This is a genomic window from Pseudomonas sp. PB103 (assembly GCF_009764635.1).
Lineage (GTDB): Bacteria > Pseudomonadota > Gammaproteobacteria > Pseudomonadales > Pseudomonadaceae > Aquipseudomonas.
Map to the genome: position 1 here is coordinate 1 of NZ_RWIL01000139.1, position 44,238 is coordinate 44,238.

At 59.4% G+C, this 44,238-nt stretch carries 34 protein-coding genes; 10 read left to right on the forward strand and 24 right to left on the reverse strand.

Annotation, left to right across the window (positions count from 1 at the left end; all coding sequences use genetic code 11):
• Positions 1-242: 242 nt before the first annotated feature.
• The 6 genes from EJA70_RS25295 to EJA70_RS25320 form a co-directional block, all read right to left on the reverse strand.
• Complete coding sequence (locus tag EJA70_RS25295) at positions 243-623, reverse strand: DUF6124 family protein (protein ID WP_158834359.1); 381 nt, start codon at positions 621-623, stop codon at positions 243-245.
• Between the two features lie 465 nt (positions 624-1,088).
• Positions 1,089-1,421, reverse strand: coding sequence for a DUF2790 domain-containing protein (locus EJA70_RS25300; protein ID WP_158834361.1), 333 nt, complete (start codon positions 1,419-1,421; stop codon positions 1,089-1,091).
• Positions 1,422-1,501: 80 nt separating this feature from the next.
• Positions 1,502-1,705 (reverse strand): co-regulatory protein PtrA N-terminal domain-containing protein, encoded by a 204-nt coding sequence (locus EJA70_RS25305; protein WP_158834363.1) that lies wholly within the window; start codon positions 1,703-1,705, stop codon positions 1,502-1,504.
• Between the two features lie 250 nt (positions 1,706-1,955).
• Entirely contained in the window at positions 1,956-5,108 is a 3,153-nt protein-coding gene (locus EJA70_RS25310; protein WP_158834365.1) for a CusA/CzcA family heavy metal efflux RND transporter, read from the reverse strand.
• Between the two features lie 15 nt (positions 5,109-5,123).
• Positions 5,124-6,317 carry an efflux RND transporter periplasmic adaptor subunit gene (locus EJA70_RS25315; RefSeq protein ID WP_158834367.1) on the reverse strand — a complete coding sequence of 398 codons (1,194 nt, stop codon included), beginning with the start codon at positions 6,315-6,317 and terminating at the stop codon, positions 5,124-5,126.
• Between the two features lie 49 nt (positions 6,318-6,366).
• Complete coding sequence (locus EJA70_RS25320; RefSeq protein WP_158834369.1) at positions 6,367-7,614, reverse strand: TolC family protein; 1,248 nt, start codon at positions 7,612-7,614, stop codon at positions 6,367-6,369.
• Between the two features lie 535 nt (positions 7,615-8,149).
• Between EJA70_RS25320 and EJA70_RS25325 the strand changes: the two genes are divergently transcribed.
• From EJA70_RS25325 to EJA70_RS25340, 4 genes are all read left to right on the forward strand, one after another.
• A complete protein-coding gene (locus EJA70_RS25325; protein WP_038362657.1) occupies positions 8,150-8,824 on the forward strand; it encodes a heavy metal response regulator transcription factor in 675 nt (224 codons plus the stop codon).
• Positions 8,821-10,227: a heavy metal sensor histidine kinase gene (locus EJA70_RS25330; RefSeq protein WP_158834371.1), complete on the forward strand. Its 1,407-nt coding sequence runs from the start codon at positions 8,821-8,823 to the stop codon at positions 10,225-10,227. The genes EJA70_RS25325 and EJA70_RS25330 overlap by 4 nt, the downstream gene beginning before the upstream one ends.
• Before the next feature lie 257 nt (positions 10,228-10,484).
• The gene (locus EJA70_RS25335) at positions 10,485-10,823 is read left to right on the forward strand and encodes a type II toxin-antitoxin system Phd/YefM family antitoxin (protein WP_008083736.1); all 339 of its coding nucleotides are present in this window, start codon (positions 10,485-10,487) and stop codon (positions 10,821-10,823) included.
• Positions 10,820-11,197: a type II toxin-antitoxin system VapC family toxin gene (locus EJA70_RS25340; protein WP_158834373.1), complete on the forward strand. Its 378-nt coding sequence runs from the start codon at positions 10,820-10,822 to the stop codon at positions 11,195-11,197. Before EJA70_RS25335 ends, EJA70_RS25340 begins: the two co-directional genes overlap by 4 nt.
• Before the next feature lie 338 nt (positions 11,198-11,535).
• Here EJA70_RS25340 and EJA70_RS25345 read toward each other — a convergent pair whose 3' ends face one another.
• The 6 genes from EJA70_RS25345 to EJA70_RS25370 are packed head-to-tail and all read right to left on the reverse strand — an operon-like array spanning position 11,536 to position 17,486.
• A complete protein-coding gene (locus EJA70_RS25345; RefSeq protein WP_158834375.1) occupies positions 11,536-13,278 on the reverse strand; it encodes an ABC transporter substrate-binding protein in 1,743 nt (580 codons plus the stop codon).
• A gap of 48 nt (positions 13,279-13,326) precedes the next feature.
• Positions 13,327-13,599 (reverse strand): DUF2160 domain-containing protein, encoded by a 273-nt coding sequence (locus tag EJA70_RS25350; protein WP_007912485.1) that lies wholly within the window; start codon positions 13,597-13,599, stop codon positions 13,327-13,329.
• Positions 13,600-13,609: 10 nt separating this feature from the next.
• Positions 13,610-14,410, reverse strand: coding sequence for a carbohydrate ABC transporter permease (locus EJA70_RS25355; RefSeq protein ID WP_008083745.1), 801 nt, complete (start codon positions 14,408-14,410; stop codon positions 13,610-13,612).
• A 9-nt stretch (positions 14,411-14,419) separates the two neighbouring features.
• On the reverse strand, positions 14,420-15,286 hold the full coding sequence (locus tag EJA70_RS25360) for a carbohydrate ABC transporter permease (protein WP_007912484.1): 867 nt from the start codon (positions 15,284-15,286) through the stop codon (positions 14,420-14,422).
• Positions 15,283-16,392, reverse strand: a complete 1,110-nt coding sequence (locus tag EJA70_RS25365; protein WP_158834377.1) for an ABC transporter ATP-binding protein — start codon at positions 16,390-16,392, stop codon at positions 15,283-15,285. Before EJA70_RS25365 ends, EJA70_RS25360 begins: the two co-directional genes overlap by 4 nt.
• Positions 16,392-17,486: an ABC transporter ATP-binding protein gene (locus EJA70_RS25370; protein ID WP_158834379.1), complete on the reverse strand. Its 1,095-nt coding sequence runs from the start codon at positions 17,484-17,486 to the stop codon at positions 16,392-16,394. The genes EJA70_RS25365 and EJA70_RS25370 overlap by 1 nt, the downstream gene beginning before the upstream one ends.
• 341 nt (positions 17,487-17,827) lie before the next feature.
• Between EJA70_RS25370 and EJA70_RS25375 the strand changes: the two genes are divergently transcribed.
• Positions 17,828-19,666, forward strand: coding sequence for a sigma-54-dependent Fis family transcriptional regulator (locus EJA70_RS25375; RefSeq protein WP_158834381.1), 1,839 nt, complete (start codon positions 17,828-17,830; stop codon positions 19,664-19,666).
• Between the two features lie 84 nt (positions 19,667-19,750).
• Here the strand turns inward: EJA70_RS25375 and EJA70_RS25380 are convergent, their stop codons facing one another.
• From EJA70_RS25380 to EJA70_RS25390, 3 genes are all read right to left on the reverse strand, one after another.
• Complete coding sequence (locus EJA70_RS25380; protein WP_158834383.1) at positions 19,751-20,956, reverse strand: MFS transporter; 1,206 nt, start codon at positions 20,954-20,956, stop codon at positions 19,751-19,753.
• A 363-nt stretch (positions 20,957-21,319) separates the two neighbouring features.
• A complete protein-coding gene (gene cysS, locus EJA70_RS25385; protein ID WP_158834385.1) occupies positions 21,320-22,702 on the reverse strand; it encodes a cysteine--tRNA ligase in 1,383 nt (460 codons plus the stop codon).
• A gap of 22 nt (positions 22,703-22,724) precedes the next feature.
• A complete protein-coding gene (locus EJA70_RS25390) occupies positions 22,725-24,422 on the reverse strand; it encodes a glutamine--tRNA ligase/YqeY domain fusion protein (RefSeq protein WP_158834387.1) in 1,698 nt (565 codons plus the stop codon).
• A 248-nt stretch (positions 24,423-24,670) separates the two neighbouring features.
• Here EJA70_RS25390 and EJA70_RS25395 point away from each other — a divergent pair, with 248 nt between their 5' ends.
• The gene (locus EJA70_RS25395; RefSeq protein ID WP_158834389.1) at positions 24,671-25,177 is read left to right on the forward strand and encodes a peptidylprolyl isomerase; all 507 of its coding nucleotides are present in this window, start codon (positions 24,671-24,673) and stop codon (positions 25,175-25,177) included.
• Positions 25,174-25,917: a UDP-2,3-diacylglucosamine diphosphatase gene (lpxH, locus tag EJA70_RS25400; protein WP_158834391.1), complete on the forward strand. Its 744-nt coding sequence runs from the start codon at positions 25,174-25,176 to the stop codon at positions 25,915-25,917. Before EJA70_RS25395 ends, lpxH begins: the two co-directional genes overlap by 4 nt.
• A gap of 120 nt (positions 25,918-26,037) precedes the next feature.
• Here the strand turns inward: lpxH and EJA70_RS25405 are convergent, their stop codons facing one another.
• The 8 genes from EJA70_RS25405 to EJA70_RS25440 form a co-directional block, all read right to left on the reverse strand.
• Positions 26,038-27,567: a DHA2 family efflux MFS transporter permease subunit gene (locus tag EJA70_RS25405; RefSeq protein ID WP_158834393.1), complete on the reverse strand. Its 1,530-nt coding sequence runs from the start codon at positions 27,565-27,567 to the stop codon at positions 26,038-26,040.
• A 370-nt stretch (positions 27,568-27,937) separates the two neighbouring features.
• Entirely contained in the window at positions 27,938-29,140 is a 1,203-nt protein-coding gene (locus EJA70_RS25410) for an efflux RND transporter periplasmic adaptor subunit (RefSeq protein WP_008082123.1), read from the reverse strand.
• Between the two features lie 15 nt (positions 29,141-29,155).
• Positions 29,156-30,625 carry an efflux transporter outer membrane subunit gene (locus EJA70_RS25415; RefSeq protein WP_158834395.1) on the reverse strand — a complete coding sequence of 490 codons (1,470 nt, stop codon included), beginning with the start codon at positions 30,623-30,625 and terminating at the stop codon, positions 29,156-29,158.
• Positions 30,615-31,097: a MarR family winged helix-turn-helix transcriptional regulator gene (locus EJA70_RS25420; protein WP_008082119.1), complete on the reverse strand. Its 483-nt coding sequence runs from the start codon at positions 31,095-31,097 to the stop codon at positions 30,615-30,617. The genes EJA70_RS25415 and EJA70_RS25420 overlap by 11 nt, the downstream gene beginning before the upstream one ends.
• 253 nt (positions 31,098-31,350) lie before the next feature.
• The gene (locus tag EJA70_RS25425; protein WP_158834397.1) at positions 31,351-32,670 is read right to left on the reverse strand and encodes a DUF308 domain-containing protein; all 1,320 of its coding nucleotides are present in this window, start codon (positions 32,668-32,670) and stop codon (positions 31,351-31,353) included.
• Positions 32,671-32,789: 119 nt separating this feature from the next.
• Positions 32,790-36,464 (reverse strand): translocation/assembly module TamB domain-containing protein, encoded by a 3,675-nt coding sequence (locus tag EJA70_RS25430; protein ID WP_158834399.1) that lies wholly within the window; start codon positions 36,462-36,464, stop codon positions 32,790-32,792.
• Positions 36,461-38,188: an autotransporter assembly complex family protein gene (locus EJA70_RS25435; protein ID WP_045123153.1), complete on the reverse strand. Its 1,728-nt coding sequence runs from the start codon at positions 38,186-38,188 to the stop codon at positions 36,461-36,463. Before EJA70_RS25435 ends, EJA70_RS25430 begins: the two co-directional genes overlap by 4 nt.
• Positions 38,189-38,254: 66 nt before the next feature.
• Complete coding sequence (locus EJA70_RS25440; protein ID WP_008082105.1) at positions 38,255-38,905, reverse strand: N-acetyltransferase; 651 nt, start codon at positions 38,903-38,905, stop codon at positions 38,255-38,257.
• 326 nt (positions 38,906-39,231) lie between these two features.
• Here EJA70_RS25440 and xthA point away from each other — a divergent pair, with 326 nt between their 5' ends.
• The gene (gene xthA, locus EJA70_RS25445) at positions 39,232-40,044 is read left to right on the forward strand and encodes an exodeoxyribonuclease III (protein WP_158834401.1); all 813 of its coding nucleotides are present in this window, start codon (positions 39,232-39,234) and stop codon (positions 40,042-40,044) included.
• A 291-nt stretch (positions 40,045-40,335) separates the two neighbouring features.
• Positions 40,336-41,670 (forward strand): substrate-binding domain-containing protein, encoded by a 1,335-nt coding sequence (locus EJA70_RS25450; protein ID WP_158834403.1) that lies wholly within the window; start codon positions 40,336-40,338, stop codon positions 41,668-41,670.
• Between the two features lie 145 nt (positions 41,671-41,815).
• Here the strand turns inward: EJA70_RS25450 and EJA70_RS25455 are convergent, their stop codons facing one another.
• On the reverse strand, positions 41,816-43,045 hold the full coding sequence (locus tag EJA70_RS25455) for an acyl-CoA dehydrogenase (protein ID WP_158834405.1): 1,230 nt from the start codon (positions 43,043-43,045) through the stop codon (positions 41,816-41,818).
• A gap of 184 nt (positions 43,046-43,229) precedes the next feature.
• Here EJA70_RS25455 and EJA70_RS25460 point away from each other — a divergent pair, with 184 nt between their 5' ends.
• Positions 43,230-44,165, forward strand: a complete 936-nt coding sequence (locus tag EJA70_RS25460; protein WP_158834407.1) for a LysR family transcriptional regulator — start codon at positions 43,230-43,232, stop codon at positions 44,163-44,165.
• Positions 44,166-44,238 lie beyond the last annotated feature (73 nt).

Consider the following 44,238-nt stretch of genomic DNA (forward strand, 5'->3'; position numbering starts at 1 on the left):
GGAGTACTCGAACACGAAACTGGAAACTGGCAGACGCAGTTTATTTAAACCCAGAACGCCCTGAAATTAAGGGCGTAATGGGCTAGCAGTTGTAGGACCAAGGCGACAGGTGCCTTGACACGTACCGACCCACCGAAAAAGCAAACCCTGTAGGAGCTGCCGAAGGCTGCGATCTTTTGATCTGGATGTTTCAAAAAACAAGATCAACAGATCGCAGCCTTCGGCAGCTCCTACTGAGGTGGTTATGCGGTGGGATCGACGTTATCCAGTGCCTTGTTCACCGCCAGTTCGCCGAGCATGACCACCTGCGCGATGCCCAGCAGTGTCTTGCGGTGCATGCCTTCCAGCTGCGCGGCGAAATCACCGAGCATGACCGTGGCCGAGGCCAGGGATTCGCAGGCGTTGACCAACAGGGATTCAGTGTCGGCGTGCGGATTGACGTGGTACATGTCGCTGGGGGTGTAAGGGGTGGCCATGATCTGGGCCGCAGGATTGAGGTAGAAGTCGAGGGCGCGGTCGGCGGCTTCGTGGAGTTTTCGGGTGTCGACGGAGGCGTAGGGGGATGTTGAGTTGGCGTCGGGGATGGCGTCTGTTTCTGGGGGATTTGGGGTTGGCTTTTTCATAAGGTTCATCTTCTGTTCTGATAGTGGGGCTGGCCCATTCGGTTCCAATCGAAAGGGTGGCAGCTGTACGCAGGTTGGAACCCGGGGAACAGAAAACCCGACAGACTCGAAGTCTCCCGCGCACAGCTGCCATAACGAACTGCATACCATCAAAGGTGTGCAAGCATACGTCATGAAAAGTGCTTTCGCTTTCTGTAAAGCCACGGGGTTCCAATCCCGATCGCTGAATTGGCAGCGACCCACACAGGCTAGAGAACGGACGTCCGACGGACAACCTGAAAACATTGTGGGAAGGTTCCGCGATTCCCACACAACCTTTAAACATCACGAATTGAAATACGCAGCGTGATATCGAAATTCGCCCCCTGTAGGAGCTGCCGAAGGCTGCGATCTTTTGATCTGGAGGTTTTAAAAAGCAAGATCAACAGATCGCAGCCTTCGGCAGCTCCTACAGGGAACCGTGAGTCAGCCGCCGTTGTTGCGACACACGCCCATCACGTTGTACTTGATGGTATTGAGCTGACCTTTGGAGTCCTCGTAGGTCATCGCGGTGGGCACCACATTGCAGGCTGGCGCAGGCTTCACCACGCTCACCACCTTGACCACGTCCAGCTTCATTCCGTATTCGTAATCCTTCACCATCGGCGGCGCTTTGCCCTGGTTGGTGGCGTACTGATTCATGGCTTTGGCGTTGGCGCTGAGCGCACGTTCAAAAGTGCGGTCACCACCGCCTTCGGCCAGCACATTCACCGACATCGCCATGACAGCGGCGAATGCGATCAATTTGAGTACTTTCATGTCCATTTCCTTCCCGTCCGGGCTTAAAAAAAAGCCCGGCATCGATGCGCGATGAAGGGCTTCTATAAAGGGCAGCAGGCTTACAGGTCGCGGGTTTTTTCGTCTTTCTTTTCATTGACGACCACCGGGTTGCCGGCGGCTTTTTCCTTGGCGACGAACAACTCCACGGAGCGCTCGCTGTTGGCCATCATTTTTTCGAAAGTGCGGTCACCACCGCCTTCGGCCAAGGCCAGGGAAGACATCGCCAGAGCGGCTGCAAAAGCACTGATTTGAGCAAGTTTCATGGTTGATTCCTCGTTTAAGTAGCTGACGGGATCAAGGTAACAAGGCGCACCTTTCGTGACGGTGGCGGGGAAATTACAGATCCGTTATCTGCCGAAAACAGCCAAATCCCCAAACTGGAAAAAACCCTGTGGCGAGGGGATTTATCCCCGATGGGTCGCGCAGCGGCCCCTCTCTTGATCCAGAAAAGAAGCGGGCCTGCTGCGCAGTCCATCGGGGATAAATCCCCTCACCACAGGGGTTTTTGTTGATTTATGGGGTAGGGGTTATGTCCTCATCCCGGCGATGGGCGAGTTGGTAGAGCGCCGGCAAGATCAGCAGCGTGAGGATCGTCGAGGAGAGAATTCCGCCGATCACCACGGTGGCGAGCGGCCGCTGCACTTCGGCGCCAGTGCCGGTGGCAAGCGCCATCGGAATAAACCCCAGCGACGCCACCAGCGCGGTCATCAACACTGGCCGCAAGCGTGTCAGTGCGCCTTCGTGAATGGCAGCGGACAGCGAACGCCCCTCCTCGCGCAGATTGCGAATGAACGCGATCATCACCAAGCCATTCAACACCGCCACCCCGGACAACGCGATAAACCCGACACCCGCCGAAATCGACAACGGAATATCACGCAACCACAGCGCCATGACCCCACCGGTCAACGCAAACGGAATCCCGGTAAACACCAGCAAACCGTCCTTGAGATTGTTGAACATCATGAACAACAACCCGAACACCAGCAGCAGCGCCACCGGCACCACAATCTGCAAGCGCTTGGCCGCCGATTGCAGTTGCTCGAACTGCCCGCCCCAACTGGTCCAGTAACCGGCCGGCACTTGCACATCTCGTTCGATCACATCGCCGGCCTCGCTGACAAACGAGCCAATGTCACGCCCACGCACGTTGGCGCTGACGATCACCAGACGCTTGCCGTTCTCGCGGCTGACCTGATTCGGCCCGAGCACCAGGTCGAGGCTGGCAACGTCTTGCAGCGCGATGAAGCCGATCTGATTCGCCGCTCCATTCAAAGGCGCCGGCACCGGAATCAGCAACGCCGACAAGCCGTCGATGTCCTTGCGCATGGCATCGGACAAACGCACAACCATGTCGAAACGCCGATCGCCTTCATACAAAATCCCCGCCTGCCGCCCGCCCACCGCAACGGCAATCGTGTCCTGCACATCACCCACGTTCAGCCCGTACCGCGCGGCTTTGTCGCGATCGATATTGATGGTCAGCACCGGCAAGCCAGTGGTTTGTTCGACCTTCACTTCAGAGGCGCCGTTAACCTTTTGCATCGCTGCGGCAATCTTCGCCGCCGTGGCATTGAGCACGTCCATGTCATCGCCGAACACCTTCACCGCGACATCGCTGCGTACGCCGGAGATCAGCTCGTTGAAGCGCAACTGGATCGGCTGCGACAGCTCATAGTTACTGCCCGGCAACATCGCGGCAGCGGCTTGCAGCTCGGCCATCAGGGTTTCGCGAGACTTGCCCGGGTCCGGCCATTGCTCTTTCGGCTTGAGCATCACGTAGCTGTCGGAGATGTTCGGCGGCATCGGGTCGGAGGCAATTTCGGCGGTGCCGGTGCGGGCGAACACGCGTTCGACTTCCGGCACTTTCGCCAGAATCAAGGTCTCCAGACGCTGCTGCATGTCCACCGATTGCGTCAGGCTCGTTCCCGGCACACGCAACGCTTGCAGGGCGAAATCGCCTTCGCTGAGGCTGGGCACAAATTCGCTGCCCATGCGGCTGGTGAGCACGCCGCTAAGCACAATCACACCCAACGCCGCGCCCACTGCGATTGCGCGATTGGACATGACCCAGGCCAGCGCCGGCGCATAAACACAACGCGCGCCGCGCATCACCGCACCCTCTTCTTCCTTGACCTTGCCGGTCACGAACAACGCAATCGCCGCCGGCACAAAGGTCACGGAAAGCAACATCGCGCCAAGCAAAGCGATGACCACAGTGAACGCCATCGGGTGGAACATTTTCCCTTCGACGCCGCTCAGCGCGAAGATCGGCAAGTACACGACCATGATGATCAACTGCCCGAAAATCAGCGGTCGCCGCGCCTCTTTCGCTGCGGCAAAGACTTCCTTGAAACGCTCGGCGCGAGTCAACAAACGCCCGTGATGCTGCTGCGCATGGGCCAGCCTTCGCAGGGTGTTTTCCACAATCACCACCGCACCGTCAACGATGATGCCGAAGTCCAGCGCACCGAGGCTCATCAGGTTGGCGCTGACTTTGTTGCTGAACATCCCGGTAAACGTGAACAGCATCGACAGCGGAATCACCATCGCAGTAATCAGCGCCGCGCGGATGTTGCCGAGGAACAGGAACAGAATCGCGATCACCAGAATCGCGCCTTCGATGAGGTTCTTTTTCACCGTGGCGATGGCTTTGTCGACCAGGTGTGTACGGTCGTAAACCGGCACCGCGATCACGCCTTCCGGCAGTGATTTATTGATCTGTTCAAGCTTGCTGGCCACCGCCTGCGAGACCGTTCGACTGTTCTCGCCGATCAGCATGAACACCGTGCCGAGCACCACTTCCCGGCCATTTTCCGTGGCCGCACCGCTGCGCAATTCACGGCCGATTTCCACAGTCGCAACGTTCTTCACGCGGATCGGTGTGCCATCGACATTGGCCATGACGATATTGGCGATGTCCTCGGTGCTCGCCACTTGCCCCGGCGCGCGGATCAGCAATTGCTCGCCGCTGCGCTCGATGTACCCGGCGCCGACGTTGGCGTTGTTGCGCTCCAACGCGGTGATCAGATCAGTGAGCGTCAGCTTGTATGCCGCCAGCCGTTTCGGGTCCGGCGCGATCTGATATTCCTTGGCGAAACCGCCGATGGTATTGATCTCGGCAACACCTGGGACGTTGCGCAATTGCGGCTTGATGATCCAGTCCTGAATCACCCGCAGATCGGTCGGCGTATAGGGCATGCCGTCGTCCTTGAGCACGCCCTCCTTCGCCTCGACCGTCCACAGAAAGATCTCGCCGAGGCCGGTGGAAATCGGCCCCATCATCGCTTCCGCGCCTTCGGGCAGTTGCTCCTTGGCAATCTGCAAACGCTCGTTGACCAACTGACGGGCGAAGAACAGGTCGGTGCCGTCCTTGAAGATCACCGTCACTTGCGACAGGCCTGAGCGCGACAGCGAACGGGTCTGCTCCAGCGCAGGCAAACCGGCCATCGCGGTTTCAATCGGGAAGGTGATGCGCTGCTCGGTTTCCAGCGGCGAGAACCCGGCGGCGCCGGTGTTGATCTGTACCTGGACGTTGGTGATGTCGGGCACGGCGTCGATCGGCAGTTTTTGATAACTGGCGATGCCGAGGCCGGCCATGAGCAAAACGGCGAGCAGCACGATGATGCGCTGCTCGATGGCAAACTGGATCAGGCGTTCGAACATGAGGACTTTCCAGAATTAATGAGAGTGCTCGGCCGAGGCTTTGCCCAGTTCCGATTTGAGGACGAAGCTGCCGGCGCTGGCGACTTGTGCGCCCGGTTCCAGGCCTTGGGTGATTTCCACGTGGCCGGCTGCGCGGCTGCCCAGCTCTACCGGCCGCGCTTCGAAGCCGTCATCGGTGCGCACGAAGACCGTAGGTTTGTCCTCGACGGTCTGGATCGCGGTTTCCGGCACAGCGACTTTTGCTTCGCGGCTATCGGTGGCGACCAGCGCAGTGACGAACAACCCGGGGCGCCATGAGCCTTGCGGGTTTTCCAGAGTGACGCGAACGGTTGCGGTGCGGGTTTGTTCGCCGAGCAAGCTGCCGACGTAAGCCACGCTGCCGACGACTTCCGCGTTCAATTCCGGAGCGCTGACGGTGACTGCTTTGCCCACCTGCACCTTGTTCAGATCCTTGGGCGAAACACCGAAGGTCACCCAAACCCGCGACAGATCGGAGAGCGTGAACGCCGCCGTGGTTTCATCGACCACCTCACCCGGCGCCAGGTGTTTTTCCACCACGACACCGTCGAACGGCGCGCGCAATTCGTAGCGATTGCCGCCGGTGGCGACCACGCTTCCACTGAGCACGCTGATCTTTTGGCGCGCATTGCTCACAGCGATTTCCGCTTCTTGCAATGCCTGACGCGCCTGGAGGAAATCCTGCTCGGCGGAGATCTTGTCCTGCCACAGTTTCTTCTCGCGCTCATAGGTGGTGCGCGCCAAGGCCAGGCGCCGTTGCGCGGCAGCCTGTTCGCTGCGCTGATCGGAGATCTGCTGACTGGCAATCACCGCGAGCAACTGGCCCTTCTTCACCGTTTGCCCGAGGTTGACCGCCACTGACTCGACCACCCCCGGCACACGCGGTACGACGTGAGCGGTGCGGTCTTCGTCGAAGCGCACTTCACCGGGGAACGGCAAGCCGAGGCTGATGTTTCGCGCCCGTGCTTCGGCGAGTTGAATGCCGGCAGCGGTGATTTGTTCGGCGCTCAGTTCGATGTGGCCTTCTTCACCATGCTCGCCTTCGGCTGCGGCACCATCTTCGGCGTGGTCGGCGTGTTCAGCAGCCTCATCGGCGTGGGCGTCGATGCTTGAATTGCCTGACCACTGCGAGCCGATACCAATGCCCAGCGCCAACGTCGCCACCGCGACCACCATCAATTTTTTATCCATGCAAACTCCTCTGCGCCGTGCCTGCGCGCAGTGATGTGAAAAGTGAAATTCAAGGGCTGACGGCGAGCTCGCCGAAGATCCGTTCGATGCGTACGCGGGCGTCGGTGGCTTCGCTGACGGCCTGGATGTATTGGCTGCGCGCGGCGATCAGCGTGCGCTGCGCGTCGAGCACATCAAGGAAGCCGAACTTGCCCATTTCGAAACCGCGCGTGGCGCTGTCGACCGCACGTTGCGCGGCGGGCAGGATGGTCTGGTTGAACGCGGTGACTTCGCCGTTGGCGGTCTGCCATTGTTCAAGACTGGTCTGGATTTCGGTGCGCAAGCGCAGCTCGGCGGCGTTGCGCAGATCCCGCGCCTGATCGGTTCGGTGTGCCGCCGCGAGGACGTTGCCCTGATTGCGGTTGAACAGCGGAATCGGCATCGACAGCCCGACCACGTTGACCCGCTCGCGCTCGGTCTCGCTGTACTGGCTGCCGAGGCTTACGGTCAGATCGGGGATGCGTTGGGACTTTTCCAGCCCCAATGAGGCTTCGCGCTGATCGATCTGCAACGTGGCCAGACGCAGCTCGGCGGTTTCGTTCAGACGCTCCAGCAATCTTGTCGGCGGTGGAACAGCCATTAGGCTTTTCGTCGGTGCTTGCACCTTGGTCGATGCCGGCAAAGGCGCGCCCATGACTTGCGCCAACTGCTGATACGCGTTGGCCTGATCGCGCTCGGCGCGGCTCACTTCAAGGCGTACTTCCGAGAGCTGCACTTGCGCCCGCGTGCCTTCGACGGGGGACGATTTCCCAGCCTCGATTCGCCCGTCAGCCACGCGCAAACCCTTCTCGGCGAGTTGCAGCGATTGCCGAGACAGATCCAGGCGTTGCTGCGCGGTTTGCGCACTGTTGAATGCTTGAATCACATCGGCGCGCAAGGCATTGCGCTTGCGCTCCAGCTCGATGCCGGCGGCGCCCTGCGCGCGGCTGGCGACGTCGATCCGTGCACCGCGTTTGCCGCCCAGTTCAATCGGCTGGCTGAGCATGATCGTCGTGGTGCGCGAATCGCGGCGAGTGTCTTCGGCCTCCCAGGAAACTTCGGGGTTGGGGATCAAACCAGCCTGCACACGATCACCCTCGGCAATGCCGATTTCCCACTGCGCGGCGGCCAGATCGGGGTTACCGGCGAAGGCGCTTTGCAAGGCCTGATCCAGCGTCAACGTCGAGGCATTCGCCAGGCTGGCACTGGCCAATAACAGCAGGCCGCCGAGTGTTTTTTGCAGGCGTGATCGCGCCGTCAGTTCAATTAAACCGGGCAATGGCAGACTTCCTTTATTCAAGAATCTTTGATGCCGCCACGGTAGGGTTTTGAACTTATCGACAAGGTGACTGGAACATTACAAATCCGTTATCCACGGTTTGAACTAGTTGTTTTGCTCTAGGATGCGAAGTGCGAACTTTGTTGTGGTAATACATGGAAACAAATGCGGGTTAGATATCTGCTGAACAGCACTTGTGTAAACCAATGTCATGAGGGCTTTGCAGTTTGTGCTGCGACAGGCTGTCGCAGAGCACCGTTTTGAAGCGCTTGGCGGTTGACCCTGTAGCCACTACAACCTTTATTGTGCGGACTTCCCCTCACCCCAGCCCTCTCCCGGGGGAAGAGGGAGCTGACCGAAGTGTCTGGCGTTATTTATCGACCTGTTACATCAAGTCGATTATGGATTCAGTAAAATTTTTTCACGTCGGCGTAGTTCTGAAACATCCCCCATTCAGTCTCCTCTCCCTCCGGGAGAGGGAGAGGGTGAGGGCCTTTTTAATTAAATACCCATTAAATATAAGTGGTGAAAGATCATGCGAATCCTTGTCGTTGAGGACGAGCTTAAAGCTGCCGAATACTTGCATCAGGGATTGACCGAAAGTGGATATGTGGTTGACCACGCCGCCACCGGCGCCGATGGTTTGCACCTGGCGCAACAACAGGCCTATGACCTGATTATTCTCGATGTGAACCTGCCCGAACTGGACGGCTGGGGTGTGCTGGAACAACTGCGCCGCACTCACTCCACGCGGGTGATGATGCTCACCGCGCGTGGGCGTCTGGCCGACAAGATTCGTGGCCTCGATCTGGGCGCCGACGACTATCTGGTCAAACCTTTCGAATTCCCCGAACTGCTCGCACGGGTGCGCACCTTGATGCGCCGCAGCGAAAACATTCCCCTGCCGCAAGTGCTGAAAGTCGCGGACCTGGAACTCGACCCGGGCCGCCATCGCGCGTTCCGCGGTGCGCAGCGCATCGACCTGACCACCAAGGAGTTCGCCCTGCTGCATCTGCTGATGCGCCAGTCCGGCGAAGTGCTGACGCGCACGCAAATCATCTCACTGGTGTGGGACATGAATTTCGACTGCGACACCAATGTGGTCGAAGTGTCGATCCGCCGTTTGCGCGCAAAAATCGACGACCCGTTCGACAGCAAACTGATCCACACCCTGCGCGGTGTCGGCTACGTGCTGGAGGCGCGCGAATGAAACCGGCCAGCCTGTCGATGCGCCTGGGTTTGACGGTGAGTATTCTCGGCGCGCTGTTGGTGGTGTTCCTGGCGATCCTGGCTTTTTTCGCCCTGACCCATGAGCTGAACTCGCTTGCCAGAGACAGCCTGGAAAAGAAAATGGCACAGGTTGAACACAGCTTGTCGCTGTACGTCGACGCCAATGAAATCAGCGGCAAGCCGCATATTCTGCTGGATCAGGTAATGGGGCATGACAACCTCACGCTGACCATTTACGACCGCCTCAACCAGCGCTCGCCGCTGCTCAAATCCGGTTCAGGCTTGAGCGAACCACGGGTTGAATTGAAAGCGGTGCGCGCGACCACTGATCAACTGGCCTACAGCGACAGCACCGACGCGGAAGGCAAGAAATTCCTCACTGCCTCGAAACTGATTCGCCTCAAAGACGGCAGCAGCGTGCCGGTGTTGCTGTCGGTGGATAATGCGCACGATGAGGCGTTGCTCAGCGCCTACCTGCGCTCGACGCTGATCGCCCTGCCGTTGTTGCTGGTGTTTATCGGCCTGACAGCGTGGGGCGCGGTGCAACGCGGGTTGGCGCCGATGCGCGAATTTCGCAAAGTCGCGGCGATGGTCTCGACACAGGATCTCGATCATCGGCTGTCGGTGGTGGACATGCCACAGGAGCTGAGCGAACTGGCGCACGGCATCAACTTCATGTTGCATCGGCTGGATGCCGGGGTGCAGCAGTTGTCGCAGTTTTCTGATGATCTGGCCCATGAATTACGCACGCCGATCAATAACCTGATGGGCAAGGCGCAGGTGACCTTGTCCCGCGAGCGCTCGGTGGAAGAGTACAAAGATGTGCTGGTGTCATGCACCGAAGAGCTGGAACGCGTAGCGCGGATAGTGTCGGACATGTTGTTTCTCGCGCAGGTGAGTCATCCGTCGGCACTGGCGCCGTTCGAGCCGGTGGCGCTGGAGGTTGAGGCGGCGAAAGTTGCCGAGATGTTTTCGTTGTCGGCGCAGGATAAGAGCATTCATTTGAATGTCGTTGGCGGTGCGACGGTGATGGGCGATCGGCTGATGATTCAGCGGGCGATTTCCAATCTGTTGTCGAATGCGCTGCGGCACTGCCCGAACGGGAAAACCGTGACATTGCTGATCGAACAAGGTGCGACCCAGGCCTCCCTGCTGATCAGCAACCCCGGCGCCGGGATTGAGGCGCAACACCTGCCACATCTGTTCGACCGCTTCTACCGCGTCGACAGCAGCCGCTCCAGGTCGCAGGGCAGCACCGGGTTGGGCCTGGCGATCGTGCGATCGATCATGAGCCTGCATCAGGGTGTGGCGGAGGTTAAGAGCTTGCCGGGGGTGATGACCGTGTTCCGATTGGGCTTCCCCACCCCCGAATCATCCCTGTAGGAGCTGCCGAAGGCTGCGATCTTTTGCTCTTGTTTTTAAATCAAGATCAAAAGATCGTAGCCTGCGGCAGCTCCTACATTGATTTTCGGACATCGTGTCGGTCGTCATTTTTGTACGATTTTTTACCGATTTGCTCCCGTCCCCACACAAACACCGAAAGCTCTCGCCGCAACCTCCGTTTTGTCCTACAGCCAGTTTTGAGTAGATAGCTCTATGGTGGAGGCCTTGGCAGATGGAATACCGACGAGAGGCTAAAAATGAACAGGGATATCGTTTGCGAATGGGCTGAAGAAGTCTATGGTTTGGCAGCGTTGAAATATTCTGGCTATATTTGTCCAGAATACAGGGGTGAGCTGATGATCATCGTTCCGCTGGCTGAAGCCAAAAACAATTTATCCAAACTCGTCGATGATGCCGCTGCTGGCCAAGTCATCACGATTGCCAAGCATGGGCGGGCGATGGCTCGCCTCGTTCCCGTAGGAAAACCCAGCGCTCAGCGTATTGGCGCAATGAAGGGCAAACTGGTGTTGCCCGACGATTTCGACTCACCATTGCCCGATGACATGCTTGATGCATTTGAGGGCACTCAAGTATGAGGCTGCTGCTCGACACGCACATTTTGCTCTGGACGCTCAGTGATGACGCCAGACTGTCCGGCAAAGCCAGAAAATTGATTGAGAACGCCGCCGAAATCTATATCAGCGCCGCCACCTTCTGGGAAATGGCGATCAAGGTCGGGCTCGGCAAGCTGAATGTTGATCTGGAAGAAGTCCGCCAATATTGTCTCGACAGTGGCTTTATCGAATTGCCAGTGACTGCAGAACACGCCATCGCCGTGAAGGATCTTGAGCACCATTATCGCGATCCGTTTGACCGCATTATCGTGGCCACAGCAATGACTGAACCAATGAAGTTGCTCACGGCTGATGCTTTGGTTGCTCGGTACACCGATCTGGCTGTTCTGGTCTGATCAAGACACATCCGTACCGATAAACATCAATGCTGGCTGTCAGACCGCAATCGGTGGCAGCCATCTCCCACAGGGATCTGCTGTGTATGCGGGATGCTGGGCTCCACGGGTACCTGTGGGAGCCTGGCTTGCCAGCGATGGCGGTGGGTCAGTAGACATCGATGTTGAATGTCAGACCGCAATCGCTGGCAAGCCAGCTCCCACAGGGATTTTGGGTGTACCCGGTATAAGTGAACGATGCAGAAACCTGTAGGAGTGAGCCTGCTCGCGATAGCAATGGCACACGCAGCAACGAAAACGGCACCTTGCGGTGCCGTTCGCCTTTCACATTTCAGCGTTTACTTACGCGCATCCGCCCAGGATTTCAGCAGTTCGTTGTAGCTCACGGTCTCGCCCTTCGGCTTCTCGTTGGCCAGTTTCGGTTTCGGTGCGCCCGGTTGATCAAACCAGTATTGCGCATCGCGTTCCGGGTTCATTTTCGGTGCGCACACCGCTTGGGCCTTGGAGCGTTCGAGACGCGTCATGATCGCATCCTGATCCTTGGCCAAGCCATCCAGCGCTTGCTGCGGGGTCTTCTCGCCGCTGGCCGCTTCGGCGATGTGGCTCCACCACAATTGCGCCAGGCGCGGATAGTCCGGCACGTTGGTTCCGGTCGGGGTCCATTGCACGCGAGCCGGGCTGCGGTAGAACTCGACCAGACCACCGAGTTTCGGCGCCAGATCGGTCATCGCCTGCGAGTTGATGTCCGACTCGCGAATCGGCGTCAGGCCGACAATGGTTTTCTTCAGCGACACGGTTTTCGAGGTGACGAACTGCGCGTAAAGCCACGCCGCGAGTTTCTGTTTCTCAGGCGTGGATTTCATGAACGTCCACGAACCCACGTCCTGATAACCGAGCTTCATGCCCTCCTCCCAATACGGCCCACGTGGCGACGGCGCCATCCGCCATTTCGGCGTGCCGTCGGCGTTGACCACCGGCAGACCCGGTTTGGTCATGTCGGCGGTGAACGCGGTGTACCAGAAGATCTGCTGGGCGATGTTGCCCTGCGACGGCACCGGCCCCGATTCGGAGAAGGTCATGCCCGCCGCTTCCGGTGGCGCATAAGCCTTCAGCCAATCGACATATTTCTGCGTGGCGAACACCGCCGCCGGGCCGTTGGTGTCGCCGCCACGGGTCACGCTGGAGCCGACCGGGTGGCAGTCCTCGACACGAATCCCCCACTCGTCCACCGGCAAACCGTTGGGCAACCCCTTGTCGCCGCCACCGGCCATGGAGAACCAGGCATCGGTGAAGCGCCAACCCAGCGACGGGTCTTTTTTGCCGTAGTCCATGTGCCCGTAAACGCGTTTGCCGTCGATTTCCTTGACGTCTTCGCTGAAGAATTTGGCGATATCTTCATAGGCCGACCAGTTCACCGGCACGCCCAATTCGTAGCCGTACTTTTCCTTGAACTTGGCTTTCAAGTCCGCACGCTCAAACCAGTCAGCGCGGAACCAGTACAGGTTGGCGAATTGCTGGTCGGGCAGTTGATAGATCTTGCCGTCCGGCGCGGTGGTGAACGAGATGCCGATGAAGTCCTTGATGTCGAGCGTTGGCGAGGTGAAGTTCTTGCCTTCATTGGCCATCAGGTCGGTGATCGACTCGGTTTTGCCATAACGAAAGTGAGTACCGATCAAGTCCGAGTCGTTGACCCAGCCGTCATAGATGTTTTTGTCGGACTGCATCACCGTCTGCATTTTCTCGACCACGTCGCCTTCTTGCAGCAGGTCGTGGGTCAGCTTGATCCCGGTGATTTCGGTGAAGGCCTTGGCCAGCACTTTCGACTCGTATTCGTGGGTGGTCAGGGTCTCGGAAACGACCTTGATGTCCATGCCGCGAAACGGCTCGGCCGCCTTGATGAACCACTTCAATTCTTCGAGTTGCTGCTCGGCCGTCAGGGTCGACGGTTTGAATTCACTGCCGATCCATTTTTTCGCCGCGTCTTCGTAGGCATCAGCCCACGCGGCGGCGCTCAAACCGCTGAGTGCCAGCATGGCTGCCAATGAAATGCTATGTCGCAGCTTATTGTTTTTGTCGAACATAGAGACCTCCTGTTTAGGATTTCGGAGCACGGTTGCCGAATGACTCGACTAGCCCCAACGCATCACAGCCAACAGCCACACCAGGGACAACGCGGACGCCACCCAGATGCTCCAGTCGGTGGCGCCGATCACCAGCAAATGCAGGTAGGCGCTGCCGAGAAGACCGATAAACAAGCGATCGCCACGGGTGGTGGCAATCGGTAGAAAACCTCGCCGCAGGATGCTCGGCGAGCGCAATTCCCAAGTGGTCATGCCGACCAGAATCAGGCCGATGACGATGAAGAATGCCGCTGTCGGGGTGGTCCAACTCATCCATTCCATCATCAGCTCCTCAGACCCGACCGAGGGCAAAGCCCTTGGCCACGTGGTTGCGAACAAACCAGATCACCAGCATGCCAGGCAGAATGGTCAACACCCCCGCCGCCGCCAGCACACCCCAATCGATTCCCGACGCCGACACCGTGCGGGTCATCACCGCCGCAATCGGCTTGGCGTTTACCGAGGTCAAGGTGCGCGCCAGCAGCAATTCGACCCAGGAAAACATGAAGCAGAAAAACGCCGTGACACCGATGCCGGAACCGATCAGCGGGATGAAAATCTTCACGAAGAACTTGGGGAAACTGTAGCCGTCGATGTAGGCGGTTTCATCGATTTCCTTGGGCACGCCGGACATGAAACCTTCGAGAATCCACACCGCCAGCGGCACGTTAAACAGGCAGTGCGCCAAGGCCACGGCGATGTGCGTATCGAACAGCCCAATCGACGAATACAACTGGAAGAACGGCAGCAAGAACACCGCAGGTGGCGCCATACGGTTGGTCAGCAACCAGAAGAACAGGTGTTTGTCGCCGAGAAAACGATAGCGCGAAAACGCATAGGCCGCCGGCAGCGCCACGCTTAGCGAGATCACCGTGTTCAAACTCACGTAATACAGCGAGTTGAGATAGCCGTTGTACCAACTCGGATCGGTGAAGATCACCTTGTAGTTCGCCAGCGTAAAGTCCTGTGGGAAAAGCGTCAGGCCACCGAGGATTTCGGTGTTGCTCTTGAAGGACATGTTCAGTAGCCAGTAGATCGGCACCAGCAGGAACAGGATGTAGACCAGCAATGGAATCAGCTTTCTCTTGCTCATGGCCGGACCTCAGCGGTTGGCGTCGGAGTGCGTCATGGCGGTGTAGAACAGCCAGGACACCAACAGGATGATCAGGAAGTACACCAGCGAAAACGCCGCTGCCGGACCGAGGTCGAATTGCCCTACAGCCATCTGGGTCAACGTCTGACTCAAGAAGGTCGTGGCGTTGCCCGGCCCGCCGCCGGTGAGCACGAACGGCTCGGTGTAGATCATGAAACTGTCCATGAAACGCAGCATCACTGCGATCAGCAGCACGCTCTTCAACTTGGGCAACTGAATGTGCCTGAACACCGCCCAGGCTGAGGCGCGGTCGATGCGCGCGGCCTGGTAATACACGTCGGGAATCGCGCGCAGACCGGAGAAACACAGCAGCGCCACCAGTGAAGTCCAGTGCCAGACATCCATCACCAGCACCGTCACCCAGGCGTCCATGGTGTTGGCCGCGTAGTTGTAGCTGATGCCCATGGCGTTGAGGCTCGACCCAAGCAAACCAATGTCGGCGCGGCCGAAAATCTGCCAGATGGTGCCGACCACGTTCCACGGAATCAGCAGCGGAATCGCCAGAATGATCAGCACCACCGACGACCAGCGGCCCTTGGTCGGCATGGTCAGGGCGACGGCGATGCCCAGCGGAATTTCAATCAACAACACGCACGCCGAGTAGATGAACTGACGCAGCAATGAGTCGTGCAGACGCGGATCAAGCAGCACCTGCTTGTACCAGTCAGCGCCGACGAAGTAGCGGCTGGACTGGTCGAAGATGTCCTGCACCGAATAGTTGACCACGGTCATCATCGGGATCACCGCACTGAATGCCACCAGCAGGAACACCGGCAACACCAGCCACCAGGCCTTGTTGTTCTGCACCTTGTTCATGGCTGCACCTCATCACCGGCTTCAAGCAGAAACTCATCGGCATAAACCATCAGCCACTGCGCCGGAAAACTGATGTACGCGGTGCCCTGCGGAACTGGTTTGTCCTCGGCCAGGCGCACTTTCAGCGGTGCGCCGTCGAGGTCGAGTGTCATGATTTTGTAGGTACCGAGGTCTTCGACGTGTACGACGGTTGCCTGCATCGCGTCATCAAACGGCTCGTCCCACACGTGAATAAACTCCGGGCGGATACCGACCTTCAGATTTTTCCACTGGCCGTGTTCGATATGCCGCTGCATCGCGTCGGACAAAGGCAAATGCGTCGAGGCGAAACCGACGCCGCCGGGTTGCGGCTGCACCTCGATCAGGTTCATGCCGGGGCTGCCGATGAAATAGCCGACAAAGGTGTGGCTCGGCCGTTCGAACAATTCCCGTGGCGTGCCGAACTGGACGATCTGGCCGCCGTACATCACGGCGATTTTGTCGGCGAAGGTCGAAGCTTCCAGTTGATCGTGAGTGACGTAGACCATGGTGATGTTGAACTGCTCGTGGATCTGCTTGAGCTTGCGCCGCAGTTTCCACTTCAGGTGCGGGTCGATCACCGTCAGCGGTTCATCGAAAAGGATTGCCGAAACGTCGTCACGGACCAAGCCACGGCCCATCGAGACTTTCTGCTTTTCGTCGGCGGTGAGGTTGCGTGCTTTTTTGCTCAAGAGGTTTTGCAGATCGAGGACTTCGGCAATTTCCTGCACCTTGCTGTGTACTTTCGCCTCGGCCATGCCCTGATTGCGCAGGGGGAAGGCGAGGTTATCGAACACGGTCATGGTGTCGTAGACCACCGGAAACTGGAAAACCTGAGCAATGTTGCGCTTCTCCGGCGTCAGGTCGTTGACCGCTTTGCCGTCGAACAACACGTGGCCCTGCGAGGGGCTGAGCAATCCGGAAATGATGTTGAGCAAAGTCGACTTGCCGCAACCCGACGGCCCGAGCAAGGCGTAAGCGCCGCCCTGCTCCCAGACGTGATCCATCTCGCGAATCGCGTAATCCTCCGCGCCGCTCGGGGTCTTGCTGTAGCTGTGGGCGAGGTGCTGCAAACGGATTTCGGCCATCAGGCAACCCTCGCGACACGCCGGCCCGGTGCTTGCACCAGACGGCCCTGCGCATCGAAAACAAACAGTTTGTGGGTCGGGATGTAAATGCGGATCGGCGCATCGACGTCGTATTCGTGAACGCCGGGCAGGTGCAGCACCAGCAGGAAATGTTCGTTGCGCACGTGCAGAAAAGTTTCCGAACCGCTGATCTCGGCGACTTCAACGGTGACGGCCAGTTCGAGGTCATCATCGTTGCTCGGCACCAGCGAGATGTGGCTGGGGCGCACGCCAAAACGGAACTCGCCCTCGCCCACCGGACGCAAATCGACGTTCAACGGGAAGTGCACAAAATTGGCGAAGCTGACTTCGTTGCCGGCGATGCGCCCCGGCATCAGGTTGATCGGTGGTTCGGAGAACAGCTCAGCCGCAAGTACGGTTTGTGGCTGGTGATACACCGAAGTCGACGGGCCGCTCTGAATCACCCGGCCTTCGTGAAGAATCGTCGTGGTGCCGCCGAGTGCCAGCGCTTCGTTGGGTTCGGTGGTGGCGTAAATCGCAATGGTGTGGCGCGCCTTGAACAGCTCGCGCATTTCCTGGCGCAGCTCTTCGCGCAGTTTGTAATCGAGGTTGACCAGCGGTTCATCGAAGAGAATCAGCTCGGCATCCTTGACCAGCGCGCGAGCCATGGCCGTGCGTTGCTGTTGGCCGCCAGACAGCTCCAGCGGATAGCGCTGCAGAAACTTCTCGATGCGCAGCATCTTCGCGGTTTCCTGCACTTTGCTATGGATGATCTCTTTCGACACACCGGCCTGACGCAGCGGCGAGGCGATGTTCTCGAACACGCTCATGGTCGGGTAGTTGATGAACTGCTGATAGACCATCGACACGTTGCGCAGGCGCACCGGGCGTTGGGTGACGTCGACGCCGTTCATCAGGATGCGGCCGCTGTCGGGCTTGTCCAACCCGGCCATTAAACGCATGAGGCTGGTTTTGCCGGACAGCGTGCGGCCGAGCAAAACGTTGAACGAACCGGGTTCGAATTTCAGGCAGGCATCGTCGATCCAGGTCTGGCCCTCGACGGTGCGGCTGACGTGCTCCAGGGTGAGTGACATGGCTCGGCCTTTTTATTATTGGAGTCAAGCGACCTGTGCACAGGAGCGAGTTTCGTGCCAAAAATATTAAGTGATTGATTTGTCGCGAAAATCGCTGAAAGCGTGGGGAAACGGCGTTCATTGCTGAACACATTTGAACAGTTGGCCGATTGACAATGAACAATAGTGAACAACACTCTATGAACGCTTTTTGCGAACCGATCCCCCTGTAGGAGCTGCCGCAGGCTGCGATCTTTTGATCTTGATTGTCAAAAAACAGGATCAAAAGATCGCAGCCTGCGGCAGCTCCAACAGGGGATCGAATAACAATAATAAGAATGCTGCATCAGAGGCTGACTGCCATGGCCGCACCTGCCCCGCCGCTGTCCCACGACGCGATCGTCCAGAATTCCTGGCAACGTTGCCGCGCGTTCGGTCTCGACCACCAGAGCACGCCGGCCTTCGATCAACTGCCCGCCGCCGGCATCACGCATCTGCTCGACAGCCATCATTCACTGGTGCAGACCACGCATCAGGAAGTCCTGCCCTATTACGAAAACATCCTCAGCAACTCCAACTGCCTGATCATGCTCGCCGACAATCAGGGCCAGGTGCTGACCTCGTGGGGCACGCAACGCTTTATCGAACCGAATCTGGCCCGGGGGTTTCAGGCCGGGGCGAGCTGGATGGAGCGCTGCAGCGGCACCAACGCGATCGGCACAGCGCTGGCCTGTGAGCAGGCGGTACATATCGAACACGACGAACATTTTCTGAAAGCCAACCGTTTCATGACCGGTTCCGCCGCGCCGATTTTCGACGCCGAGCGCAAGGTGATTGCAGTGCTCGACGTGTCCAGCGACAGCTACCTGCCGCCCTCGCACACCTTGGGCATGGTCAAGATGATGAGCCAGACCGTGGAGAACCGGCTGATCCTTAACCTGTTTCATGGCCAGCACTTTCAACTGACCTTCAACACCGGACTGAACAACCTCGACAGCCAGTGGGCCGGGTTGTTGATTTTTGATGAGAGCGGACAGGTGCTGTCGGCCAATCGGCGGGCGGATAATTTGCTGGGTGTTCGCCTCTCGCGAGTCAGCGTTGAAAGTTTGTTCAAGGTCTCTCTGTTGGAGTTGATCAATCAGCCCGACGGGATGCCGTTTGCCTTACAGACCTCCGGGCGCAACCGTTTTCAATGTTTGTTGAAGCGGCCGAAACAGGCGTCGATTCAACCGCGCGTTTTTGCTGATGAACCCAAAAACGTTGCGCCCACCGCCATCAGCCTCAACACCCTGCACTTCGGCGACAGTCGCGTGGAAAAAGCCGTGCGGCAAGCGGAACGGTTGCTGGAGAAAGACATTCCGTTGCTGATTCATGGCGAAACCGGGGTCGGCAAAGAAGTCTTCGTCAAAGCCCTGCATCAGGCCAGCTCGCGGAGCAAACAAGCCTTCATCGCCGTGAACTGTGCTGCGATTCCCGCCGAACTGGTGGAATCCGAGTTGTTCGGCTACGAGAAAGGCGCGTTCACCGGCGCCAACCAGAAAGGCAGCATCGGCCTGATTCGCAAGGCTGACAAAGGCACGCTGTTCCTTGATGAAATCGGCGACATGCCGTTGCCGACTCAGGCGCGGTTGCTGCGGGTATTGCAGGAGCGTTGTGTGCAGCCGGTGGGCAGTAGTGAGTTGTTCCCGGTGGATTTGCGGATTATCTCGGCGACCAATCGTTCTTTACGAGAACAGGTGCAACTGGGCCGGTTTCGTGAGGATTTGTATTACCGCATTGGTGGCTTGACCCTGGAGCTGCCACCGCTGCGCGAGCGCAGTGACAAGGAGGCGTTGTTTAAACGGCTGTGGGAGCAGCATCGTGAGCCGACCCAATGGGCGGGGTTGAGTCGTGAAGTGTTGGATTTGTTTGATCGGCATCCGTGGCCGGGCAATTTGCGTCAGGTCAGCAGCGTGATGCAGGTGGCGCTGGCGATGGCCGAGGAACAACCGGTACGGCCGGAGCATTTGCCGGATGATTTTTTTGTCGATCTGGAGATGGAGCCGGTGGAGTGCTCGGCGCCGTTGGGGGTTGATCTAAATGATGTGGAGGCGTTGAATCGTGAGTTGAAGGCTTCCGGGGGTAATATTTCGCATTTGGCGCGGCGGTTGGGGGTTAGTCGGAATACGCTTTATAAAAGGTTGCGGCAGTTGGGCGGTTAGCAGCGCAGATCAAAAGATCGCAGCCTTCGGCAGCTCCTACAGGGATCGTATGTAGGAGCTGCCGAAGGCTGCGATCTTTTGACTTTAAATGGCTGTCTCAACCTGCACAGCCGAAGCCGCCTCCAATGTGCGCAACCCCACCAGCACAACAACCACCATCATGATCCCCGCGCCAATCGCCACGCCGAACCCGGCCCGCGCGCCCCACGCATCAATGACCAGCCCCGCCAGCATCCCGCCCAGTGCAACGCCGATGCTGATGCCGGTGGTCATCCACGTCAGCCCTTCGGTGATCCGCGACGGCGGGATGATGATCGTCCCCAGCTTCATGACCACGACCATCGTTGGCGCAAACGAGATGCCGGCGATGAACAGCGTCACTGACAGGACATAAACGTCCGCTGCAAAAATCGGCAACACGCCGGTAAGCGCCGTGACCAATATCCCGATCAGGAACTGCTTTTCGATCGCCAGCGAAACCCTCATCGCACCGAATGTCAGTCCCGCGACCAGTGAGCCAAACGCATAGGCGGCGAGGATGAAGGTTGCGGAGGCTGGCCAGCCTTGCGCATTGGCGAACGCGACAACGGCGACATCGATTGCTCCACCGATAACACCCATCGCCAACAACGCGAGGACAATGGTGCGAACCCCGGGAATCAGCAAGGTCGAGCCACTATGGCTGGCGTGGCCCACGACAACCTTGGGTTCAGTCTGGCGCTGCAGGAGGAATGCTGTCACCCCGACAGCCAACAGCCCGACCGCAACCAGTGGCCCGGCTTCGGCGAAAAAACTCACGCTCAAACCGATCGCCAGTGGCGGGCCGATAATGTAGGCCATTTCGGTGAGGACCGTGTCCAGCGAGAACGCCGTGTGCAGTTGCGGCTTGCCCCGGAACAACTGCGTCCATCGTGCGCGGATCATCGACGGCATGCTCGGCATCGTCCCCGCCAGTGCCGCCAGCACAAACAGCAGTGCGGCCGGTGCCCGCATGTAAACCGCAAGGATCAGGGTCAGCAACATGGCAATGCTGAACGCCGTTACGACGGGTAGCACGCGGCTCTGGCCATGTTGATCGACCCGTCTCGAGATGTACGGGCCGAGCAGTGCATTGGCCAGGGTGAATGTACCGGCGACTGCGCCGGCCAGCCAATAGACGCCGGTTTGCTGGACCAGCATGGTGATGATGCCGATGCCGATCATTGCCTGTGGCAAGCGGGCGATAGAACTCGCGAGCACTAGCCCGGTGGCGCCGGGTGTGGTTAGCAGCTCGCGGTAGTGATTTGCCATGATGTTTCCCTTACATGATCATCGCCGCTCAGCATCCGGCTGAACGCGTTGCCGACATCAAGACCTACGCGAACGTCAAAAGCAACCCTCACCCCAGCCCTCTCCCAGAGGGAGAGGGAGCTGACCGAGGTGTCTGACGTGATGCATCGACCTGAAAGAACCAGTCGATTATGGATTCGGTGCAGCACCTTCAAGTCGGCGTATTTCTTGAATATCCCCCAATCAGTCCCCTCTCCCTCTGGGAGAGGGCTAGGGCGAGGGGCTTTTCTCGCGGCCAAACAAAAACCCGCACAAGGCGGGTTTTGTTGATCGTTCCCACGCTCCGCGTGGGAATGCAGCCCGGGACGCTCCGCGTCCCTGATCTCAGTCAGCCAGACGCCAGGTAGTCCCACCCTTGCCGTCTTCCAACACAACGCCCATCGCCGTCAGCTGATCGCGGATACGATCGGACTCAGCCCAATCCTTACCCGCACGTGCTGCCAGACGCGCCGCAATCAGCGCATCGACTTCAGCCGCATCGACACGTCCTTCGGCGCCCGCCTGCAGAAAGTCATCGGCCTCAAGCTGCAACACGCCCAACACGCTCGCCAGTTCTTTCAGACGTGCCGCCAGACCCGCCGCAGCAGCGAGATCGCTCTCACGCAGACGGTTGATCTCACGCACCATCTCAAACAACACAGCGCACGCTTCCGGCGTACCGAAGTCGTCGTTCATCACCGTAGTGAAACGCTCGACGAACGCTTCGCCGCCCGCAGGCGCCACAGTCGGCAAGCCTTTCAAGGCGTGGTAGAAACGCTCGAGAGCGCCCTTGGCGTCCTTGAGGTTATCTTCCGAGTAGTTGATCGCGCTGCGGTAGTGGCTCGACACCAGCAGGTAACGCACGACTTCCGGGTGGTACTTTTCCAGCACGTCGCGAATGGTGAAGAAGTTGTTCAAGGACTTGGACATCTTCTCGCCATTGATGCGAATCATGCCGCAATGCATCCACGCGTTGGCGTAGGTCTTGCCAGTGGCCGCTTCGCTCTGGGCGATTTCGTTTTCGTGGTGCGGGAACTCGAGGTCGCTGCCGCCGCCATGAATGTCGAAGGTCTCGCCGAGGCAGCAGGTGGACATCACCGAGCACTCGATGTGCCAGCCCGGACGCCCGGCGCCCCACGGCGATTCCCAGCTCGGCTCGCCGGGCTTGGTGGCTTTCCACAGCACGAAGTCCAGCGGATCCTGCTTGGCTTCGTCGACTTCGATGCGCGCTCCGATGCGCAGGTCTTCGATCTTCTTGCGCGACAGCTTGCCGTAGCCCATGAACTTGGCGACGCGGTAGTACACGTCGCCATTGCCCGGGGCGTAGGCGTAACCCTTGTCGATCAAGGTCTGGATCATGCTCAGCATGCCCGGAATATGATCGGTGGCACGCGGTTCCATGTCCGGCTTGAGGATGTTGAGGCGCGCCTCGTCCTCGTGCATCGCGGTGATCATGCGCTCGGTCAGCGCGTCGTACGGCTCGCCGTTTTCGCGGGCACGATTGATGATCTTGTCTTCAATATCGGTGATGTTGCGCACGTAGGTCAGGTTGTAACCGCTGAACCGCAACCAGCGGGTCACCAGGTCGAACGCGACCATGCTGCGGCCGTGGCCAATGTGGCAGTAGTCATACACGGTCATCCCGCAGACGTACATGCGCACATTGTTGCCATCGAGCGGCTTGAAGACTTCTTTGCTCTTGGTGAGCGTGTTGTAAATCGTCAGCACTTTATATTTCCTTGACGCGAAATCACTGGCCCCACGAATCACGCAGGGTCACGGTACGGTTGAATACCGGCTGACCTGGTTTCGAGTCCTTCAAATCGGCGACGAAGTAGCCTTCGCGCTCGAACTGGAAACGGTCTTCCGGCTGTGCATTGCCAAGCGATGGCTCCGCACGACAACCGGTGAGTACCTGCAGCGAATCAGGGTTGATGTTGTCGAGGAAACTCGCGCTGTCTTCAGCCTTCTCAGGGTTGGCCGAACGGAACAGGCGATCGTACAGACGCACTTCGCACTCGACGCTGGCCGCAGCCGGTACCCAGTGGATCACGCCTTTGACCTTGCGGCCTTCAGGGTTCTTGCCGAGTGTTTCCGGGTCGTACGAGCAACGCAGTTCAACGATGTTGCCATCGGTGTCCTTGATCGCTTCGTCGGCACGGATCACGTAGCTGCCGCGCAGACGCACTTCACCGGCCGGTTCCAGGCGCTTGTAGCCCTTCGGCGGCTCTTCCATGAAATCGTCACGGTCGATGTAGATTTCCCGGGCGAATGGCAGCGCGCGCACGCCCATGTCTTCTTTCGGGTGGCGCGGCAGTTCGAGGTTCTCGACCTGGCCTTCCGGGTAATTGGTGATAACCACTTTCAGCGGACGCAGCACGCACATGGCGCGCGGCGCGGTGTGATCGAGGTCGTCACGGATGCTGAATTCGAGCATGCCGAAGTCGACCACGCCGTCGGAACGGTTGGTGCCGACCATTTCGCAGAAGTTGCGGATCGATTTCGGCGTGTAGCCACGGCGGCGGAAGCCCGACAGCGTGGACATGCGCGGATCGTCCCAGCCATGCACGTGCTTTTCATCGACCAGTTGCTTGAGCTTGCGCTTGCTGGTGATGGTGTAGTTGAGGTTCAGACGGCTGAACTCGTACTGACGCGGGTGCGCCGGCACTGGCAGGGCGTCGAGGAACCACTCGTACAGCGGACGATGGCTTTCGAATTCCAGGGTGCAGATCGAGTGGGTGATGCCTTCGATGGCATCCGACTGACCGTGGGTGAAGTCGTAGTTCGGGTAGATGCACCACTTGTCACCGGTCTGGTGGTGATGCGCGTGGCGGATGCGGTACATGATCGGGTCGCGCAGGTTCATGTTCGGCGAGGCCATGTCGATCTTCGCACGCAGCACGCGGGCGCCGTCGGCGAACTCACCGGCACGCATGCGCGCAAACCAGTCGAGGTTCTCTTCAACCGAACGGTCGCGGAACGGGCTGTTCTTGCCCGGCTCGGTCAGGCTGCCACGGTATTCCTTGGCTTGCTCCGGAGTCAGGTCGTCGACGTAGGCCTTGCCGGCCTTGATCAGCTCAACGGCCCAATCGTGCAACTGGTCGAAATACTGCGAGGCGTAGCGCACTTCGCCGGACCATTCAAAGCCCAGCCATTTGACGTCGGCTTCGATCGCGTCGATGTATTCCTGATCTTCCTTGGCCGGGTTGGTGTCGTCGAAACGCAGGTGCGTGACGCCGCCGAACTCCTGGGCCAGGCCGAAGTTCACGCAGATCGACTTGGCGTGGCCGATGTGCAGGTAGCCGTTGGGCTCCGGCGGGAAACGGGTGACGATCTGCGTGTGCTTGCCCGAGTCCAGGTCTGCCTGGATGATCGGCCGCAGGAAATTGACCGGCACGGCAGGGCCGGACTTGGCATTCGAGGTAGGGTCGACAGTGGGCTTGCTCATAGGATCCTTGACTTACAGGTGCGCGGCCGCAGAGGGGCCAGACAAAACAAAGCCGCTATCATAGCCGATGCTGTCAAGGGGCTGACAGAGCAGGCCCTATAAAGGTGTGCTTTTTATCGCCGGGAATTGAAAAACAGCCTCGAAATTCGCGCCTGTCACGCTAAACTGCGCACCTTGGCCCACGCTGGCTGAACCGGTTTGGGGGCTCGATGTCCCAAAACCACGAATTCCTCTAAAGAGTAGCGATCATGACTCAAGTTAAATTGACCACCAATCATGGCGACATCGTCATCGAACTGAACGCTGAAAAGGCGCCGATCACCGTCGCCAACTTCATCGAGTACGTCAACGCCGGTCACTACACCAACACCGTTTTCCACCGCGTCATCGGTAACTTCATGATCCAGGGCGGCGGTTTCGAGCCAGGCATGAAGGAAAAGAAAGACAAGCGTCCAAGCATCCAGAACGAAGCTGACAACGGTCTTTCCAACGAGAAGTACACTGTTGCCATGGCCCGCACCATGGAGCCGCATTCGGCTTCCGCGCAGTTCTTCATCAACGTGGCTGACAACACTTTCCTCAACCACAGCGGCAAGAACGTGCAGGGCTGGGGTTACGCGGTATTCGGTAAAGTGACTGCCGGCACCGACGTTGTCGACAAGATCAAAGGCGTGTCGACCACCATGAAGTCCGGCCACCAGGACGTACCAGCAGACGACGTGATCATCGAGAAAGCCGAGATCATCGAAGCGTGATATTGCTGATTTCAGACTTGCATCTGGAAGAGGAGCGCCCGGACATTACCCGGGCGTTTCTGGATTTGCTCGCCGGACGCGCCCGCTCGGCGAGCGCGTTGTACATTCTCGGCGACTTCTTTGAAGCGTGGATTGGCGACGACGCCATGACGCCCTTCCAGCGCTCCATCTGCCAGGCCCTGCGCGATTTAAGCGACAGCGGCACGGCGATTTTTCTGATGCACGGCAATCGCGACTTCATGCTCGGCAAGGCCTTCTGCAAGCAGGCCGGCTGTACGTTGTTGAAGGACCCGAGTGTCGTGCAGTTTTACGGCGAGCCAGTGCTGCTGATGCACGGCGACAGCCTCTGCACCCGCGACGTTGGCTATATGAAGCTGCGGCGCTATCTGCGTAATCCGATCACCCTGTTTGTCCTGCGCAACCTGCCCCTGAGCAGCCGTCATAAACTGGCGCGCAAGCTGCGCAGTGAGAGCCGTGCGCAGACGCGGATGAAGGCCAATGACATTGTCGATGTCACGCCCGAGGAGATTCCGCGGATCATGCAGGAATACGGGGTGAAAACCCTGATCCACGGGCACACCCATCGCCCGGCGATCCACAAGTTGCAGATCGGTGATGAAGCGGCGAAGCGGATTGTGCTGGGGGATTGGGATCGACAGGGTTGGGCGTTGCAAGTGGATGAAAGCGGCTACGCCTTGGCGCCGTTCGACTTCGCCCCGCCACCCGCCCCGAGCGCCTAAGGATCACAGCTATCCCTGTGGGAGCGGGCTTGCCCGCGATGAGGCCATCACATTCAACATCTCTGTTGACTGAAAATCCGCCATCGCGGGCAAGCCCGCTCCCACAGGTTATGTGTTGCCTCAATGTCCGGACGCGGCCGGCCCTGCCTTCGCGGCGAACGGCGGTTTGGCCAGCCACACAATCAGAATCAAGCCCATAAAGCCCCAGCCCAGCAGCGTGAAGTAATCCACGGTAGAGAGCATGTACGCCTGGCTGGTCAGAATCTGATCCATCTGCGCATAAGCCGATTGGCTCGCGCCGCCTAAATGATTCAACGTCTCCCGCGTCGCGGGCTCATATGTACTGATGCTTTCGCTCATGTACGCATGATGCTGGTCAGCCCGGCGAATCCAGATCCACGTGGTCAGCGAGGCCGCGAAGCTGCCGCCCAACGTCCGCAGGAAAGTCGCCAGACCGGCGCCATCGGCGATCTGGTTCGGCGGCAAGTCGGACATCAGGATACTCAACGTCGGCATGAAGAACAGCGCCACGCCGATGCCCATGAACAGCTGCACCAAGGCGATGTGCTGGAAGTCCACTTCGTTAGTGAATCCCGCACGCATAAAGCAGCTCAGGCCAATCGCCAGAAACGCCAGCCCGGCCAGCAAGCGCAGGTCGAACTTGTTCGCGTACTTGCCGACAAACGGCGACAGCAGCACCGGCAAGATGCCGATCGGCGCCACGGCCAGACCGGCCCAGGTCGCGGTGTAGCCCATTTGTGTCTGCAACCACTGCGGCAGGATCAGGTTGATGCCGAAGAACCCGGCGTAACCCAACACCAGCACCAGCGTGCCGATGCGGAAGTTGCGGTAGGCAAACAGCCGCAGGTTGACCACCGGGTGCTGGTCGGTCATTTCCCAGATAACGAACACCGCCAACGCAACCACCGAAATCGCCGCGCCGATGATGATGAAGTTCGACTCGAACCAATCCAGATCATTGCCCTTGTCGAGGATCACCTGCAACGCACCGACGCCAATGATCAGCGTGATCAGACCGACGTAATCCATCGGCTGACGACTGGTTTCCACCGGGCGCTTGGCCAATTGCGAACGCACGACCATCACCGCAAAAATCCCGATCGGCACGTTGATGAAGAAAATCCACGGCCAGCTGTAGCTGTCAGTAATCCAGCCACCGAGGATGGGCCCGGCAATCGGTGCGACCACCGTGACCATCGCCAGTAGCGCGAGGGCCATGCCTCGCTTCGCGGGCGGATAGACCGCGATCAACAGGGTTTGCGTCATCGGGTACAACGGCCCGGCGACCAGCCCTTGCAGGACGCGGAAGCCGATCAGTTCTGGCATCGACGTCGAGATACCGCAGAGAAACGAGGCCAGCACAAACAGAATGGTCGCCCACAAAAACAGTTTTACCTCGCCGAACCGACGGCTGAGCCAACCGGTCAGCGGCAGCGCAATCGCGTTGCTGACGGCGAACGAGGTGATCACCCAGGTGCCCTGCTCCGAACTCACCCCGAGGTTGCCGGAAATCGTCGGCAGCGCCACGTTGGCGATGGTGGTGTCGAGCACTTGCATGAAGGTCGCCAGCGACAGGCCGATGGTGCTGAGCAACAGGCTGGGCGGCGTGAAAGAAGCGTTATTGCTCATCGCGAATCCTTTGGAACCGGGTTGGCGCTACGTCTGTCACAGACGCGGCTGCCCTTTGTGGGAGCAAGCATTTATTTGGCAATGAAAGCTATCTGTGACTGGAAAATTGATTGAGGTGAGGGGATTTATTGTGGCGAGGGGATTTATCCCCGATGGACTGCGCAGCAGTCCCGTCTTTTCTGAATCAAAAGCGGGGCCGCTACGCGACCCATCGGGGATAAATCCCCTCACCACAATGAATCCCCTATCAACAGGTAATCCCTTTTCCTCAGATAAATCCCCTATTAACAGGTCATCCCTTTTCCTCAGATAAATCCCTTGGCCACAGGTAAAACCTGAACTTCAGAGCCTGTTCCCAAAGGGGAACGTATCAGCGTTGCGCGGTTTTGCTGACCGCGGCGCTGTTGTCGTGGATCAGCTGCGCAATCATCGCGTCGGCTTCGGCCAGTTGGCGGTCGTAGACGTTGGTGCTGAACGAGGCTTTTTGCGGTGGCTGCTGCGCCAGCACCGGGCCGCTCTGGTCGTGCAGGTTCACTTCAACGTTGGTCGACAGACCGACGCGCAGCGGGTGCTTGGCCAGTTCTTCGGCGTTGATGTGGATACGCACCGGTACACGCTGAACAATCTTGATCCAGTTACCCGTGGCGTTTTGCGCCGGCAGCAAGGCAAACGCACTACCGGTGCCAGCGCCGAGGCTGTCGACGGTGCCGCTGTATTTCACGTCGCTGCCGTAGATGTCGGATTCGATATCGACCGGCTGACCGATGCGCATGTCACGCAGTTGGGTTTCCTTGAAGTTGGCGTCGATCCACAGCTGATCCAGCGGAATCACCGCCATCAACGCGGTGCCCGGTTGCACACGCTGACCGAGTTGCACGGTGCGTTTGGCGACATAACCGGTCACCGGCGCAATCAAGGTGCTACGGGCATTGGTCAGGTACGCCTGACGCAGATCGGCAGCGGCCGACATCACGTCCGGGTGCGACGACACCACGGTGTCATCAACCAGGGCGCTGGTGGTTTTCAGTTGCTGTTTGGCGTTGGCCAGGGCGTTTTGCGCCGAGGTCAGGTCGTCGCGGGCGTGGGACAGTTCTTCCTGGGAAATCGCCCCGCCCTGCGCCAGGTTTTTCCGGCGGTTGTAATTGTCCTGGGCTTTCTGCACTTCAGCCTGTTGCGCGTTGACCTGGGCTTTCATGCCATCAACGTTGCTGTACAGACCGCGTACCTGACGCACGGTGCGCGCCAGTTTCGCCTGGGCACTTTGCAGGCCGACTTCGGCATCGTTCGGGTCGAAGTTGATCAGCACCTGACCTTCGTGAACCAGATCACCATCGTCAGCACCGATGCTGACAACTGTGCCGGTCACCAGCGGGGTGATTTCGACGACGTTACCGTTGACGTAGGCGTCGTCGGTGCTTTCATTGAAGCGTCCGATGAACTCGTGATACGCCCAGACGCCGGCGCAGGCGAGTGCAACCACAACGGCCAGTACCAACAGCATGACTTTGCGTTTGCGCGGGTTGCCGGTGTCCGGGGTGTTGCCTTGAGCTTGGGTGTTTTCGGCAGTGGCCATGACAATTACCTTAAATTAGTTGTGCGGCGTGGCTGGGGTGGCGTTGGCTGCGGTCAGGGTGTCACCCTGGAAACCACCGCCCAGCGCTTGCATCAGTTGAATCGACAGGTCGATCTGCTCGGCATTGAGGGTGGCCAGTTGACGCTGGGCCTGCAGCAATTGCTGCTCGATGCTGAGCACGTCCAGGTAGTTGCCGATGCCGGAACCGTAACGCTGGACGACGGTGTTGTAAGAATCCTGGGCAATGTCGGTGGCGTGCTGCTGCGCACCGATCTGCCGGCCGATGTCACGCAACTGGTTGATCGTGTCGCTGACATCGCCCAGTGCCTTCACCAGGCTTTTGTTGTACTGCGCCACCGCCAGATCGTAATCGGCGTCGCGCGCATCGAGGTTGGCGCGCAGGCGTCCGCCGTCGAAGATCGGCACCGAGATGGTCGGGGCAATGTTGAAGAAGCGACTGGCCGAACCGAACATCGCGTCACCCAACAAGGATTCGGCACCGGCCGAGGCCGACAGGTTCAAGTTGGGATAGAACTGGGTTTTCGCCGAGTCGATGTCTTTGCTCGCCGCTTCTACGCGCCAACGGGCGGCGACCAGATCCGGACGACGACCGAGCAGCTCGGCTGGCAATACCGACGGCACGGCAACAGCGCTGGCTTGCAGGATTTTCGGTCGGGCAATTTCGTTGCCACGATCCGGGCCTTTGCCGAGCAGCACGGCCAAAGCAATCTTGGCGCTGTTCAGACGTTTTTCCGCGTCGATCAGGCTGGCTTCGGAGCTGGCTTCCAGACTTTGGGTTTGCTGGAACTGGTACTGGCTGTCGATCCCGGAGCTCAGGCGACGCTGGCTCAGGTCGAGCATTTGTTTGGTGCGCTTGAGGTCGTCGTTGGCCAGGTCATAAACGATGTGCGCCTGACCGAGATCGCTGTAGGCACGAGCGACGTCGGCGGCGAGCGTCAACTGCGCGGCCTGGCGATCGACTTCAGCGGCGCGGGCCTGACCGAGTGCAGCTTCCCAGGCATCACGCTGGCCGCCCCACAGGTCGAAGTTGTAATTGAAGCCGGCGCTGACGTTACGCACGGTGGCGTAGGCATCGCCCTGCCCCAGCGGATCCTGATCCTTGGCCAGACGCGAACGGCTGATGCCGGCGCTGGCGTCGAGGGTCGGATAACGGGCGGCGTCGGAGGCATACGCAGCGGCGCTGGCCTGATGGGCGCGGGCGGCGGCGATCTGCATGTCCGGGCTGTCGTGCAGGGCTTCGCGGATCAAGCCGTCGAGTTGCGGATCGCCCAGACTCGTCCACCAATCGCTTTTTGGCCACGCGGCGGGCGACAGGGTCACGCCGTTGAGGGATTGGCCGGTTTTCAGGCTCGCCGCTTCAAGGTTTTTGCCTTGAGTGTCGAGGCCACTGTAGTTGGCGCAACCGGCGAGGATCATCGCCGACAGCACCAGGGTCAGGCTGCTGCGCAAGGTTTTACCGCTCATTGTGTTCACCTAAGCGCTGGAGGGTGATCGGGTCACCGGCGGCCAGCAGGATTTTCTTGAGGATGTATTCCAGGGTCTTCAACTCGTCCGGAGTGACAGCGCCGGCCAGTTCATTCATCGCGTCGGCGCCGATGTGCGGCAGGCGATCAGCCAATTGCTGGCCTTGCTCGGTCAGGGTCAGTTGCACCTGACGGCGATCGCCTTCGCTGCGTTGGCGAGCCAGGAAACCTTTCTGCTCCAGACGATCGAGCATGCGTGTCATCGAGCCGCTGTCCAGCGACAGATGCCGGCACAGCTCGGCCGGGGTATCGACGCCGTACTGGGCCATGATGATCAACACCTTGAACTGCGCGGCGGTGATGCCGTGGGGTTCCATGTGGGTGTCAATGATCCGGTCCTTGAGCAGCGCAGCACGGCCAAGCAACAGGCCGAGATGGCAGTGTTTGAATTCGTCCGGAGTGAAATGCTTCATGTGCTTACCTAATAACTGCCTAGGCAGTGAATGTATGTCGAGATGTTACTGCCTAGGCAGCGAATGTCAACGAAATAGTTAGGAAGCTTTGTAAATAGTTGACCAATGGGCTGGGAGATTGCGGTGAACACCCTGACGCCATCGCTGGCAAGCCAGCTCCCACAGTGTCCGTGTCGTACACAAATTCATGCACACCGCAGGAACCTGTGGGAGCTGGCTTGCCAGCGATTGGGGCGACTCGGTGGAACGTCGGTCAGGAATCGTCAGAGGGATGCACAGGCGGCGGTTGCACTGGATGCACCTCACGCCCACGCAAGGCAGTCGCCACGTACCCAAAGGCGCGTTTGCTCACCGCATAAATGCTGTGCCAACCCGGCGGTGCCGGCTCGATGGCCGCATGCAGCGCTCGCGCATAGTCGAGCACCAGTCCGGGCGTCCAGGCCATTGCCTCGGCGCGTTTGCGCACTTGCGCGGCGACCCAGAACTCGGGGCTGAAGACGACCCGGGCGAAATCCAGCATGCTCGAATGGCCCCGGTTCATCGCTCCTTCAAGGGCCGCTTCGAGGCTATGGGCAACAGCGCTGGAACAATTGCGACTGGTCAGGTTGTACGTGCTGTTCTGCCGATACTCCGCCCAGAACGCACTGAGTCGCCGGGCATCGTAGCGGGCAAAACTGACCTGCACCGAAGACGGGCACCAGTCAGCCACCTCCCCCGCATAATCAGGCAGAAACCGGCCGGCAACATCGTTGTTTGGCGTCGCCCGCAGCAAGCGCACGAAATCCCCAGCCGAACGATCAATGTCATCCTGCGGGTAATGACTGACGTAGATGTCCGGGCCACATTCCAGTGCCGCATGGCCGGCGGAGATAACGCCGTTGATGTCGACCGCCGCGATGTAGCGATTGAGCAGTCGGTTGCGCACCAAGGTGTCATCGACGGTGCCGCTGGGGGTCCAGACATGAATCACCAACGCATCGCTGCTGGCCGGCGTACTGACCGACAAAGGGCTTGTCAGCGGCGGCTGGTGTTTGAAGCGCACCGCTTGCCGCAACAAGGCGCAGCCCGAGAGAAACAGGCTCATGCCAATGCAGAATGGCACCGTGCCCTTATACAGCGTCGGGTACGGTTCGAGGATAAACACGCCAAAGCCGATTTCGAACAATCCCGCCAGCAACGACACTTGCCAGCCGACAAAGCGCACCACCACCGCAGCCGCCAGCCGAAAGACCCCATCAATTATGAAAGCCCCGCCAAACAGCACAGCCAGAATCAGCCCGGCAGCATGTTGCCGGTCGACGATCAGCAGCCCCAGCAAAAGAAACGCCAGTCCTCGCGCTCTGCGCAAGGCCGCAGCGGTCCCGGCTTGCGGTGCCGGCACCAGCAGCAGAATCAGCGCTTCGAGCAACAACAGATAGCCAAAGATATGCAGCGGGAAATACAGCACGCCGTCCAGCGCATCGATGAAGATGCCCACACCGGCCGCACCCCAGAGGACGCCCGTCAGCGCCAGCGCAGACCAACGCTTGCGGACGAATTCGTGACCGAGCAAGACCATACTCAAGCGGACCATGTGCGCCCCCTGTTCTCTTCAGGCAGCCGCAAACCGCACAGCTTTCGAACTGCGGTGAGTCTAATACATTCTGCAAAAGCCGGATCGCAGCGTCGCGACCCGGCTATTGATGACGCGGTTTAGAAATCGCGTTTGTAGAAGATATCCAGGGAACTCGCGACGCCACTGGCCGCTTCGACGTAAACCTTCTTGCTCAGCTTGTAGCGCAACGCGATGGTGCTGGCCGGTTCAAACACGCCCACGCCATAACGCAAACTGAGCTTCTCGGTAATATTGCCGCTGGCCACCACGCTGGTGGCATCGCCGCTGCCCGCCGTGTCGAGCTGGAAATCCTGAATCCCCAGATCCTTGGCCAGACTGCTGGTGACCCCGGAACTGCCCATCAAACCCAACCCCAACGCCGCTTGCGCGAGCATGTTGTTGTCTTCGCCGTTGGTGCTCAGCGGACGGCCGAGGACCAGATACGACAGTGCCTGTTCCTGACTCATCGCCGGCTCCGAGAAAATCTGCGTGGTCGGTTGCTCGGCGCTGCCGCTCAGGCGAATACCGGCGATCACGTCGTCGGTCTGGCGGATCGCTTCGATGTCCAGATACGGTTGATCGATGGGACCTGCGAACAGCAAACGCGCGCGGCGCACGGACAGGCGCTGCCCGTAGGCGCTGTAGCGACCGTCGTTCAGCCACAGCTCGCCACGGGTGTCCATGTTGTCGCCGATGTGCACGTGGCCTTGCACATTGGCAGTCAGACCAAAACCGGCGAAGGCGAGTTTGTCGTCCCCGACCGCCACGTCGATGTCCATTTTCATGGCCATCGGCGGTTTGCCCTGTTCAGTCTGCGCACCGACGATGATCGTGTCGTCAGAGACTTTCACCGTCGAAGGCGGCAACTCACGCACGGTGATTTCGCCTTTGGGCACCAGCACTTTGCCGGCAATTTTCAGCTCATCGTCAGCCATGGAGATTTTCAGGTCCGGCGCCACTTCCAGCTTGGCGTACGGCTCGACGGTGACCGGCAGTTGCGTGCCTTTCAACGCCAGATCGACCACCAATGCCTGGCCCCAGGCGACGTTACCGTTGAGGCTGCCCTGCCCGCTCTTGCCGCTTTTCCAGCCGCCGTCCAGACGCACCGTTTCGCCGGCAATCGCGGCAGTGAGTTGCAGATTCTGCAACTCCATCGGCAACTCGGCGCCGGACACTTCGCCGTCGCTCAGTTGCACGGTGCCGTTGACCAACGGCGCCAGCAGGCCACCGGAAATCGTGCCGCTGCCGTTGAGACGCCCGGTGAGTTTCTCGACCATTGGCACAAACGGCCGCGCCACCGACAGATCCAGGCCGGTGAGACGGAACGAGCCGCTCAGCGGCTTGTTTTTTGGCAGCGGATTGAGTTGCGCCTGCACCATCAATTCGCCGAGTTTGCCGCCGACGAAATTGAGTTCGGTGTCGACGCGTTTCGGCGTCAGTTTGCTGGTGAGTTTCAGCGTCTGGTAAGGGAAGTCCAGCCACTGATCCTTGTCCTTGATGCGCAAGGTGCCGCCGCTGGCGTCGACGCTGATCACGCCGTTCGGGCCGCTGGCCGGCAGGTCCAGTTGCAGGTCGGCGTTGAGCTTGCCCTGCCAGGCGAAGTCTTTCGGCAGCCATTGCGCGAGGCTTTCGATCGGGAATTGCTTGAGGTGGTAGCGCAGTTTCGGCTCCGGCATCAGCCGTTGGTCTTCACCACACAGGCTGGCACTGCCGGACATCCAGCAATGCGCGCCGAAGTTGATTTTGCCGTCGGCGAGACGTTCGAGTTTGGCCGGATTTTGCAGTTTCCAGTCCTGGCCACCGGCCTGAATATCGCCGTTGGCCAAGCGACCGCGCCAGTTGCCCTTGTCCAGATTGCCGTCGAGGCCGAGGGCCAGTTTCAGCTTCGGCCCGAGCAAGTCGAGGCTGAGTTTCTGGCTCTTGATGTCGCCTTGGGCGCTGGCGGTCAGCGTGCCCAGCGAGGTGTCACCGGCCTGAATGCCGGAGCCCTTGAGGTCGATTTTCGCCCGTTGCGCACTGTCGAGCGTGGCGTCGAGGTTGAGGCTTTGCAGGCGATTGTCCTGGAACGCCAGTTGCGAACCTTGCAGGCCGAGTTTGCCCTGCGGTGCTTTCAGCGTGCCGGCGACATCGACGCGGCCGTTGATCTGCCCGCGCAGCTCTGGCCAGAGCTGGGCCAGACGCGCCAGTTTGATGTCGATCTGCCCGGTGAGCTTCTGTTGCAGACTGCCTTTGCCGCTGATGCTGTTGTCGCCGAGGCGGATTTGCAGGGCATTCAGGTTCCATTGCTCGCCGGCACCGTCGGCCTTGGCCTGGAGGATCGCCGGCTGGCCGCGCAGTTTGCCTTTCAAGTCGAGGTCAGCAGTCAGGCTCAGGCGTTCGTTCTTCATTTCGCCCTGGCTTTTCAGCGGCCCGGCCAATGTGCCCGGCAGTTCTGCCACCCAGTACGCCGGGTTGAGCGCCGAGAGATCCAGCGCCGTGTCCCAGGCGATGCCGTCGGCGAACTGTACGTTGACGTGACCTTCGGCCTTGCCCTGCCCGGCTTGCATTTTCAGTTGCGGCAAGGCGATCTGTTTCAGGCTGCCGCTGAACGGACTGCTCAACGTAAACGCGCCCGCCGGGCCGTCGAGTGCAGCCGCGAAGTTGCCGAGGTATTGACCGTCGGTGTAGGAAACTTCGCCATTAAAGGTACGCAAGGCGACTTGAGGCTCGTCGATTTCGTTGTAGAGCCGATGCCACGGGAAGTCCTGCCAATTGATATTGGCCTGGGCGCTGAGGCCCTTGCTCCAATCGACGCTGCCGCTGAGTTTGAGGCTTTGTTTGTCGTTGGCCGTGAGGTCGAGGCCCGCGATCTGCGCGCCGCTGGCGTCGACTTTGCCTTTGAGCAGCAGCGCCACCGGGCCTTTATCGGCCGGCAGCGTGGCGTTGCCGTTTAACTGGTAACCGTTTTTCAGGTCGCCTTCGCCGGTCAGCAGCAATTGATTGAGTTGCAGGGTGTCGGGCAGGTCGGCGCTCGGTTTGAACGCATCGCTGGTGATGCGCACTTTGGCCGGGAGGTTTTCCGCCAGCGGTTGCAATTCGCCGCTCAACTGGCCGTCGAGGTAACCCCGGCTGTCGGCGTGCAGATTGAGGGTTTTCAACAGGTCGCCGTCGATCTTCAACGCCAGTGACCACGGGCCAGTGCCCGGCGACGGCAATGTCAGGTCACCGGCGATGTTCAGCGGCCAGTTACCGGACGGCTGCAGCGTTCCGGACAGGTTCAGGCTGAGGTCGTCGCGTTGCAATTTTATGCTTTCAATCTGCATGCCCTGCGCGGTCCAGTGCGCTGCCAGTTGCAAACCCTTGAGCTGTTCGCTGCCGTTGAACAGCAGACTGCCGACCTTGACGTCGCCCAGTTCGATGGCCAGCGGCAGTTGCAGGTCCGGCAATTTGATCGGACCGCTTTCGGTGGTTTCTTCGCTCGGCGGAAATTGCAGGATAACCTGATCCGCCTGAAGCTGTTCGATGCACAAGGTCATGCGCGTCAGGCATAGCGGCGACCAGGCGAAGATCGCCTGGTTCAGCTCCACCCGGCTGCTGTCCTGCTGCCACAACAGATGATCGGCACTCCATTGCCCGCCAAGACGACCGTGGAAATTCTCTACCGTCAGGCCGGGCACGAGACCCAATACCCAACGGCTGCCAGCCTGCGTGCCGAGCACGGCAGTGAGGCTCAATACAATCAACAAGACCAACGCCAATAGCGCCAGTGCCGTAATTTTCAAACCACGCTTCACAGCTCAGGCCCCATGGAAAAGTGCAGCCGGATGCCGCCATCGTCGTCGAGTGCGTGGGCTAGGTCGAGGCGGATCGGCCCGACCGGCGAGACCCAGCGCACACCAATACCGACCCCGGTCTTGAGGTTCGGCAGTTCGAGTTTGTTGAAGGAATTACCCTGATCGACGAAGGTCGCCACGCGCCATTTCTCGGCGATCGAGTATTGATATTCGACGCTACCGGCGACCATGTAACGGCCCCCGATGCGATCGCCCTCGGAGTTTTTCGGCGACAGGCTCTGGTAGTCGTAACCGCGCACGCTCTGATCGCCACCGGCGAAGAAACGCAGCGACGGTGGCACCGAGTTGTAGCCGTTGGTGGCGCTGCCGCCGACCTGCACACGTCCGAGGAAGCGGTGCTTGTCGAACACTGTGGTCAAGCCTTTGACCAGCGCGGTGCCATATAAAAGGTTGTTGTCGGAACCAAGACCTTCCTTGGCCACTTTGCTTTCGAAGCTCAGGCGATAGCCGTTGCGCGGGTCGATGCGGTTGTCGCTTTTCAGGTACGAGTAACTGATGCCGGGCATCAGCAAGGTGCTCAGGCCGGAGTCGTCGCCGAGTTCGTATTCTTCACGCTGCCATTTCAACGAGATCACCCGCTGCCAGCCGCTCGGCAACTTGCTGTGCCATTCCGGGCCGAAGGTCAGCAGTTTGCTCAGCGTATCGGAGCCGTCGATGTCTTCGAACTGATAACCACCGGCCCAACGCAGTTTGTCGGTCAGTGGCGGGTCGAGCGGAATGTCGTAGAACAGCCCGACGTTTTGTCGCGGCGCCGACAGTTCGGCTTCCCAGCCATAACTGTCGCCTTGCGGGTTGACCCAGTGGCGCGTCCAGTTGGCCTTGATGCGCGGCCCGACGTCAGTCGAATAACCGAGGCCCAGGCCCATGGTGCGTGGCTTGCGCGTGTCGAGTTTGACGTCGACCGGGATCACATCGTTTTTCGCGGCAGTCGGTGCGGCATCGACGCGCACGCCTTCAAAATAGCCGCTCGATTGCAGGTCGCGGTTGAGCTCGGCGATCAGCTCGGAATCGTACGGTTCGCCTTCCTTGAACGGCACCATGCGTTGCAGCAGGTCTTCGTCGAACGGCGTGTCGCCCTCGAATTTGACTTTGCCCAGCGCATAACGCGGGCCGCTGTCGTAGATCAGTTCGACGTCGGCGACACCCGCGCGCGGGTCGACCAGGAGTTTCTGGCTGGTGAAATGGCCACTGAAGAAACCGAAGCGCGAGGCCTGATTCTGAATAAGTCTTTTGGCGTCTTCGTAACGCCCATGGTTGAGCACCGCGCCGGATTTCAGCACGTCGCTTTTCGGTACACGAAAGGATTTGAGGGAGGCCGCCGGGCCGTCGACGCGGACAGTGACGTTGCGCAGGCGAATCGGCTCGCCCGGATCGATGTTCAGCACCAGGCGCGGTTTTTCGCCGCCCTTGACGTCACTTTCGATCTGCGGCTGATAGTAGCCCAACGCCTGCGCGGCTTTGCGCGCCTGCTCTTCGGCACCGCGACTGAAGCGCTGCAAGGCTTCTTCGTCACGGTCGCCGAGGCTGCCGATATAGCCTTCTATATTGGCCTTGAGTTCGTCGTTGGACGGTTTGATCCGCACGTCCAATTCACTTTGCGCCAGCGCCGCGCAGCTGGATAACAGCATGAGCACGCCACTGGTAAATCTTCCTGGAAACTTCATAGGCGCGGATGCTATCACGGGCTTGGGAGCGTGATAGAACAGGAAATTTCCCGAGAAGTTCGATTGTTATGCTGTTGCAGTTTGTAACACCTGCGGGTTGGCGTGGAAAAATACGTGTTCTCGCACCGGGCCGACGGCAACCTCGCCGATCTCCTCGTAACCCTGCCTTTTATAAAATTCCAGGTAGCGCGGGTTGCCGGTGTCGAGCACCACGCCTTGCGAGGTTTCATCGACCGCGCACCAGTTGTGTACGGCAGTCAGCAGTTGTTCGCCAAAGTGTTTGCCTTGGTACTGCGGATGAATGCCCAATAGCGGCAGCATGTGCACTGACTCGGTCGGCACGCAAGCGGAAACGGCATCGTGGTATTCCAGATAGCGCCGAGTGCAACGGAAACCGGTGCTGAGCACCATGCGCAAACGCCACGCCCAACTTTCGGTGATGCCCAGGCGTCGTTGCGGTGGGGCGATCAGGGCGATACCGATCAGGCGGTCGTTGACCAGCAGGCCGATCGCGGGCAGGTCCTGGAGGAAATGCTGTTTGACCAGTTCGCGCACGGTGGCACGCACGCGCTGTTCGTAGCCGGGACGCTCGGCTTCGAACAGATAGCCGAAGGTCGGTTCGTGGCGGTAGGCCTGATAAAGCAGCGAGCGGGCTTCGCGGGAATAACCGCGGTCGAGCATATGAATGTCGGCGATGGCGGTCTGGGTTTCAGGCATGACGGTGATTCTCCCCGGGGCGCGTGCAAATGGCGGCGCTCTTGTTGGTACGAACCTGTTGGCGGTGGGACAGTTCCCCTCAGGTATAGACCAAGCTTGGATCTTCATCGACCGGGCGGGCCTCATCGCTGGCAAGCCAGCTCCCACAGGATTCGCGTCGGACACAACATCCCCAATCACCACAAAAAACTGTGGGAGCTGGCTTGCCAGCGATGAGGCCGGTACAGACACCACCAATCCCACAGCCAAAAATGATTTCTCCCACCCCGCACTGGCCCATTTCCCCCCTGTCAGCTAGCATCGCCCTTTTGCCAGGACTGCCGACCATGAAGATCGTTTCCTTCAACATCAACGGACTGCGCGCCCGTCCGCATCAGCTGGCAGCGCTGATCGAAAAACACCAGCCGGACGTCATCGGCCTGCAGGAAACCAAGGTCCACGACGACCAGTTCCCGCTCGAAGAAGTCCGCGCCCTCGGCTACCACGTGTATTTCCACGGCCAGAAAGGTCATTACGGCGTGGCCATGCTCTCGCGCCAGGAACCGATCGCCATTCACAAAGGTTTCGCCACCGATGAAGAAGACGCCCAGCGCCGCTTTATCTGGGGCACCTTCGCCGACGCCAACGGCGTACCAGTAACGATCATGAACGGCTATTTCCCTCAGGGTGAAAGCCGCGACCACCCAACCAAATTCCCCGCCAAGCAGCGTTTTTACAGCGATCTGCAAGCGCTGCTGGAAAGCCAGTTCCACAACGAACAGCCCGTGGTGGTGATGGGCGATGTAAACATTTCCCCGGAAGACTGCGACATCGGCATCGGCCCGGACAACATGAAGCGCTGGCTGAAAACCGGTAAATGCAGCTTCCTGCCGGAAGAACGCGAGTGGATGGCACGTTTGAAAAACTGGGGCCTGACGGACAGTTATCGCCACCTGAACCCGGACGTGACCGACATGTTCAGCTGGTTCGACTATCGCAGCCGTGGGTTTGAGGACGAGCCGAAACGCGGGTTGCGCATTGATGTGATTCTGGCGTCGAACGGTTTGTTGCCACGGGTAAAGGCTGCGGGCGTGGACTATGAATTGCGTGGGATGGAGAAGCCGTCCGACCATGCGCCGATCTGGCTTGAACTGGCCTGATCCTCGAAACACCTGAGCCCCATATGGCTATGGGGTTCTGTGTTCACATGACCTAAATTGGGTGGTCAGTAGAAGTACCTGTGGCGAGGGGATTTATCCCCGATGGGGTGCGAAGCGCCCCCAAATTCTTCCTGTTAAACCGCATTCACAGGTTTTGGGTCGGCTTCGCCAACCATCGGGGATAAATCCCCTCGCCACAAAAGCCTCTTCACATTTAGATCGCTGTCATCTTCAAGTAACTTTTCTGACTTAATCTCCCCGGCAATCCCCTTGGCTTGATTCGGTGCCGGCATGACCCTGCGTGTTCTGTTCGTTTTTCTGCTGAGCGCCTGGCTGACGGTGTCTGCCGCCGGTTTGCCGGTGCCGGACGACGGCCCGGCGTTGCGCATTCAAGGTTCCAACACCATCGGCGCCGAACTCGGCCCGGCACTGGTTGAAGGTTTACTGCAGGAACAAGGCCTGCTGAAAATCCACCGCGAACCCCCGGACACCGCCAACGAGCAGCGCATTGTCGGCCAGACTGCGCAAGGCAAACGCGTGGTCATCGAAGTCGCCGCCCACGGCTCCAGCACCGGTTTCACCGCGTTGAAAAACGCCAGCGCCGACCTGGCCGCCTCCTCCCGAGAGATAAAAGACAGCGAGCTGCTCAGCCTGCAATCGCTGGGCGATCTGAAAAGCCCCGCCGCCGAGCAAGTCATCGCCATTGATGGCCTGGCGATCATCCTCCATCCCGACAATCCGCTGCAGCAACTGGACACCGAACAACTGGCGCGGATCTTCAGTGGCGAGGTGAAAACCTGGGAAGACCTCGGTGGACGTGGCGGTGCGATTCATTTATATGCGCGTGATGATCAGTCCGGCACGTACGACACATTCAAGGAACTGGTCCTCAGTCGTCGTGGGAAAAGTCTCAGTAGCGCGGCGAAACGGTTTGAGTCCAGCGAGCAATTGTCCGACGCGGTGAGCAGCGATCCGCAGGGCATCGGTTTTATCGGTTTGCCCTACGTGCGTCAGGCCAAAGCCGTGGCGATTGCCGACGGCGCGTCGCAATCGATGCTGCCGCTCAACAGTCTGATCGCCACTGAAGACTATCCGCTGTCACGGCGGTTGTTCTTCTATCTGCCGCCCGACAGCAACAATCCATGGGCGAAGGCTTTGGTGACGTTTGCGCAAAGTCGTCAAGGCCAGACGATCGTGGCGGCCAACGGATTTATAAGTCAGACCGTGCACGCCATGACGGTGGCGCCGAATGCGCTGATGCCCGAGGGTTATCAGTCCCTCAGCCGCCACGCCCAGCGTCTGACAGTCAACTTCCGTTTTGAAGAGGGCAGCGCGACTCTGGACAACAAGGCACGTCAGGATCTGGCGCGGGTGTTCGACTATATAAAGCGCCACGACAAGACCGAGCGCGCGGTGACGCTGGTGGGTTTCGGCGATCTCAAGGACGACCCGGCGCGGGCGGATCTGCTGTCGAAGCTGCGGGCGATGGCCGTGCGGCGGGAATTGGTGAAGAACGGCGTGGTGCTGCGTGAGGTTCGCGGCTTTGGCGCGTTGATGCCGGTGGCGGCGAACAATGCGGATGAGGGGCGGATCAAGAATCGGCGGGTTGAGGTTTGGGTGTATTGAGTCTGATGTTGATGGGTTGCACCTGCTGACGCCATCGCTGGCAAGCCAGCTCCCACAGACTTCTCTGGTGTTCACAAAATTTGTGTTCACTGGAGGTCCCTGTGGGAGCTGGCTTGCCAGCGATGAACGCTAACGCGGTGTTGGATCAGCGTTCGCTGCGCAGCATCTCCTTCGGCACATACTTGCCGATCTCGAACTTGCCGATCGCCGCGCGGTGTACTTCGTCCGGGCCATCAGCCAGGCGCAATGTCCGTTGCATCGCATACATATAAGCCAGCGGGAAATCATTCGACACCCCTGCCCCGCCATGCATCTGGATCGCCCGGTCGATCACCCGCAACGCGACGTTCGGCGCAACCACTTTGATCTGCGCGATTTCGCTTTTCGCCACTTTGTTACCCACGGTGTCCATCATGTACGCCGCTTTCAGCGTCAGCAGGCGCGCCATGTCGATCTCCATCCGCGAGTCGGCAATCTTGTCGACGTTGCCGCCAAGACGCGCCAGCGGTTTGCCGAATGCGGTACGGCTCACCGCACGTTTGCACATCAATTCCAATGCGCGCTCGGCCATGCCGATTGAACGCATGCAGTGGTGAATTCGACCCGGGCCGAGACGACCTTGTGCGATTTCAAAGCCGCGTCCTTCACCGAGCAGGACGTTTTCGTACGGCACACGCACGTTGTCGAACAGCACTTCGGCGTGGCCGTGCGGGGCATCGTCGTAACCGAACACCGGCAACGGGCGGACGATTTTCACGCCGGGAGTGTCGACCGGCACAAGGATCATCGAGTGCTGGGCGTGACGTGGCGCATCGGGATCGCTGAGGCCCATGAAGATGAGGATCTTGCAGCGTGGATCGCAGGCGCCGGAGGTCCACCATTTTTTACCGTTGATCACCCACTCGTCGCCGTCACGCACGGCGCGGGCGGCCATGTTGGTGGCGTCTGAGGACGCTACATCCGGTTCAGTCATGGCGAACGCCGAACGGATCTCGCCGCGCAGCAACGGTTCGAGCCAGCGCTGTTTCTGCTCTTCGTTGGCGTAGCGCACCAGCACTTCCATGTTGCCGGTGTCCGGCGCCGAGCAGTTGAACGGCTCAGGCCCGAGCAGCGAGCGACCCATGATTTCCGCCAGTGGCGCGTATTCGAGGTTGGTCAGGCCGGCACCCAGTTCCGATTCCGGCAGAAACAGATTCCACAGGCCTTCGGCTTTGGCGCGGGCTTTGAGCTCTTCCATGATCGCCGTCGGCTGCCAGCGATCGCCTTCGGCAACCTGGCGCTCGAACACGGCTTCGGCCGGGTAAACGTAAGTGTCCATGAACGCGGTTACGCGCTCACGCAGTTCTTGCACCTTGGGCGAATAAGCGAAATCCATGAGCAGCTCCCGATGGTTAAGGCAGTTCTTGAGCAGAGGTTGTTTAAGCCATGCAATCGATGCTAGAACAGCGCTGATAATTTACCTAGCCTATTCTCGGCGTGTATAAACATTCATCACCGATATATGATCCACTGATCGTCAGCCCCTAAACACCGCCCTTAAAAACAAGAGAAGCCGCGTTATGAATCTGAGTAAGGTCGACCTCAACCTTTTCATCGTCTTCGACGCGATTTACACCGAAGCCAACCTGACCCGCGCCGGGCAGATTGTCGGCATCACCCAGCCGGCGGTGTCCAACGCCCTGGCGCGGTTGCGCGAAACCTTCAACGATCCGCTGTTCGTGCGTACCGCGCAGGGCATGGTGCCGACGCCAATGGCGCAGAACATCATCGGCCCGGTGCGCAATGCGCTGTCGTTGCTGCGCGTGTCGGTTCAGGAAAGCCGCATTTTCAACCCGACGCAGGCGGTCAAGACTTACCGCATCAGCATGACCGACCTCACCGAGGCAGTGATTCTGCCGCCGCTGTTCCAGCGCCTGCGTCGCCTCGCGCCGACGGTAATCATCGAAAGCTTCTTGTCCAAACGCCGCGAGACCACCAAGGAATTGGCCGCCGGGCGTCTGGATTTCGCCGTGGATGCGCCGCTCAACACCGACCCGCAAGTGCGCCACGTCAAGCTGATGGAAGACCGTTACGTGTGTGCCATGCGCAAGGGGCATCCGATGGCGGCCAAGGAAAAGCTCTCGCTAGATGATTATCTGTCGCTGACGCATATCCACATTTCCAGCCGGCGCAGTGGTCTGGGGTATGTCGATCTGGCGCTGGGCAAAATGGGCATTCAGCGCAAGATCGCCCTGCGTTCGCAGCATTATTTGATGGCGTCGCAGGTGATGCAGCAGACCGATATGGTCATGACCGTGCCGGAGCGCTTTGCCCGGCGGCATGAACTGCAGGCGTTTAACCTGCCGGTGAATGATGTGCCGCCAGTGGAAACGCATCTGTATTGGCATGAAAGCACCGATCAGGACCCGGCGAATCGCTGGATGCGCGAGCAGATGATCGAGTTGTGCCAGCAGGTGACGGCGCAGGAGAAGAAGCTGGATAAGCAGGTGGTTTGAGGAAAGATCAAAAGATCGCAGCCTGCGGCAGCTCCTACATGGATCGGTGTAGGAGCTGCCGCAGGCTGCGATC

Bases quoted from the DNA above. Each gene is read 5' to 3' on its own strand.
- EJA70_RS25295 (WP_158834359.1), bottom strand. From the start codon at position 623: ATGAAAAAGCCAACCCCAAATCCCCCAGAAACAGACGCCATCCCCGAC.
- EJA70_RS25300 (WP_158834361.1), bottom strand. From the start codon at position 1,421: ATGAAAGTACTCAAATTGATCGCATTCGCCGCTGTCATGGCGATGTCG.
- EJA70_RS25305 (WP_158834363.1), bottom strand. From the start codon at position 1,705: ATGAAACTTGCTCAAATCAGTGCTTTTGCAGCCGCTCTGGCGATGTCT.
- EJA70_RS25310 (WP_158834365.1), bottom strand. From the start codon at position 5,108: ATGTTCGAACGCCTGATCCAGTTTGCCATCGAGCAGCGCATCATCGTG.
- EJA70_RS25315 (WP_158834367.1), bottom strand. From the start codon at position 6,317: ATGGATAAAAAATTGATGGTGGTCGCGGTGGCGACGTTGGCGCTGGGC.
- EJA70_RS25325 (WP_038362657.1), top strand. From the start codon at position 8,150: ATGCGAATCCTTGTCGTTGAGGACGAGCTTAAAGCTGCCGAATACTTG.
- EJA70_RS25330 (WP_158834371.1), top strand. From the start codon at position 8,821: ATGAAACCGGCCAGCCTGTCGATGCGCCTGGGTTTGACGGTGAGTATT.
- EJA70_RS25335 (WP_008083736.1), top strand. From the start codon at position 10,485: ATGAACAGGGATATCGTTTGCGAATGGGCTGAAGAAGTCTATGGTTTG.
- EJA70_RS25340 (WP_158834373.1), top strand. From the start codon at position 10,820: ATGAGGCTGCTGCTCGACACGCACATTTTGCTCTGGACGCTCAGTGAT.
- EJA70_RS25345 (WP_158834375.1), bottom strand. From the start codon at position 13,278: ATGTTCGACAAAAACAATAAGCTGCGACATAGCATTTCATTGGCAGCC.
- EJA70_RS25350 (WP_007912485.1), bottom strand. From the start codon at position 13,599: ATGGAATGGATGAGTTGGACCACCCCGACAGCGGCATTCTTCATCGTC.
- EJA70_RS25355 (WP_008083745.1), bottom strand. From the start codon at position 14,410: ATGAGCAAGAGAAAGCTGATTCCATTGCTGGTCTACATCCTGTTCCTG.
- EJA70_RS25360 (WP_007912484.1), bottom strand. From the start codon at position 15,286: ATGAACAAGGTGCAGAACAACAAGGCCTGGTGGCTGGTGTTGCCGGTG.
- EJA70_RS25365 (WP_158834377.1), bottom strand. From the start codon at position 16,392: ATGGCCGAAATCCGTTTGCAGCACCTCGCCCACAGCTACAGCAAGACC.
- EJA70_RS25370 (WP_158834379.1), bottom strand. From the start codon at position 17,486: ATGTCACTCACCCTGGAGCACGTCAGCCGCACCGTCGAGGGCCAGACC.
- EJA70_RS25375 (WP_158834381.1), top strand. From the start codon at position 17,828: ATGGCCGCACCTGCCCCGCCGCTGTCCCACGACGCGATCGTCCAGAAT.
- EJA70_RS25380 (WP_158834383.1), bottom strand. From the start codon at position 20,956: ATGGCAAATCACTACCGCGAGCTGCTAACCACACCCGGCGCCACCGGG.
- EJA70_RS25390 (WP_158834387.1), bottom strand. From the start codon at position 24,422: ATGAGCAAGCCCACTGTCGACCCTACCTCGAATGCCAAGTCCGGCCCT.
- EJA70_RS25395 (WP_158834389.1), top strand. From the start codon at position 24,671: ATGACTCAAGTTAAATTGACCACCAATCATGGCGACATCGTCATCGAA.
- EJA70_RS25405 (WP_158834393.1), bottom strand. From the start codon at position 27,567: ATGAGCAATAACGCTTCTTTCACGCCGCCCAGCCTGTTGCTCAGCACC.
- EJA70_RS25410 (WP_008082123.1), bottom strand. From the start codon at position 29,140: ATGGCCACTGCCGAAAACACCCAAGCTCAAGGCAACACCCCGGACACC.
- EJA70_RS25415 (WP_158834395.1), bottom strand. From the start codon at position 30,625: ATGAGCGGTAAAACCTTGCGCAGCAGCCTGACCCTGGTGCTGTCGGCG.
- EJA70_RS25420 (WP_008082119.1), bottom strand. From the start codon at position 31,097: ATGAAGCATTTCACTCCGGACGAATTCAAACACTGCCATCTCGGCCTG.
- EJA70_RS25425 (WP_158834397.1), bottom strand. From the start codon at position 32,670: ATGGTCCGCTTGAGTATGGTCTTGCTCGGTCACGAATTCGTCCGCAAG.
- EJA70_RS25435 (WP_045123153.1), bottom strand. From the start codon at position 38,188: ATGAAGTTTCCAGGAAGATTTACCAGTGGCGTGCTCATGCTGTTATCC.
- EJA70_RS25440 (WP_008082105.1), bottom strand. From the start codon at position 38,905: ATGCCTGAAACCCAGACCGCCATCGCCGACATTCATATGCTCGACCGC.
- xthA (WP_158834401.1), top strand. From the start codon at position 39,232: ATGAAGATCGTTTCCTTCAACATCAACGGACTGCGCGCCCGTCCGCAT.
- EJA70_RS25450 (WP_158834403.1), top strand. From the start codon at position 40,336: ATGACCCTGCGTGTTCTGTTCGTTTTTCTGCTGAGCGCCTGGCTGACG.
- EJA70_RS25455 (WP_158834405.1), bottom strand. From the start codon at position 43,045: ATGGATTTCGCTTATTCGCCCAAGGTGCAAGAACTGCGTGAGCGCGTA.
- EJA70_RS25460 (WP_158834407.1), top strand. From the start codon at position 43,230: ATGAATCTGAGTAAGGTCGACCTCAACCTTTTCATCGTCTTCGACGCG.